49 protein-coding genes and 1 pseudogene are annotated in these 57,343 nt (G+C 69.1%); 27 read left to right on the top strand and 23 right to left on the bottom strand.

What is annotated here, in order from left to right; translation table 11 throughout:
* Positions 1–28 precede the first annotated feature (28 nt).
* On the top strand, positions 29–691 hold the full coding sequence (locus RS82_RS02205) for a TetR/AcrR family transcriptional regulator (protein ID WP_045296612.1): 663 nt from the start codon (positions 29–31) through the stop codon (positions 689–691).
* Positions 692–890: 199 nt separating this feature from the next.
* Here RS82_RS02205 and RS82_RS02200 read toward each other — a convergent pair whose 3' ends face one another.
* Positions 891–2,597, bottom strand: a complete 1,707-nt coding sequence (locus tag RS82_RS02200; protein ID WP_045296610.1) for a DEAD/DEAH box helicase — start codon at positions 2,595–2,597, stop codon at positions 891–893.
* Positions 2,598–2,874: 277 nt separating this feature from the next.
* Between RS82_RS02200 and RS82_RS22015 the strand changes: the two are divergent.
* The 3 genes and pseudogenes from RS82_RS22015 to RS82_RS02185 form a co-directional block, all read left to right on the top strand.
* A pseudogene (locus tag RS82_RS22015) lies at positions 2,875–3,627 on the top strand (hypothetical protein); the annotation flags it as partial.
* A gap of 134 nt (positions 3,628–3,761) precedes the next feature.
* A complete protein-coding gene (locus RS82_RS02190; protein WP_084695413.1) occupies positions 3,762–4,391 on the top strand; it encodes a putative antibiotic biosynthesis monooxygenase in 630 nt (209 codons plus the stop codon).
* 68 nt (positions 4,392–4,459) lie between these two features.
* Positions 4,460–5,542: a DUF998 domain-containing protein gene (locus RS82_RS02185; RefSeq protein WP_045296609.1), complete on the top strand. Its 1,083-nt coding sequence runs from the start codon at positions 4,460–4,462 to the stop codon at positions 5,540–5,542.
* A gap of 6 nt (positions 5,543–5,548) precedes the next feature.
* Here RS82_RS02185 and RS82_RS20560 read toward each other — a convergent pair whose 3' ends face one another.
* Entirely contained in the window at positions 5,549–6,352 is an 804-nt protein-coding gene (locus RS82_RS20560) for a hypothetical protein (protein ID WP_052676654.1), read from the bottom strand.
* Between the two features lie 3 nt (positions 6,353–6,355).
* On the opposite strand from RS82_RS20560, the gene RS82_RS21615 reads away from it, so the two are divergent.
* Positions 6,356–6,604, top strand: coding sequence for a hypothetical protein (locus RS82_RS21615; RefSeq protein ID WP_045296608.1), 249 nt, complete (start codon positions 6,356–6,358; stop codon positions 6,602–6,604).
* A gap of 6 nt (positions 6,605–6,610) precedes the next feature.
* Here the strand turns inward: RS82_RS21615 and RS82_RS02170 are convergent, their stop codons facing one another.
* Positions 6,611–7,354, bottom strand: coding sequence for a hypothetical protein (locus tag RS82_RS02170; protein WP_045296607.1), 744 nt, complete (start codon positions 7,352–7,354; stop codon positions 6,611–6,613).
* A gap of 158 nt (positions 7,355–7,512) precedes the next feature.
* Here RS82_RS02170 and RS82_RS02165 point away from each other — a divergent pair, with 158 nt between their 5' ends.
* On the top strand, positions 7,513–8,664 hold the full coding sequence (locus RS82_RS02165) for a hypothetical protein (protein WP_045296606.1): 1,152 nt from the start codon (positions 7,513–7,515) through the stop codon (positions 8,662–8,664).
* A gap of 174 nt (positions 8,665–8,838) precedes the next feature.
* Here the strand turns inward: RS82_RS02165 and RS82_RS02160 are convergent, their stop codons facing one another.
* A complete protein-coding gene (locus RS82_RS02160; RefSeq protein ID WP_052676653.1) occupies positions 8,839–10,008 on the bottom strand; it encodes an MFS transporter in 1,170 nt (389 codons plus the stop codon).
* Between the two features lie 150 nt (positions 10,009–10,158).
* On the opposite strand from RS82_RS02160, the gene RS82_RS02155 reads away from it, so the two are divergent.
* Positions 10,159–10,566: a YciI family protein gene (locus RS82_RS02155; RefSeq protein WP_045296628.1), complete on the top strand. Its 408-nt coding sequence runs from the start codon at positions 10,159–10,161 to the stop codon at positions 10,564–10,566.
* A complete protein-coding gene (locus RS82_RS02150) occupies positions 10,563–11,711 on the top strand; it encodes an RNA polymerase sigma factor (RefSeq protein WP_045296605.1) in 1,149 nt (382 codons plus the stop codon). The genes RS82_RS02155 and RS82_RS02150 overlap by 4 nt, the downstream gene beginning before the upstream one ends.
* On the opposite strand, the gene RS82_RS02145 is transcribed toward RS82_RS02150, so the two are convergent.
* Positions 11,696–12,802 (bottom strand): fatty acid desaturase family protein, encoded by a 1,107-nt coding sequence (locus RS82_RS02145; protein WP_045296604.1) that lies wholly within the window; start codon positions 12,800–12,802, stop codon positions 11,696–11,698. The two genes, RS82_RS02150 and RS82_RS02145, sit on opposite strands and share 16 nt — an antisense overlap.
* Before the next feature lie 188 nt (positions 12,803–12,990).
* Positions 12,991–13,194: a cold-shock protein gene (locus RS82_RS02140; protein ID WP_045296627.1), complete on the bottom strand. Its 204-nt coding sequence runs from the start codon at positions 13,192–13,194 to the stop codon at positions 12,991–12,993.
* Between the two features lie 622 nt (positions 13,195–13,816).
* On the opposite strand from RS82_RS02140, the gene RS82_RS02135 reads away from it, so the two are divergent.
* Entirely contained in the window at positions 13,817–15,031 is a 1,215-nt protein-coding gene (locus RS82_RS02135; protein ID WP_045296602.1) for an MFS transporter, read from the top strand.
* Positions 15,032–15,126: 95 nt separating this feature from the next.
* On the opposite strand, the gene RS82_RS02130 is transcribed toward RS82_RS02135, so the two are convergent.
* Positions 15,127–15,747 carry a hypothetical protein gene (locus RS82_RS02130; RefSeq protein WP_045296601.1) on the bottom strand — a complete coding sequence of 207 codons (621 nt, stop codon included), beginning with the start codon at positions 15,745–15,747 and terminating at the stop codon, positions 15,127–15,129.
* Positions 15,748–15,787: 40 nt separating this feature from the next.
* Here RS82_RS02130 and RS82_RS02125 point away from each other — a divergent pair, with 40 nt between their 5' ends.
* The 3 genes from RS82_RS02125 to RS82_RS02115 all read left to right on the top strand — a co-directional run bounded on the left by RS82_RS02125 (position 15,788) and on the right by RS82_RS02115 (position 21,296).
* Positions 15,788–16,981 (top strand): MFS transporter, encoded by a 1,194-nt coding sequence (locus RS82_RS02125; RefSeq protein WP_045296599.1) that lies wholly within the window; start codon positions 15,788–15,790, stop codon positions 16,979–16,981.
* A gap of 49 nt (positions 16,982–17,030) precedes the next feature.
* The gene (gene ppk2 / locus RS82_RS02120) at positions 17,031–17,936 is read left to right on the top strand and encodes a polyphosphate kinase 2 (protein ID WP_045296597.1); all 906 of its coding nucleotides are present in this window, start codon (positions 17,031–17,033) and stop codon (positions 17,934–17,936) included.
* 201 nt (positions 17,937–18,137) lie between these two features.
* A complete protein-coding gene (locus tag RS82_RS02115; protein ID WP_045296596.1) occupies positions 18,138–21,296 on the top strand; it encodes a M14 family metallopeptidase in 3,159 nt (1,052 codons plus the stop codon).
* Between the two features lie 117 nt (positions 21,297–21,413).
* Here the strand turns inward: RS82_RS02115 and RS82_RS02110 are convergent, their stop codons facing one another.
* Both RS82_RS02110 and RS82_RS02105 read right to left on the bottom strand, forming a co-directional pair.
* The gene (locus tag RS82_RS02110; protein ID WP_045296595.1) at positions 21,414–22,538 is read right to left on the bottom strand and encodes a Gfo/Idh/MocA family protein; all 1,125 of its coding nucleotides are present in this window, start codon (positions 22,536–22,538) and stop codon (positions 21,414–21,416) included.
* Positions 22,535–23,359 (bottom strand): sugar phosphate isomerase/epimerase family protein, encoded by an 825-nt coding sequence (locus RS82_RS02105; RefSeq protein WP_157005297.1) that lies wholly within the window; start codon positions 23,357–23,359, stop codon positions 22,535–22,537. The genes RS82_RS02110 and RS82_RS02105 overlap by 4 nt, the downstream gene beginning before the upstream one ends.
* Positions 23,360–23,588: 229 nt before the next feature.
* Between RS82_RS02105 and RS82_RS02100 the strand changes: the two genes are divergently transcribed.
* Positions 23,589–24,269: a DUF2461 domain-containing protein gene (locus RS82_RS02100; protein ID WP_045296593.1), complete on the top strand. Its 681-nt coding sequence runs from the start codon at positions 23,589–23,591 to the stop codon at positions 24,267–24,269.
* A gap of 173 nt (positions 24,270–24,442) precedes the next feature.
* Here the strand turns inward: RS82_RS02100 and RS82_RS02095 are convergent, their stop codons facing one another.
* The 3 genes from RS82_RS02095 to RS82_RS02085 all read right to left on the bottom strand — a co-directional run bounded on the left by RS82_RS02095 (position 24,443) and on the right by RS82_RS02085 (position 27,233).
* A complete protein-coding gene (locus RS82_RS02095; RefSeq protein WP_084695409.1) occupies positions 24,443–25,102 on the bottom strand; it encodes an ABC transporter substrate-binding protein in 660 nt (219 codons plus the stop codon).
* 47 nt (positions 25,103–25,149) lie between these two features.
* Complete coding sequence (locus RS82_RS02090; RefSeq protein ID WP_045296592.1) at positions 25,150–26,442, bottom strand: amidohydrolase; 1,293 nt, start codon at positions 26,440–26,442, stop codon at positions 25,150–25,152.
* A gap of 119 nt (positions 26,443–26,561) precedes the next feature.
* Positions 26,562–27,233 (bottom strand): GntR family transcriptional regulator, encoded by a 672-nt coding sequence (locus RS82_RS02085; RefSeq protein WP_084695408.1) that lies wholly within the window; start codon positions 27,231–27,233, stop codon positions 26,562–26,564.
* 162 nt (positions 27,234–27,395) lie between these two features.
* On the opposite strand from RS82_RS02085, the gene RS82_RS02080 reads away from it, so the two are divergent.
* Entirely contained in the window at positions 27,396–28,277 is an 882-nt protein-coding gene (locus RS82_RS02080) for an aldo/keto reductase (protein WP_045296591.1), read from the top strand.
* Between the two features lie 115 nt (positions 28,278–28,392).
* A complete protein-coding gene (locus RS82_RS02075) occupies positions 28,393–29,967 on the top strand; it encodes a molybdopterin-dependent oxidoreductase (protein ID WP_045296590.1) in 1,575 nt (524 codons plus the stop codon).
* 135 nt (positions 29,968–30,102) lie between these two features.
* Here RS82_RS02075 and RS82_RS02070 read toward each other — a convergent pair whose 3' ends face one another.
* The 4 genes from RS82_RS02070 to RS82_RS02055 form a co-directional block, all read right to left on the bottom strand.
* Positions 30,103–30,813, bottom strand: coding sequence for a lysophospholipid acyltransferase family protein (locus tag RS82_RS02070; RefSeq protein WP_245619489.1), 711 nt, complete (start codon positions 30,811–30,813; stop codon positions 30,103–30,105).
* A 22-nt stretch (positions 30,814–30,835) separates the two neighbouring features.
* Positions 30,836–31,654, bottom strand: a complete 819-nt coding sequence (locus RS82_RS02065; RefSeq protein ID WP_045296587.1) for an MIP/aquaporin family protein — start codon at positions 31,652–31,654, stop codon at positions 30,836–30,838.
* A gap of 171 nt (positions 31,655–31,825) precedes the next feature.
* Positions 31,826–32,092 carry a hypothetical protein gene (locus tag RS82_RS02060; RefSeq protein WP_045296586.1) on the bottom strand — a complete coding sequence of 89 codons (267 nt, stop codon included), beginning with the start codon at positions 32,090–32,092 and terminating at the stop codon, positions 31,826–31,828.
* A gap of 181 nt (positions 32,093–32,273) precedes the next feature.
* The gene (locus tag RS82_RS02055) at positions 32,274–32,864 is read right to left on the bottom strand and encodes a dihydrofolate reductase family protein (protein WP_045296585.1); all 591 of its coding nucleotides are present in this window, start codon (positions 32,862–32,864) and stop codon (positions 32,274–32,276) included.
* Between the two features lie 423 nt (positions 32,865–33,287).
* On the opposite strand from RS82_RS02055, the gene RS82_RS02050 reads away from it, so the two are divergent.
* Entirely contained in the window at positions 33,288–33,860 is a 573-nt protein-coding gene (locus RS82_RS02050; protein WP_045296584.1) for a YdeI/OmpD-associated family protein, read from the top strand.
* A gap of 43 nt (positions 33,861–33,903) precedes the next feature.
* Here RS82_RS02050 and RS82_RS02045 read toward each other — a convergent pair whose 3' ends face one another.
* Positions 33,904–34,980 (bottom strand): ABC transporter substrate-binding protein, encoded by a 1,077-nt coding sequence (locus RS82_RS02045; RefSeq protein ID WP_045296623.1) that lies wholly within the window; start codon positions 34,978–34,980, stop codon positions 33,904–33,906.
* Between the two features lie 521 nt (positions 34,981–35,501).
* On the opposite strand from RS82_RS02045, the gene RS82_RS02040 reads away from it, so the two are divergent.
* From RS82_RS02040 to RS82_RS02015, 6 genes are all read left to right on the top strand, one after another.
* Positions 35,502–36,926 (top strand): FAD-binding oxidoreductase, encoded by a 1,425-nt coding sequence (locus RS82_RS02040; RefSeq protein ID WP_045296583.1) that lies wholly within the window; start codon positions 35,502–35,504, stop codon positions 36,924–36,926.
* 76 nt (positions 36,927–37,002) lie between these two features.
* Positions 37,003–38,664, top strand: coding sequence for an ABC transporter substrate-binding protein (locus RS82_RS02035; RefSeq protein WP_045296581.1), 1,662 nt, complete (start codon positions 37,003–37,005; stop codon positions 38,662–38,664).
* Positions 38,665–38,735: 71 nt separating this feature from the next.
* Positions 38,736–39,758 carry an ABC transporter permease gene (locus RS82_RS02030; RefSeq protein ID WP_045296580.1) on the top strand — a complete coding sequence of 341 codons (1,023 nt, stop codon included), beginning with the start codon at positions 38,736–38,738 and terminating at the stop codon, positions 39,756–39,758.
* Positions 39,755–40,600 carry an ABC transporter permease gene (locus RS82_RS02025; protein WP_045296579.1) on the top strand — a complete coding sequence of 282 codons (846 nt, stop codon included), beginning with the start codon at positions 39,755–39,757 and terminating at the stop codon, positions 40,598–40,600. Before RS82_RS02030 ends, RS82_RS02025 begins: the two co-directional genes overlap by 4 nt.
* A 22-nt stretch (positions 40,601–40,622) precedes the next feature.
* The gene (locus tag RS82_RS02020) at positions 40,623–42,251 is read left to right on the top strand and encodes a dipeptide ABC transporter ATP-binding protein (protein ID WP_045296578.1); all 1,629 of its coding nucleotides are present in this window, start codon (positions 40,623–40,625) and stop codon (positions 42,249–42,251) included.
* Positions 42,252–42,266: 15 nt separating this feature from the next.
* Positions 42,267–43,472 carry an aminotransferase-like domain-containing protein gene (locus RS82_RS02015; RefSeq protein ID WP_045296577.1) on the top strand — a complete coding sequence of 402 codons (1,206 nt, stop codon included), beginning with the start codon at positions 42,267–42,269 and terminating at the stop codon, positions 43,470–43,472.
* A 294-nt stretch (positions 43,473–43,766) separates the two neighbouring features.
* Here RS82_RS02015 and RS82_RS20950 read toward each other — a convergent pair whose 3' ends face one another.
* From RS82_RS20950 to RS82_RS02000, 3 genes are all read right to left on the bottom strand, one after another.
* Positions 43,767–44,069: a hypothetical protein gene (locus RS82_RS20950; protein WP_084695405.1), complete on the bottom strand. Its 303-nt coding sequence runs from the start codon at positions 44,067–44,069 to the stop codon at positions 43,767–43,769.
* Between the two features lie 276 nt (positions 44,070–44,345).
* Entirely contained in the window at positions 44,346–46,019 is a 1,674-nt protein-coding gene (locus RS82_RS02005) for an alkaline phosphatase D family protein (RefSeq protein WP_045296576.1), read from the bottom strand.
* Positions 46,020–46,165: 146 nt separating this feature from the next.
* On the bottom strand, positions 46,166–49,273 hold the full coding sequence (locus RS82_RS02000; protein ID WP_045296575.1) for an nSTAND1 domain-containing NTPase: 3,108 nt from the start codon (positions 49,271–49,273) through the stop codon (positions 46,166–46,168).
* A 132-nt stretch (positions 49,274–49,405) separates the two neighbouring features.
* Here RS82_RS02000 and RS82_RS01995 point away from each other — a divergent pair, with 132 nt between their 5' ends.
* A complete protein-coding gene (locus tag RS82_RS01995) occupies positions 49,406–49,930 on the top strand; it encodes a hypothetical protein (RefSeq protein ID WP_157005294.1) in 525 nt (174 codons plus the stop codon).
* Between the two features lie 132 nt (positions 49,931–50,062).
* On the opposite strand, the gene RS82_RS01990 is transcribed toward RS82_RS01995, so the two are convergent.
* Positions 50,063–50,722, bottom strand: coding sequence for a hypothetical protein (locus RS82_RS01990; RefSeq protein WP_045296573.1), 660 nt, complete (start codon positions 50,720–50,722; stop codon positions 50,063–50,065).
* A gap of 281 nt (positions 50,723–51,003) precedes the next feature.
* Here RS82_RS01990 and RS82_RS01985 point away from each other — a divergent pair, with 281 nt between their 5' ends.
* A complete protein-coding gene (locus RS82_RS01985) occupies positions 51,004–52,311 on the top strand; it encodes a protein kinase domain-containing protein (RefSeq protein ID WP_045296572.1) in 1,308 nt (435 codons plus the stop codon).
* Between the two features lie 172 nt (positions 52,312–52,483).
* On the opposite strand, the gene RS82_RS01980 is transcribed toward RS82_RS01985, so the two are convergent.
* The gene (locus tag RS82_RS01980) at positions 52,484–52,729 is read right to left on the bottom strand and encodes a nuclear transport factor 2 family protein (RefSeq protein WP_084695403.1); all 246 of its coding nucleotides are present in this window, start codon (positions 52,727–52,729) and stop codon (positions 52,484–52,486) included.
* On the opposite strand from RS82_RS01980, the gene RS82_RS20550 reads away from it, so the two are divergent.
* The 3 genes from RS82_RS20550 to RS82_RS01965 all read left to right on the top strand — a co-directional run bounded on the left by RS82_RS20550 (position 52,728) and on the right by RS82_RS01965 (position 56,081).
* The gene (locus RS82_RS20550) at positions 52,728–53,468 is read left to right on the top strand and encodes a hypothetical protein (RefSeq protein WP_157005291.1); all 741 of its coding nucleotides are present in this window, start codon (positions 52,728–52,730) and stop codon (positions 53,466–53,468) included. The genes RS82_RS01980 and RS82_RS20550 overlap by 2 nt on opposite strands.
* A gap of 117 nt (positions 53,469–53,585) precedes the next feature.
* Positions 53,586–53,852 (top strand): hypothetical protein, encoded by a 267-nt coding sequence (locus tag RS82_RS01970; protein ID WP_045296570.1) that lies wholly within the window; start codon positions 53,586–53,588, stop codon positions 53,850–53,852.
* Positions 53,853–54,479: 627 nt separating this feature from the next.
* A complete protein-coding gene (locus tag RS82_RS01965) occupies positions 54,480–56,081 on the top strand; it encodes a DUF5979 domain-containing protein (RefSeq protein ID WP_157005288.1) in 1,602 nt (533 codons plus the stop codon).
* Positions 56,082–57,069: 988 nt separating this feature from the next.
* Here the strand turns inward: RS82_RS01965 and RS82_RS21610 are convergent.
* Positions 57,070–57,343, bottom strand: a 274-nt coding sequence (locus RS82_RS21610; RefSeq protein WP_211255842.1) for a hypothetical protein, incomplete at its 5' end; no start/stop codon positions are given.

Genomic DNA, 57,343 nt, shown 5'->3' with positions numbered 1-57,343 from the left:
ACGAACGATCGTACGGTAATCTCGATATGTGACACAAGCCCCCATCGACCGACGCCGCCTCCGAGGCGACGAGTCGCGGCGCGCCGTGCTGTCGCACGCTGTCGACACCGCGACGGTCGACGGCCTCGACGGCCTCACGATCGGGCGGCTGGCGGATGCCTCGGGCCACAGCAAGAGCGGCATCGCGACGCTGTTCGGCTCGAAGGAGCAGTTGCAGCTCGCCGTCGTGGCCGCCGCCCGCGAGGTCTTCATCGACCGCGTCGTCGCGCCGGCCCGCGCTCGCACCCCCCGCGGCCTCGTCCGCGTGTGCACGCTGCTGGGCGATTGGCTGGCCTACTCCCGCGATCGCGTGTTCCGCGGCGGATGCTTCTTCGCCGCGACCTCCGTGGAGTTCGATGCGAAGCCGGGCGTGGTCCGCGACGCGATCGTCGCGGCGTCGAGCGAGTGGGAGGACTACCTCACGGTGAGCATCGAGCACGCGATGGCCGCCGGCGAGCTGCCCCTCCTCGACGACGCGCGCCAGCTCACGTTCGAGATGGTGTCGTTCCTCGAGGCGGCGAACACCCGCTCACTGCTCCACACGAGCGAGGAGCCCTACCGCCGCGCCGAGGTCGCACTCCGCGCGCGCCTCACGTCCCTCGGCGGCGACCCAGAGCTCATCGCCTCGATCGGCGCGGCGCCCATCGCCTGATCCCCCGCCCGACGCGGCCGCGGATGCTGCGCCCTCGGTCCGACCCGCGCCCGCCCCGGGCGAAGCGGCAGCGGGCGCCCCGGCGGGACGGATGCCGCCGCCCGCGTCGCCGCAGAGCTCAGGTCTCTCGGCGGGGCGCCGCCCGCGGCCGAGCTGCTCGAAGGGTTCGCGGCCCGGTCCGGGCGGTGAGCGCGTGACGTCAGCGTCCGGCGAGTTCCTCCAGCAGGTCGTCGCCGGGGCGCACCTCGTCGAACGGCGCCTCGATGTCGGCGCGCTCGAGCAGGTCGGCGAGGCGCTCGCGGCGCGCGCGGGTCACCAGCGTCACGACCGTGCCCGAGCGTCCCGCACGCCCGGTGCGGCCGGAGCGGTGCAGGTACGTCTTGTACTCGTCGGGCGCATCGGCCTGGACCACCAGATCGATGTCGTCGACGTGGATGCCGCGGGCCGCGACATCCGTCGCCACCAGCACGTCGATGCGGCCCGACGTGAGCTTCTCGAGGTTGCGCGTGCGGCGGGCCTGGTCGAGGTCGCCGTGGAGCGCGAGAGCGCGGATGCCCACGTCGTCCAGCTGGTCGGCGAGCATCTCGGCGAACGCGCGCGTGCGCGTGAAGACGAGCGTCTTGCCGCTGCGATCGACCAGCGTGCGCAGGATGTCGCGCTTGTCGCGATGGTCGACCACGAGCACACGATGATCGATGGTGCCGGTGCGCTGGGTCTCGCCGGCGACCTCGTACACCGCCGGCTCGCTGAGGAACTCCTTCACCAGCGACGACACCTCGCCGTCGAGCGTCGCCGAGAACAGCAGGCGCTGCGCGTCACGGGACGTGCGACGCATGATGCGCTGCACCGGCTCGAGGAAGCCCAGGTCGCACATGTGGTCGGCCTCGTCGAGCACCGCGATGCGCACCTGCGAGAGGTCGAGAGCGCGCGACTCCACGAGGTCTTCGATGCGCCCCGGCGTGCCGATGACGATGTCGATGCCTCTCTTCAGCGCGCCGAGCTGACGCGCTTTGGGCACACCGCCGTAGATCTGCGTCGTGAAGAGGCCGACGCTGCGGGCGATCGGCTGGACCGTCGCGTCGATCTGCAGCGCGAGCTCGCGCGTGGGGGCCAGGATCAGCGCGCGCGGCGGACGGCCGAAGTCGCGCTTCTCTCGCGCCTGCGACCGCAGCACGCTCTCGACGAGCGGCGCGCCGAACGCGATGGTCTTGCCGGACCCGGTGCGCCCGCGCGCCAGCACATCGCGACCGGCAAGGATCGCCGGGATCGTCGCCGCCTGGATGGGGAACGGATGCAGCGCCCCCAGCTCCGCGATCGTCTTGACGATGTTCTGCCCGAGGCCGAGGTCCGCGAACGTCACGCCCCCCACCTCGTCAGGCGCGACCGCTGCGGCCTCGAGCCGCTCGTGCACCACGTCGCGGCGAGCCGGCTCCGCCCGGCGCGGGGCGTTGTCCCGGCGCGGCGCGGCATCCCGCCGCGCACCCTCGTCCCGGCGCGGCGCGGCATCCCGCCGCGCACCCTCCTCCCGGCGCGGAGCGTTGTCCCGGCGCGGGGCGGCGTCACGGCGCGGTGCCTCGCCGCGTCCCGAATCACGGCGGTCGTCGCGGTCGCGCCCCGGTCGCCCGCGGTCGTCCCGCGAGTGGGTCCGGATCGCTCGAGCCTCATCCCGGCCCGCGCGCTCCTGCTCGCTCCAGCGGCGCTTCGGGGCCGCGGCATCCGGAGCTTCCGCGCGGTGTCCGCGGTGCCCGGTGCTGCGGCTGCCGGGCTTGCCTGCCGAGGACTCGCCAGGGCGGCGCTTGCCGCCCTGGGCGTCGCGACCCTCGCTCGCCGCGCGGTACTTCGGGTTGTAGCGGGGGTCGAAGTTCTTCGCCGCGCGGCCGCCGCCGGGCTTCTTGTTCTTGGGCATCCGGCTCCTCCAGGTGCGGGTCCGCGGCACCCCCGCGCCGTCCACGCGGCGCGGCGCGTGAACCGGCCCGTCCAGCGTACCCGGGGCACGATACCTCCACCGCGGAGACGCCATATACCATCGACCAGCGCTTTCCCTGCTCGGCGGGATACAGTTCAGGTAGGCGGTTCGCCGCTTAACTGGGGAATTGCCGTCTTGACCAACGGGCCCCGGACCGGGGGTTCTTTGGGAGGATGTCCGGCTTCGGGCACGCCGTGCAGAACCGATCGTGAGTCGAATGCCTCCCACGACCCTTTCCGACGCTCCACCGGTCACCGTCTCGCCGTCGCGCGCGAAGGTGGCCGTCAACGCGTCGACGCTCACCCGCGTCGACCCCGACCCCGCCATGGCGCGGGTGCTCTCGCACGCCGCGACGAGCACTAGCACGGACGCAGCATCCCTGTCCGCGACGACGACCACCGCCCTCGCGGCCACCGCCACAGCCACCACCGTCACGACCACCACCGTCGCCACGACCCCGGCCCGACCGGCGGCGTCGAATGGCGACAACGGGTACATCGCCCACCGCATCGGCCGGCTCGCTGTGCTGTCGCTCCCGGTGGGGGTCGCCGTGGCGATCCTGACGACGCACGACGCCACGTGGTGGCAGCTCCACTTCTCGCAGCTCGGCACCCACACCGATTTCTCGGGCCGCACCTTCAACAGCATCACGATCTTCTCCGGCTTCTTCCTCGCGGTCTACGGCGTGCTGATCGCGGTCGCCCTGCCCAGCGGCATCCGTCCTCGTGCATCACGCGCGTTCCGCGGATCGATCGTGTCCGCGGGACTCTTCCTCACCGGCGTCGGGCTCGTGCCGATCCCGGTGAGCCCGGTAGGGCACGACCTCATCGCCACCGCGCTCGGGCTGTCCTTCGTCTCGACCGTCGCGACGGGACTTGCGATCCCCGGTCGCAGCCGACGGTTCCGCGCGGTCACCGGGCTCTGCGTCGCCCTGCTCGTCGCCGGCATGGGCGTGCTCACCGCCGGCTTCATCACGCTCGCGCTCTTCGAGTTCGTCGCGTTCGTCACGATGGGCATCTGGCTGCTGTCGCTGCCGCGCGCCCTCGCCTACGCACCCGCGCCCGCACCCGTCCAGGTGACCACCACCGCTCCGGCATCCGCAGAATGGATGGCATGGCAGAACCCGTGGCCCATCCCATCACCGTCGCGATCGAACGGCGCATCGATCCCTCTCGCACCGTCGAAGCCACGAGCTGGATGCAAGCCGGCACCGATCTCGCCGCGGGCTTCGCGGGGTTCCTCGGCTCCGGCTGGGTACGCGCCGGCGAAGGCAGCGACCTCTGGTACATGCTTTACCGCTTCCGCGACATCCCGACCCTCGAAGCCTGGGAGGATTCGCCGCAGCGGTCATGGTGGCTCGACTCCGGCCGTGCCTTCGCGAGCGAAGTCAGGGTCGAGCGACGCACCGGCATCGAGGGATGGTTCGACGCGCCGTTCGCCACTCACGTCGAGTCGAGGCATCCGGGTCACGCGACTCCACCGGTCACCGGCCCGGTGCAGCAGCCCATCCCGGCCGCTCCGCCGCGCTGGAAGCAGGCCGTCACGATCTGGCTCGGCTTCTTCCCCACGAACCTCCTCGCGTCGTGGCTTCTCGGGTTCGTCCCGGGCTTCGCGGAGTGGCCGCTGATCGCTCGCGTGCTGCTCTCGACGGTGCTGCTCACCCCCGTCATGACGTACGCGGTGCTCCCGTGGGTGACACGGATGCTGCGGCCGTGGCTCCAGCGCGAGGCCTGAGGATTCTGTGACCGAATCTTCTTCCGCCGATCGCCCTCGAGGTTCTCACGCGGTCGTACTCTGACCTCGTGAGCACCGTGAACACCTCGCCACTGCCGGACGCCGCGCCGTCGCCCGGTCGCCGGGCCGAATCCGAGGCGGTCTACGCCGCGTTCGCCGCCGGCATCCTCGGCGCGATCTACGGCCTGCTGGTGGGGATCTTCGCCCCGGATCTGCAGCTCGCCGGCGTCGCGGACTCATTCTCGGTCTGGGCCGCCTGCGGCGCCGCGGTGGTCGCCGCCGTCGCGTCGACGCTCGAGTACTGGCGCTCCCGCGACCGGCCCGGCCAGCAGTGGCGGCAGTCGCTGCCGTCGTGGAAGTACATCGTCAACACGGTGTCGGTCGTCATCGTGCACACGGCGCTCGCGTTCGTCGCCGTGTATGCGCTGTACCGCGTGCTCGCGATGGGCTTCATCGGACTGCCGATCGTGACGTTCTGGGCAGTCGTGCTGATGGCGGTCACGCTCGGCCTCACGACGTGGTTCGTCTATCTGTCGGTGTCGGCGATGACGACGCAGCGCATGTCGTCGCTCCTGCTCACGTTCATCGCGATCGGCACGCTCACCGCCATGGTCACGACGCCCGACCCGAAGTGGTGGACGATCCACTTCAGTCACCTCGGCACCTTCGAGGACGACCTCTCGAGCTGGGTCTTCAACGGCACCCTGATCGCCGCCGGCCTTCTCGTGACGACGTTCGCGGTCTACGTCGCCAACGACATGCGCGAGCTCACCGACGCCGGCATCCTCCAGAACCCCCGCGGGATGCGGACGGTGCCGGTGCTCTTCGTCATCATGGGCATCATGCTCGCGTGCGTCGGCATCTTCCCCGTCGACGTGAACATGCCGGCACACAACCTCTCGGCATCGGGCATGGCCGTGATGTACCTGGTGCTGCTCATCGGCGGGCCGCGCTTCTTCCGAGGGATGCCGCGCACCTACTTCGTCGCGTCGTGGGCGTTCCTCGCGGCGATGGCGGCCTCGGTGATCCTGTTCATCCCCGCCGTCGGCTACTTCTCGCTGACCGCGTTCGAGATCATCGTGTTCGCGCTGATCTTCGGCTGGATCGCCGTGTTCATCCGCTTCCTCGGCGTCGCCGGCCGCAAGGACTGACGCGGGTCAGGACTCGCTGGGCGCGAGGAAGACGCCGACGCGGCTGCCGTCGAAGACGAACTGCAGCGCGCTGTCGGAGGGGAAGCGGTCGCGGAGCTGCTGCGGCGCGTTGCTGTCGACGACGAACTGCACGGTGGCGGGGAACGCGCCCGCACGGCAGCCGTTGTACATGATCCCCGACATCGACCACGAGTTCGTGTCAGCGTCGAGCTCGGGCATCTGCTCGGTCGCGACCACGGCGAAGCAGTCGGTCCCGACCGCGGCGTAGCCACCGGTGCTCTCGAAGATGGTGAGGCCGTAGTACTCGAAGGCGATCGAGCTCGGCCCGGCGCCGAACCAGCCCACGGGGACCTCGATGAACGGATCGGGCTCGAGCGTGTCGATCTGCGTCGCACCGCTCGGGGCGGCGACCGGCGGCGCGGACGTCAGCGAGTACGTGAGCCCGGAGGCCAGGGCCGCGGCCCCGAGGACCGAGAGCGTCCAGAGCGCCACCGTCTGGCTCGATGGACGGCGGGACGTTCGGGCCCGGGCGGACACGGGAACATCCGGCTCGGTCGCGCTCGACTCATCGACGGCGAAGATCTCTGCGCCGTCGTCGGCCGTGGGCAGCAACGGCGCCTCCACGGGCTCGGACTGGACGAGCGCCTGATGCCCGGACGGCTCGACCGGCACGGCGGCGTCCGGCGCGCCCCGGCGCCCCTCCAGCTCGTGGAGTCGCCGCAGCGCGGCGGGATCCTGGTCGATGTCGGCGGAGGGGCCATAGGCGCGGGCGCGCAGCGTGCGCAGCTCGTCGAGGGTCGCGGCATCCATCTCGTGCATCGTCTCACGCCGCGGGCCGCGGGCTGGATCGCCCGTCATCGCCGCCTTCTCGATGCACCCCGACTGGGACCACGTGCTCTGGCACCCGGACAGCTGCACCCCCGCATCGCCGAGGACCGCGCGTACGTCGAGGCCCTGCGCGGCGGACGCGCGCCCGACGACCCGCGCATCGATCCGCCGGCGCCGCTGGATCGGCTCGTCGCCCACGACTGGCAGGTCCAGGCGATCGCCGAGCGACGCTGACGGCGCTCAGCGATCAGGAGGCCGGACGAAGACGTCGACCGTGTCCTCGCGGAATCGGAAGACGACCTCGCTCCCGTCGAGCAGCCATCGCCCGAACTCGTCCCCCTCCGACGCGACGCTCAGCGTCAGGGCGACCTCTGTCCCCGGCGGGGCGCACGTGATGGAGAACCTGCCGCTCACGGCGAGGTCCCACACGATGAAGCAGACCTTTCCTGCGTGGTCTTCGACCGACCACACGCGCACGTCGTGGTATGGCTCGAACCGGCGCAGCGTAGAGGGAACCGGCCCCCTCCCCTGGGCGCTCAGCACGCGGATGATGTCGCTGTTCGCCTCGACCTCGATCTGTTTCAGCGTCGCGTCCGGACGCGGCACGAGGTTCCACGCGGCGACCGCGAGGACGACCACGACGAGGACGATCGCCCCTGCGATGGCCCCTCCTCGTCCCGGACCTCGGCGGGCGGTCGCCGGCGTGATGCCTCCCGCAGGATCCGCCGGCGTCGCTGCCGGGACGGGCGCGGCGACGGCAGCCGATCCACCGGCTCGCACCGCCGTGACGGCCGACAGGTGAGCCGCCTCCAGCTCGACCAGCCGGGCCATCGCCGCCGGGTCCCCTTCGATGTCGGCTTCGGGACCATACGCCCGTGCGCGCAGCTCGTCGAGCTCGCGTTCGGTGTCTGACGGGCGCGGGCTTCCTTCCGTGAGCTCGAGCGACTCGGGGCGGGAGTCTGGTGCGGAGGGCGATCCATCCACAGCCTCAACGTACCCCCGCGCCCTCGCGGGTGGGGCGACGCTCTTGATGACGGATGCTGCGGGCCCCCGCAGCATCCGTGTCCCATCAGGTCTGCCTGACGGATGATCGCGCATCCCGGCACCGCCCGAAGGGCCCGTGATGGGTGGACAATCAAGCCATGGCACGCGGCGCGTGGACGCAGGAAGCACGCCTCGAAGCTGCCGCGGTACGGGTCGAGAAGCAGCTGCACCGTGACGGCGTGGTCGAAGCGCGACGCTTCGCCGTGCGCACCGAGGCCCGGGCGATCGTCGTCGCCGCTCTCGCTTTCGGTATCGGCCTCGCCGCGGGAGCTCTCGGATTCTGGGGCCGCACCGCACTCGTGTGGGAAGGGGCGTCGGTCGGCGCGGCGGGCATCGTGGTCGCGGCATCCGTCACGCTCGCGGCTGCGTGCGTCAGCTATCGCCTGGCTGCCCGCGATCCGCGGCAGGCATGGCTGAAAGGTGTCACGCGTGCTCGGCGGGCGTGGATGACCGCAGCTGTGGCGGCCTCGCTGGCGGCGGTGTTCGGCATGGTCCAGTGGATGCTCTTCAACGCCGCGTCGATGATCTGGCCCGGTGCCGCGGTCGACACGTTGACGGCGACGATGATCGTCGCGTTGGTGGCCGGCTGTTGCGGGTACACGGCGTTCGCGCTCGCCGCGCACGTCACGGCGACACGGCTCGTGCTGCTGCTGTTCGCCGTCGTGGCGACCGGGTTCACCGTGAGTGTCGCGACGACGCAGGACGACGAGTGGTACCGGCTCAACTTCAGCGAACTCGGCGGACGGGGCGGGATCACGTCCGCCGTGTTCAACGCGACGCTGATCCTCGCGGGCGGGGTGACGGCGCTGCTCGCGATGTACCTCCTGACCAGTCTGCAGGCGTGGGCGCGCACCGAGTCCCGAGTGACGCGCGCAAGTGCGCTCATCGTCTATTTCGTGTTCCTCGCGCTGGCGGCGTGCTTCCTCGGCGCTGCGCTGGTGCCGGTCACCTTCAGCCAGGTCGGCCACAACATCTTCGCCATCGGCATGGCGATCATCTTCGGGGCCTTCCTGCTCGGCCTGCACTGGGTGCTGCCGTGCCTGCGGTGGCCGATGATCGCGCTCGCGTACACGGTGGCGGCCGGCATCTTCTTCTCCGCGAGCCTGTTCTGGATCGGGTACTACACCCTCGCCACGCACGAGATGGTCTGCGCGGGCCTCGTCGTCGGGTGGCTGCTGCTCTTCACCCGAACGCTCGCCACGGCAGAGCGTGCGGACTCGGCGGCTACGGACACGGACGCTGCCGCCTGACCCGGATCGGGGTCGGTAGCGTGGCCGGCAGGACTCGCGTATGGCTGACTGACTGGAGCGACGGATGAACGTGCGACCGCGTGTGGTCATGAGCGTGCTGGTTCTCGGCGCAGCAGTGACCGTCGCAGGGTGTTCGACGGCGGACGGGTCAGCGCCGCCGACGCGGCTCCGGGTTCACGCCGCGGGGTGGCGCAGCCGCCCCGCGAGCATCAGCGCCGCCGCAGGGACGAGCAGGCACACGGCGATCGCGAGCCGAAGCCCGGCCCACTCGGCAATGGCTCCGACGAGCAACGGCGAAGCGAGGAGGCCGACCCGCATCAAAGTCGCAGAGGCGGCCAGGCCCGTCCCGGGGTCGAGGCCGGGCGCGCGTTCGGAGGCGTCCATCGCCAGCGGAATCATGGGCGCGATTCCGAGCCCGAGCAGGCCGAGGCCGACGGCGACGACCCAGGTCTCGGGGGCGAACACCGCGGTGACGAGTCCGACGAAGGCCGCGACCGAGCCGACCCGAACCGTGCCGACCGCACCGATCCGGTCGACGAGCGCGTCGGACGCGAATCTGCCCAGCGTGAGCGCGCCCATCAGCGCGGCGAACGGGATCGCTGCTTCGGCGACACCGGCACCGGTCTCCGCGACCACGTAGACCCCACCCCATGTCGATCCGAGGTCTTCGAGGAACGCACCGATGGCAGCGATGGCGCACGCCGCGATGAGCATTGCACTGAGCCGACCGTGGCGTGGGGAGTGCGGCTGGCCCGGTCGCAGGGCCGGCTCGGTGCGCAACCGCACGAGCGGGAGCGCGCCAAGGCTTCCGGCGATGATGACGGCTCCCATGACGGGCAGGTGGACATGGATCGGAATCGCGAACTGAAGGGCGAGTGCGCCGAGCAGCGCGCCCGCGATCGCTCCGGCACTCCACGCTCCGTGCAGGCCGTTGATGATCGATCGGCCCATCAGCCGCTGGATGGCGAGGCCATGGGCGTTGTTCCCGACATCGCCCGTGGCATCCCCGAACCCGATCGCGAACAGCACAGCTGCGAGGACGACCGGTGAGCCGGCGAAGCCCGCCCCCGCCAGCAAGGCACCGAGGATCGCGGAAGACGTGACGGCGACGGGCACCGCGCCGAGACGGTTCACCAGCCTGCCCGCGAGGAGGCTTCCGACGACGGACCCCACGGGCCCGCACGCGACCATCAGGCCGAAGGCCAGCTCACCGAGGCCGAATCGATCTTTCAACTCGGGGTAGCGGGTCACGATCGTCGCGAACACCAACGCGTTCGCGATGAAGAGCATCGAGACCCCGCGCCGCGCAGCCGCTACTCGCGCAAGGGTGATCGGCGCGGTCATCCCTGGATTCTAGGGCGCTCAGCCCCGGCAGATCGCCCGCCTCCGACGGGATCGAGAATCTTCTTCACCGGGCGATGTAGAGATCGCCGGGGTCGGTTCCGTCTCCTATCTGAAGCGGCCAGAATGGGCCGCACCGAACGGGAGGCTGTCATGGCCAAGTACCTGATGCTCAAGCACTACCGGGGCGGGCGCCCCTCGGTGAACTCGGTCCCGATGGATAAGCTCACCCCGGAAGAGTGGGCCGCGCACATCCAGTACATGCAGGACATGGAAGAGCGCCTCATCGCCTCGGGCGAACTGGTCTCGTCCGAGGGGCTCGCCATGGAGGGCTCCTGGGTCCGCTTCGACGGCGAAGGCCGCCCGCCCGTCGTCGACGGCCCGTTCGCCGAGACGAAGGACCTCATCGCGGGCTGGATGATGATCGAGGTCGACTCCTACCAGCGCGCACTCGACGTCGCCTCCGAGCTGTCGGCGGCGCCGTGGGCCGGCGGCACGCCGCTCGGCGAATGGCTCGAGCTTCGTGAGGTGATGAGCGCGCCGCCCGCCGACGTCGGATGAGCGAGGCGGATGCGGCGGCGCTGCGCCGCGCGATCCCCGAGGTCGTCGGCATCCTCGTCCGGCGCGGCGCGGACTTCGCGTCGGCCGAGGACGCCGTGCAGACCGCCCTCGTGCGCGCACTCGAGCGACCGGTCCCCGAGGGTGTTCGCGACATCCGGGGGTGGCTCGTCACGGTCGCCTGGCGTGCGTTCCTCGATCAGGTGCGCAGCGATACGGCGCGCACCGCCCGCGAGGAGCGGCTCGCGCGGGAGCCCGGACCGGGCCCCGTTGCGCAGCATGACGACACGCTCGGGCTGTACTTCCTGTGCACGCACCCCGTCCTCACCCCGACGTCGGCGATCGCCCTCACCCTGCGGGCGGTCGCCGGTCTGACGACCAGGCAGATCGCGGACGCCTTCCTCGTGCCGGAGGCGACGATGGCGCAGCGGATCAGTCGCGCGAAGCAGCGGCTCACCGGCATCCTGCTGGATCAGCCGGGCGACATGTCGCGTGTGATGCGCGTGCTCTATCTCCTCTTCAACGAGGGCTACTCCGGCGAGATCGACATCGCGGCCGAGGCGATCCGGGTGACCCGGCAGCTCGCTGTGCTCACCGACGAGCCCGAGGTGGCCGGGCTGCTCGCACTCATGCTGCTGCACCATGCGCGGCAGCCGGCTCGTGTGATCGGTGGACGGCTCATCCCGCTCGCCGAGCAGGATCGCGCTCTCTGGGACGTGGACGCGATCACGGAGGGAGTCGCCGTTCTGCAGGCGGCCCTTACATGCGACCGGCTAGGTCAGTACCAGGCGCAGGCCGCGATCGCGGCGCTGCATGCCGATGCGTCGACGGCCGACGAGACCGACTGGGTGCAGATCGTGGAGTGGTACGACGAGCTGCTGGCGTTCGGGGACTCGCCCGTCATCCGCCTGAATCGTGCGGTCGCGATCGGGGAGGCTGACGGGCCGCAAGCGGGCCTCGCCGCCCTCCACCCCGTGGGCGAGCATGTGCCGCGGTACCACGCCGCGCTCGCGTACCTGCACGAACGGGCCGGCGAAACGGATGCTGCCGCCGCCGAATACGCGGAGGCCGCCCGCCGCGCGACCAGCAGCCTCGAGCAGCAGCATCTCCTGCGTCAGGCGGAGCGCCTGCGTCAGGCGCGGCGGTAGGTCCCGACCATCGGGCAGTCGAACGGGTCGCGCGCGGCCAGGCCGACGCGGTTGAGGTAGTCGATGACGATTCCGTAGGAGCGCCACAATGTCGTCTCGGTGTACGGCACGCCGAGGGTACGGCACTGCTCGATGACGATCTCGCGGGCACGTGCCAGGTGCGGGCGGGGCATGTTGGGGAACAGGTGGTGCTCCACCTGGTAGTTCAGACCGCCCATCAGCCAGGTCGCCCACCAGCCGCCTGTGACGTTGCGGGAGGTGCGCACCTGCTTGGTGAAGAAGTCGAGCTTCGCATCCGCGGCGATGATCGGCATGCCCTTGTGGTTCGGCGCGAACGATGCGCCCATGTACACGCCGAAGACGGCCAGCTGCACGCCGAGGAACGCGAACGCCATGCCCAGCGGAAGGAAGAGGAAGACCGGCGTCCAGATCACCGCGAAGCGCGCGGCGATGAGCCCCAGCTCGATCCAGCGATCTTTGACGTCCTGGCGGGAGAACAGGTGCCGGAACGCGTGCGCGTGCAGGTTCAGGCCTTCGAGCGTGAGCAGCGGGAAGAACAGCCATCCCTGCTTGCGGGTCACCAGAGCGCGCAATCGACCTGCGGAGGCGGCATCCGTCTCCAGGAATGAGATCGTGTCGATCTCGATGTCGGGATCCTTGCCCACCCGATTGGGGTTCGCGTGGTGGCGGTTGTGCTTGTTGTTCCACCAGGAGAGGCTGATGCCCACGATGCCGGCGGCGAGGAAGCGCGCGAGCCGCTCGTTCGCCGGGCCGGAGGCGAGGATCTGACGGTGCGCAGCCTCGTGCGCCAGGAACGCGACCTGCGTGAACAGGATTCCGAGGGCACCGGCCATCAGCAGCTGGTACCAGGTGTCGCCGAGCAGGATGAAGCCGGTGATCACTCCGCCGAAGCCGAGGAGAAGGCCGGCGCCGACGAGGGCGTAGAACCACTCGGCACGGCGGAGGAGCCCGGTCTCGCGGACGACCTGCGAGACCTCGGTGTACGCGCGGGCCATCGGGGGGAACTCGGCGGTGCCTGCATACGTCTGGCGGACGGGACCGAGCCGGGACTCGAGAGCGGTGGAGGAGATGATGCACCAGTTCCGATGGGGACCGTTTGGCCGTTGACAGCCAGAGGCGGTTGCCCATCGCTGCCCTCAGGCTACGTGGACCCACATGATCCGGGGGGAATACACCCTGATTCGTAGGTGATGCCCAGGTGAACAGCAGGCGCCCGACCCGGCCGAAGCCGGGGCGGGCGCCTGTGAACGCGGGAGCGTCAGAGCGGACGGATGTTCGCCGCCTGCATGCCCTTGGGGCCCTGCTCGGCGTCGAATTCGACCTTCTGGTCCTCGCGCAGCTCCTTGAAGCCGCTGCCTGCGATCGCGCTGAAGTGTGCGAAGAGATCGGCCGAGCCGTCATCGGGTGCGATGAAGCCGAAGCCCTTCTCGGAGTTGAACCATTTCACGGTGCCAGTGGCCATCGTGTCTTTCCTATTCTTCGGGCCGCCGGAGCGACCGGGGGTGCCGCGCCGACGAATGCGGTGCGGACGGATGGGGACCGGTGCCGGAGTCGACAACGGTGAGGATACGGATGCTGCGACCGCCGCACGCGCCTGATCCGGCGTCGCGTGGAGCCCGAGATCCTCGCCACGGGGTCCGTGCGCGCGGAAGCCGCGCAGCGTCGTGTCGATGAAGCCGGCGTACTCGTCGGCGCGCGTCGCGACGTAGACGTCGTCGTCGGCCTGTCGCCAGGCGAGCGCCTGTGGAGGGGAGTGCATGATCGTGTGTTTCGTTCGTCGTGGCGCGAAGCGATGAGAGCTTTCGCGGCGGGCGGCGTGCAGAAGCCGCAGAGAGGTTCGGGGCGTTCGGATCTGCGTCTCCACGATGAGGCAGAGAGATGAACGCGCGTTCCCAGGAGGGAACTAGCAACTGTACCATGCGCATCTCCGATCACCGAAATCGGGTAGCCGTCCGAGCGTGCGAGGGATACGGTCACGGTGTCGTCCGATTCCGGCGGAGAGAGGCGGTGCCGCGATCTCCAGGCCTGATGCCACGGTCTCCCTGCCCAGTCCGCGCAGGATCCAAGGCACGTATTACACGCTGATGCTCGGCAACACGCTCGCCGCGTCGCTCATCTGGGGCGTGAATACGCTGTTCCTGCTCGATGCCGGTCTCTCCAACCTCGAGGCCTTCGCGGCGAATGCCTTCTTCAGCGCCGGGATGCTCATCTTCGAGATCCCCACGGGCGTCGTGGCGGACACCGTCGGGCGCCGCGCGTCGTACCTGCTCGGCACGGTCACGCTGGCGGTGACGACGATCCTGTACTGGATGCTGTGGGTCTGGCAATCGCCGTTCTGGGCGTGGGCGGTGGTGTCGGTGCTGCTCGGTCTCGGCTTCACGTTCTTCTCGGGCGCCGTCGATGCGTGGCTCGTCGACGCGTTGAAGGCGACCAGCTACCAGGGCAGCCTCGAGACCGTCTTCGGCCGGGCGCAGATCGTGGGCGGCGTCGCGATGCTGTCGGGATCGGTGCTGGGGGGTGTCATCGCCCAGATGACGAATCTCGGTGTGCCCTTCCTGCTCCGCGGCGCCATCCTGCTGGTGATGTTCGTCGTCGCCGCGCTGCTGATGCGGGACCTGGGCTTCACGCCGGATCGGAGCGAGAGCCCGTTGCGCGCGACGCGCACCGTCCTGCGCGCTTCGCTCCGCTACGGCCTGGGTGATCCACCCGTGCGCTGGCTGATGCTCGCGAGCCCGTTCACCGCAGGCGTCGGCATCTATGTGTTCTACGCACTCCAGCCTTATCTGCTGGAGCTGTGGGGCGACGAGGAGGCGTACACCGTCGCCGGGCTCGCGGCGGCGCTGGTGTCAGGCACCGCCATCCTCGGCGGCACCCTCGCACCCTGGGTGCGCAAGCTCTTCCACCGGCGCACCTCGACGATCCTGCTCGCGACGATCACCAGCGCGGTCGTGCTGATCGGCATCGGACTGGTGCGCAACTTCTGGGTCGCGGTGGTGCTCGTCGCGCTCTGGGGCGTGGCCTCGGCCATCGACGACCCCGTGCATCGCGCCTACCTCAACGACATGATCCCGTCGAAGCAGCGCGCCACCGTGCTCTCGTTCGATTCGCTCATGGGCTCCGGCGGCGGCGTCGTCATCCAACCCGCGCTGGGACGGGTGGCGGATGTCGGCGGCTACGGCGCCTCGCTGGTCTGGGGCGGCGTGATCTCCGCTGTGGCGGTCCCCTTCGTCGTGCTGAGCCGCGCGCAGAAGCCTGCCGCCGACACCGCCCGCGAAGTCACCCCTCAGACGCCCCAGTAAGCCAGGACGAGTTCCGGATCGCACGTGTTCGGCGGTTGTCGCGTGGGAGTCAGCGGCAGGACGCCGGGGCCCGAGTGTGCCATCGCGCCGCGGGATCACCACTCCCGCGAATCACCCGAGTTGTCGTGGTCCAAGCCCAGAAAGCCGGGCACACCGGGGCGGTGGTGGGTCCTCCCGCCGTCGACGGGGGACGTCTCATGCCCGGCCAGCCGGTGGATCCACGGCGGCTGCTGTTCCATCGTCACCGACCCCGCCCCGGTCGTGAAGTACGCGGCGACGGGAGCGCTCGCAACGAACGCAGCGGCCACGACGACGCCATCGCGGATGCGCACCAGCGCATCGCGGGCGCGCAGGTCGCGCATGAGCATGGCGAATGCGGCGGGATCGACGGATGCCGCCTCCCTCGGCGCGCCCGGCAGCTCCGCGCTCAGCTGGCCGAGGATCTCCTCACGCTGCGCTCGGGACAGCCGGAAATAGGCGGCGGCGTACGCCTTGTCGGCGACGCTCGCCGGCACGTTCCCCAGGACGTACGCGTATCGCGCGATCTGCTCATCCGCAGTGATCGCCTGCTGAGAATGCCGCTTCTTCACGGTCCCTCCCCACATGATGAGCGCCAGAGTACGCGCGGCGAGGCTCACCGTCGATGGGAGGTGCACGGCGGAGTCGCGCTGACCCGCGATGCCTGCGGACGTCGGCCCGGTCTTCGTCCAGGGCAATATCGTCGCCAGCCATGTAACGCATGTTACATTTGCACGCGTGACAGACCTTGAACCTCGGCGGGGAGCCCTGGCGCCGCTGTATCTTGCCGGGTTCACGACCGCGTTCGGGGCGCATGGTGTGGCGAGCGTCCTCGGGTCCGAGTCCGAAGACATCGGCCTCTCGCTCCTGGGGCTCGGAGCGGTGCTGGCGCTGTACGACGTCGCGGAGGTGATCCTCAAGCCGATCTTCGGCGCGCTGAGCGACAGGATCGGCGCGAAGCCGGTCATCGTCGGCGGTCTTCTGGGCTTCGTCGCGGCGTCGTTGCTCGCTCTCATCAGCCCCACCCCGCTCGTTCTGGCCTTGGCCCGGCTCGGTCAGGGCGCCGCCGCATCCGCCTTCTCCCCGGCATCCTCCGCCGCCGTGGCACGGTTGGCGGGCAAGGAGCGGCTCGGCAGCTACTTCGGCCGGTACGGCGCGTGGAAGAGCCTCGGATACGTGGTGGGTCCGCTCATCGGCGTCGCGCTGGCCCATACGCTCGGCATCGAGGCCCTCTACATCGCATTCGGCGCCCTGGCCGCCGGCGCGGCGTTGTGGGTGCTGCTCGCCATGCCCGCGCTGCCCGTCGTGCCGCGGCCCCGATACACGATCCTCGATCTCGTCCGGCAGACCACCGAGCGCAGCTTCCTCGTGCCCACGCTCCTGCTGGCCACGAGCACCGCCGTCCTCGGCGTCGCCGTCGGATTCCTGCCCCTGCTCGCGACCCGCCTCGGCCTGCACCCCCTGGCCGGAGCGGCCCCGGTCGCGGTGCTGGCGCTCGTCTCCACGCTCGCCCAGCCCCTGATCGGACGACTGCGAGACTCCGGCCGCCTCACCACCCGTCTCGGCGCGACGGCCGGCCTCGCGATCGCGGCTGCGGCAACGGCGCCCCTTGCGCTCGCCCCCTCGTCGCTGACGTTGTTCGCGGCGGCCGTCGCGTACGGCGTGATGGTGGGAACCGTCACGCCGCTCGCCTTCGCTCACCTCGCCGCGGCCACCCCGGAGGAGCGCATGGGACGGACCATGGGCAACGCGGAGCTCGGTCGCGAGCTCGGCGACGCCGGCGGCCCCCTCCTCGTCGGCGCCGTGGCAACCGCGTGGACGCTCCCGGCTGCGCTGCTCGTGCTCGCCGGCGTCACGCTCGGTGCCGGCACGATCGGATGGGCGACACTCGGCGCACGCGGCGTATCGGTCGGTCATCACCGCCCGGGATAATGCGGTGCAAGGCGGCGCGGGTGTGCCGCCCTGAAGGGAGCTGACGGTGATGGATGGCGTGCCGGTGGAGGGTCTGCGGGAGTACATCGAGCATCTGCGTCAGCAGGGCTACTCGGTGCGCGACGGGCACACCGCGGATCCGGATCTGATCGACCCGCACGGGAACCCCGTCTACACCTGGCAGGAGGGCTACCCGTACGGCGACCTGATGGACCGCGACGCGTACGAGTTCGAGAAGTACCGGCTGCAGATCGAGCTGCTCAAGTTCCAGTACTGGCTGGAGGACAACGGCCGGAAGGCGATCATCCTGTTCGAGGGCCGGGACGCCGCGGGCAAGGGCGGAACCATCAAGCGATTCACCGAGCACCTCAATCCCCGCACCGCTCGCGTGGTGGCACTCGGCACTCCGACCGAGCGCGAACGCGGGCAATGGTACTTCCAGCGCTATGTGCAGCACCTGCCAACGGCGGGTGAGATCGTGATGTTCGACCGCTCCTGGTACAACCGCGCCGGCGTGGAACGTGTGATGGGGTTCTGCACCGATGAGGAGTACGAGCAGTTCATGGTGCAGGCACCTCATTTCGAACGGATGCTGGTGGACTCCGGCATCCATGTCACCAAGTTCTGGTTCTCGGTGTCGCGCACCGAGCAGCGCACCCGGTTCGCGATCCGCCAGCTCGACCCCGTCAGGCGGTGGAAGCTGTCGCCGATGGACCTGGCCTCGCTGGACCGGTGGGAGGACTACACCCGCGCGAAGGAGGAGATGTTCCGTCGCACCGACAAGAAGCACGGTCCCTGGATCATCGTGCGCTCCAACGACAAGAAGCGCGCCCGCCTGAACGCGATGCGCTTCTTCCTCCGCCAGTTCGACTACGACGGACGCGACGACAAGGTCATCGGCACCCCCGACCCACGCCTGGTGATGCGTGGAATCCGCGAGACCGCCGACGAGTAGCGACGCACAGCACATCCACGGCGGCGTCCACCCTGCGATCCGCGGCCGACCACGCAGGGGCGCCGACAACGGGCGTCACGACCCCTGTTGACCGCCCTCGAACGCGGGTCCAGGATGGGGACCGTTCGGCGGCTTGAGGGTTTCGCGCCGACCTCCCCGAGGATCTCCTCGGTCGGACACGTCAGCTACAAGGGAGTAGAGATGTTCCGTAAGGTTGCTGTCGCCACTGCGGCGGCCCTCGTTCTGACCGGGCTGGCTGCCGCGCCGAGTGTCGCGAGTCCACCCACGCCGAGCGGCGACGACCGACTCGCGGTGTACTCGGGAACCGTCGACTCCGATGGACTCGCCGCCATCGTCGAGCTCGGCGTCGACCGTGGTGAGATCGTCACGGCGCCGAGCGCTGACGGATCCGGCCTCGTCGACGTGCAGGTCATCTTGAGCGGCGGACAGGTCGACGCACTCGCCGCCGGAGGCACGGATCTCCAGGTCCAGGCGGACCCTTCGCGTCAGCGTCGATCACTCCAGCGGACCGGCGGCGTCTTCCGCACGTACATCGGCGACGACGGCATTCTGAAGGAGCTCCAGGCGCAGGCTGCGGCGCACCCCAAGATCGCCGAGTTCCGTGTCATCGGCGAGACCGTCCAAGGCACGCCGATCGGCGCCGTGCGGGTGACGAAGAACGTCGCGAAAGCGAAGGACGGGAAGAAGCCGGCGACCGTGTACGTCGCCGCCCAGCATGCGCGGGAGTGGATCACGCCGGAGATGGTGCGGCGGCTGCTCGACCTCTATCTGAGCGAGTACGGCACCGACGATCGCATCACGGATCTGGTCGATGACACCGAGCTGTGGTTCGTCCCCGTTGCGAACCCCGACGGCTACGACTTCACGTTCGAAGACGGCCAGCGGCTGTGGCGCAAGAACCTGCGCGACAACGACGGCAATGGCGAGATCACGGTGGGTGACGGCGTCGATCTGAACCGCAACTCTGCGACGCGGTGGGGCTACGACAACGAGGGCTCCTCTCCGAACCCGGCAAGCGACACCTACCGTGGGCCCTCGCCGGCATCAGAGCCTGAGACGCAGGCGCTCGACGGGCTGTTCGCCGACATCACGCCGCAGTTCATGATCAACTACCACTCCGCCGCCGAACTTCTGCTGCACGGCATCGGATGGCAGGTCGCCACGCCCTCTCCGGATGACGTGATCTACGAGGCCATGGTGGGCGACGACGAGAACCCTGCCGTTCCCGGCTACGACCCCGACATCTCGGCGGAGCTCTACACCACCAACGGGGACCTCGACTCGCACATGCAGGAGGCGCACGGGACACTGGGCTTCACTCCGGAGATGTCGACGTGCGAGGCGGCCGTGAACTCCGTCCCCGACGACGAATGGACCGAAGACGATTGCCAGTTCCTGGGCTTCGACTTCCCCGACGATGAGGCTCTGATCCAGGCCGAATTCGAGAAGAACATCCCCTTCGCGCTGGCCGTCGCCGAGTCGGCGATCGACCCCGACGACCCGGTGTCCGTCGTGGGCCGCGACGCCGAGGACTTCCGCGTCGACTCGTTCACGGTGTCGTACGGCGACCCGCAGACCGTTGCGGTCTGGGCGAAGAAGGCGCTCAAGGCCAAGAAGATGACCTACACGATCAACGGCGGACGCCCCAAGACCGTGGACGTCACCGAGTGGGCCGGCGGCGAGCGTTACGGCTCCGAGAATGTGGACTACTACGCCGAGTACCGCGGGGTCGTGACGGGCGCGAGACCGGGCGATCACGTCGAGGTGTGGTTCAAGGGCACGGCCACGGGCAAGGACATCCCGAAGGGCCAGCAGGGGGCGGGCCCCCGCGAGAGCGAGCACTTCACGTACGAGGTCGCGCAAGACACCGGAAACTCCGTGCTGATCGTCGCGAACGAGGACTACACGGGTGTGAACCCCACCTACCCGGCGGGCACCGACGCACCGAAGTACATCGACGAGTACGCCGATGCCCTTCTCGCCAACGGCGTCACCCCTGACGTGTGGGATGTCGACGCGCAGGGTGTGCCCCACGACCTCGGCGTGCTCGGCCACTACGACACGGTGCTCTGGTACCTCGGCGACAACAGGCTGACGCAGGATCCCGAGGATGAGCTCACGCAGTACGGTTCTGCGCAGCTTCCCGACCTCGCGGTGGCCGAGCGCCAGCAGTACCTGACGATCGCCATGAGGGACTACCTCAACGAGGGCGGCAAGGTCGCCTACGCCGGTGAGACGACGGCCTACTACGGCCTCGGCGGGAGCCAATTCGGCGGCATCTACTACGGTCTGGATGGCCACCCCGATCAGGAGTGCGTGGTCACCACCGATCCGGGAGGTGACTGCCTGCTGCTGGCCGACGACTTCACCCAGTACTGGATGGGCGCGTACGATCGCATTCCGTTGGCAGCCGAGGGCGTGGCAGGCACCGCTGAGCCGCTCGACGGCTTCGAGGCCATCTTCGGCGGACCGGCCACCGTGGACAATCCGATCGACGAGGTCGGCGCTTTCACGCCGACCAGCGAACGGCTCCCGGTGGCCGACTTCCCGCAGTTCGAGAGCTGGGCAGCGGCGGACTACACCGACGTGACGGGCAGGCTCGTCGCGGCGGAAGGAGCCCTGGCAGCGGCGGCGACGCACGTCGACGACGGTTACCAGCGGTTGGGCCGGACCTTCGATCTGACCGGCGTCACCGCCGCCGACGCCCCGACCTTCGAGGCGCAGATCGCCTACGACCTCGAAGAGGGCTACGACAACGTGATCGTCGAGGTGCGCCCCGTGGGGTCGGATGACTGGACGACACTTCCCGACCTCGACGGCAACACCTCCACCGCCGTACCGACGGAATGCGAGGCGGGCTTCTATATGGGAGAGCATCCGCAGCTCGAGCACTACCTGACCCTCGGCGACCCGTGCGTGCCCACCGGCACGACGGGCCAGTGGAACTCCTTCACCGGCGCCTCCGGTGGCTGGATCCCCGTGGCGTTCGATCTCAGCGCGTACGCGGGCAAGGACATCGAGGTGGTCGTGAGCTACGTCACCGACCCGTCCACCGGCGGCGCGGGCCTCATCGTCGATGACACCAGGCTCGTCGTGGCGGGAGCGCCGACGCAGGCCGAGGGCTTCGAAGCGGGCTTCGGCGCCTGGTCGGTACTCGGCGCGCCCGACGGAAGTCCTGCGAATGCCGGCGATTTCGAGATCGCAGACGGCCTGGGCGACGTCGTGGCCGTCACGGCCACGCCCGACACGCTGCTCTTCGGGTTCGGCCTCGAGCAGCTCGAGTCGGATGCCGCTCGTGCCGACGTCGTCGCGAGGATCCTGGCGCACTTCGCCGGATAGCCGTCCGTGACGGATGCTGCGGCCCGGGGTTCGCCCTTCGCCGCGGCATCCGTCCCCATGTCCAAGAGGCCGCGCCGCCCCAGATGGGACGACGCGGCCTCTTGTGCGTATGCGGTGTCAGAGCGTCGCTGCGAACGGGTCGAAGTCCGTGGGCACCGACGGCACGGGAGCGACGGTGGTCTCGATCTCGACGGACTGGCCGGACTCGACGGACTGCTCGGCGGAGAGCATGACGTCGAGCACGTGAAGGCCCAGCCGGCCGCTCGCGACGTGCGGGCGGTCCTCGGCGATGGCCCGCACCATGTCGAGGAGGCCGAGCCCGCGACCGACGACGGCACCCTGCTGGGGGACGTCGATCCACTCCTGCTCGAACTTCGCACCGTCGCGCAGCACGCCGAGCGGCTTCACGTAGGCGATGCGACCCTCGAACTGGTTGGGGTCGGGCAGCACGATCGTGCCCTCGGTGCCGTGCACCTCGAAGATGCCATGGCGCTCGAGGGCGGAGTCGAAGCTCAGCAGGCTCTGCGCCTGCTGGCCCGCCTCGAACACCGTGGTCAGCTGAACCGTCGTCGGCACCTCGACGGCGAAGTTCGTGCCGGCGATGGGGCCGAGGTGAACCGTCCGCTCGTCGCGAGCACGCAGGCCTGCCGCGAACACGCGGGCCACCGGCCCGAGGAGGCTCACGAGGCCGCTGATGTAGTACGGGCCCATGTCCAGCAGCGGGCCGGCGCCCGTGCTGAAGAGGAACGCGGGATCCGGATGCCACAGGTCGGGGCCCTGCGTCTGGAACGCGGTCTGCGCGAACAGCGGCTCGCCGATCACGCCCTCCGCGATCGCCCGCTTGGCGGTCTGGAAGCCCGGTCCGAGGATCGTGTCGGGCGCCGAGCCGACGCGCAGCCCGGCAGCGTCCCCGGCCGCCAGGATGCGGGAGACGTCGGCGAGGTCGAGCCCGACCGGCTTCTCGGTCCACACGTGCTTGCCGGCGTTGATCGCGGCCTCGGAGACCTCGACGTGCGCCGCCGGGATGGTGAGGTTCACCACGACCTGGACGTCCGGGTGGTCGAGCACCGCAGAGGCATCGCCGTGCACCGGCACGCCGTACTCCTCGGCCTTCTTCTGCGCGCGGTCGGGCAGCAGGTCGCCGACGGCCAGCACCTCGACGTCCGGGAACGACGTGAGGTTCTTGAGATAGGTGTCGCTGATGACGCCGGCGCCGATGATGCCGACTCCGACGCGGGTCATCGGACGAAGCCGCCGTTCTGCAGGAACGCGTACGACGCTGCGATGTCGGCGAAGACGTCGCCGGGCGCGTTGTCGTATTCGATGACGGCGTACTTCACCGAGGTGGCGGCGTTGAGCGCGTCGGAGAGCGCGACGACGCCATCGCCGGGGTGGGTCTGCTGCAGGCTCTTCGAGGTGAAGGCCGGCGCGTCGGGAGCGAACGGGTTGCTGGCGGGCACCAGTCCGTCCTTGATGTGGAGCGCGACCAGGCGGTCGCCGATGGCGCGGGTCAGCGCCGTGACGTCCTGTCCGCCGACGGCGGCCCAGTACAGGTCGAGCTCGATGGCGACACGGTCGTCGGTCAGCTCGAGGAAGCGCTCGAACGCGGTCTGGCCGTCGAACGAGGCCAGGAACTCCTGCGCGTGGTTGTGGTAGCCGACCGTGAGACCGAACCCGGCGGCGATGTCGACGAGGTCGTTCAGCCGGCGAGCGGTGTCGGCGACGCCTTCCTCGGTCAGCCAGCGGTCCGTCGGCACCATCGGGTCGATGACCGTGGTCGCGCCGATCGTCGCGGCGGCCTCGAACACGACCTGCGGAGCGGGGGTCGGGATCGAGCCGTCGGGCGTCCACAGCTCGTCCGACAGCAGTGGAGCGTGACCGGTCGGCGACGCGAGGCCGGCCGCGTCGAGTGCGGCGCGGATCTCCTGCGGACGACGGACGAAGTCGAAGGCCTCGACGTTCTTCAGACCGATCGCGGCGAGCTTGTCCAGCGAGCCGGACATGTCGGCGGAGAAGGCGGCGGCCAGGGTGTAGAGCTGCACCGAGCTCTCGGGTCGAGTCACTTCGGACACCTTTCGTACATCGTCGTGCGGATCGACTGGATCGTGCCAGGGCAGACTAGCACAAAACCTCCACATGGAGGTTTTGCACTTCCTGCGTCTGTTCCGGATGACGCGGATGTGCGGGCGGGCTGAGCCGAGAGGAGTCTTCTCGCCGTCGTCCGCATCGTCGCCGAGGACGTCTCGGTCGCGCACGACCGCTGTCGCAGCATCCGGTCGATACGATCGGCGAGTGGGATTCGAAGGACTCGATCGCGACGCCGTCTCGTTCTACGCCGAGCTCCGCGCCGACAACACGAAGACGTGGTGGACGGTCAACCGAGCTCGCTACGACACGGCCGTTCGCGGACCGTTCGAGGCGCTCGGCGCGGAACTCGAGCCCGAGTTCGGCGCGCTGAAGATCTTCCGCCCCTATCGCGACGTCCGCTTCAGCGCCGACAAGACCCCCTACAAGCTGCACATCGGCATGGTCTCCCAGGCGACCCCGGCGCATTACCTGCAGCTGAGCGAGGAGGGCCTGATGCTGGGTGGCGGCATCTACGACGTGCCGCCCGCAGCGCTGGCCCGCTTCCGGGAAGCGGTCGACGATCCGCGCACCGCCGAGGATCTCGATGCGCTGCTCGAGGAGCTGCGCAGCGCCGGCTTCGAGTTGCGCCGCGAAGATGCCCTCAAGACCGCACCCCGCGGCTACCGCGCCGACCACCCGCGCCTGCAGCTGCTTCAGCTCAAGCGACTCGCGGTCGGCAGGCGAGAGCCGCCGGCCGACTGGATGTGGACGCCCGACGCGTACGACATCATCGCCGACGACTGGCGCACGGTCTCGACCTGGTGCACCTGGCTCACCGAGACGGTGGGCGCCGAGCTCCTCGAGGCCGCCCAGTCGTCGAGGCGGGGCCGCGGCGACCGCACGTGACGACCGGCTCCCGCCGTCGGCCGCGGATCAGTCGTAGCCGATCACCGGGCTGATCCGGCACCCACGCGGTGCTCGGCGCGGTCGGGTACATGTCGGCCTACGAGCAGGCCCAGGGCACGGACCAGCGCACGGCGCTGAAGGTCCTCTTCACCCCGTAAGCGCACACGGAAGCCTCACGTCCGCTGGCCGTCGGTACCCCCGAGATCGCGGATCGGGTCGAGGATGGCTTCGGGCCCGGAGCCGGCGTCGTTGGTGGCGAGCCACGCCTGGCCCTGGTCGCTGCCCTCGTTCTCGGAGACGAGCGCCGAGTCGAGGATGTACACCTTGCTCAGGGCTCCGACGAAGGTCGTGTTGGTGCCGTTCAGCGCGATTTCCACCGTCGTGTCGTCGACCGCGGTGCTCGAGGCATACGACGAGAGGAACGATGACACCCCGATCCCCAGGGAAGCGATGCGGTCGAGCGTGTACACGACATCGGCTGCCGTGAGCGGATTCCCGCTGTGGAACACCACGTCGTCGCGAAGGGTGAGGGTGACGGCGGTTGCGTCGCCGTTGTACGTCCACTCCGTGGCGACCAGCGGCACGATCGCGCCGTCGTCGTCGTAGTCGATGAGCTTGTCGTAGGCGCCGCCGACCGTGAAGTCGGTCTGCACGTCTGAGGCGAGGATCGGGTCGAGCGTCTGCGGCGTGGCTCCTGTGCCGATGATGACGGTGTCGTCTCGGTCGCTCGACGACGAGGGGGTCGCCGAGCCGCTCGCGCAGGCGGTGACGAGCGCACCCACGGCGAGTCCTGCCGTGATGGCGCCCAGTACTCGGGTCCTGTTGGTTCTCATGTTCACTCCGGGTTGTGGATGGTCGGGTGCTGCAGGAACGGGGTGGATCAGGGCCGGGTGGCCATCGCGTCGAGCGTGATCGGCGCGAGTACGTGGGCCGACGCGAGCTGGGCGGCGACGATGCGTCCGCCGTGCAGCACGAGCCGGGATGCGGGGTGGGCGGCGACAGCGGCGGCCGGAGACGGACTGTCGATGACGAGGAGATCGGCGACGGCCCCTTCGTGCACGCCGTAGTCGTGCACACCGAGGGCCCGCGCGGCGGACGCAGTGACCAGATCCAGTGCGACGCCGAGCTCCTCGTCGGTGCGGAAGTTGGACTGGTAGGCGACCTGGCGGGCGACGGCGAGCATGTCGCCGTCGCCGTAGGGCCACCAGGCATCGCGGATGTTGTCGGAGCCCGAGAACACCGTCGCGCCCTCGGCGCGCATCGCCAGAACCGGCGGCATCGGCCCGGCCGGGCCGTTCGTCATGACGGCGATACCGGTGGCTGCGAACTCGGCGCCGACGCGTCGGGCCTGGTCGACACCGATCGATCCGAGCCCGTACGCGTGGCTCACGGCCACCCGTCCCGCCCGGCCATGACGTCGCGTCCGCTCGGCGATCATGGCGTACTGGCGCCGCGCCGGCTCACCGAGGTCGTGCAGGTGGATGTCGACGCCGACGTCGTAGCGCGCGGCGAGATCGAACACGGTGTCGAGGTGGCCCTCTGCGTCCTGGTCGAAGCACAGCGGGTCGAGACCGCCGATCGCATCCGCACCAGCGCGCAGCGCCTCCTCGAGGAGGGCGCCCACCCCGGGGGACGCGATGATCCCGCTCTGCGGAAACGCGACGACCTGAACGCGGAGGGTGTCGCGCAGGCGATCCTGAAGATCGAGGATCGCCTCCAGCGATGCGAGCCCGACGGCCGGATCGATGTCGACGTGCGTGCGCACCGTGCCGGTGCCGAAGCCGATCATGGCGGCAGCGAGGGCATCGGCCCGCTCCGCTACCGGCACGTCGAGCTCGTCGCGGATCGCCCGCTCGGCGGTGACGCGCTCCCCCACCGTCGTCCCCGGGCGATGCGGCTGCCATCCCGATCCGACGAACGTCTTGTCGAGGTGGGCGTGGCCGTTGACCAGCGCCGGGAGGACGAGCCGCCCCCCGAGGTCGATGGTGGTCTCGCGTGACACCGCGCCGGTTCGCACCGCATCCTCGAAACCGGCCGACGCGACAGCGAGGGACCCGCGCTCGGACGGCTCCTTCGCCTGCGCGACGCAGCGGATGCGGCCGTCAGCGATCGTCAGATCGACGCGGGAGCCGTCCGGCAGCGTGCCGTCGAGGAGGTGGAGCAATTCGTACACCGGTGACTCTTCGGGAGGAGGAACTTGGTATACAAGATTCCATTCCCGTGTTTCGCCGGATCAGCGCGGACGTAAATTGAATGTTTCGCCTATCTGGTAGACCAAACCGCTTTCACGAGCTACTCCAGGCGCTCGCGGATGAGCCGGAGCGAATCGACGCGGCTGTGCTCCACATGTGCGTAGGCGAGAGCGCCGGCCCATTCCACGTTGCCCTCCGCGATGGCGTCGCACAGCTTCTTGTGCTCGGCGCAGAGAACTCGCTGATCCCGCTCCGCCTCGAGTCGGAACAGCCGTCGCACGCGCCCATTGATGGGCCCCATCAGGCCTATGAGCAACGAGTTCGACGACAGGTTCAGGATCTCTTCGTGCAGCGCGGAGTTCGCGGCGGCGATCGCCGCGTCGTCAGCACCCTCCAACGCCGCTTCGGAGGCAGCCAGTCGATCGAACAGCTCTTCCGGCGAGCGTCCCGCGGCGCATGCCTGCGCAGCCAGCTTCGCGGCGAGCACTTCGAGGCTCGACCGCACCGCGAACAGCTCCTCGACATCGTTGAGCGTCATCTCCGTGACGACGGCGCCCCGCCGCGGAAGGGTTCTGATGAAGCCCTCCGCCTCCAGCCGAGGCATCGCCTCCCGGATCGGGATGCGGGAGACGTTCAGCTCCGCGGCGAGCTCGCGTTCACGAATCCGTTCCCCCGGCCGCAGAACCCCTTCGATGATCCGTTCACGCAGAAGTTCGTAGATCTTGGCCGATAGCGGCTGATCAGCCAGACCGAGCGGAATGTCCGACGTCATGAGCAACCTTTCAGGGCGGTGAGCGAAGAGTGCCTACAGTATGCCAACCACGCCTGCGCCTTTTGTTTCCACCGATCGACGAAGGTGTCGCTGCGTGCCTCAGCCAGAGGATGAGTGTCAGTGCCTCCCGCCGCGGGGGTTCCGGTCCTTAGCGTGGGAACCATGACCGTTCCGAACTTCATCCTGAACAACGGCGTCGAGATCCCCGCAATCGGCCTCGGGGTCTTCCAGACGCCGCCGGCCGAGACGGTGGATGCCGTGACAGCCGCTCTCCGCACCGGATACCGCCACATCGACACCGCCGCGGCCTATGGCAACGAGCGGGAAGTCGGTCAGGGCATCCGAGAATCGGGGGTGAAGCGAGAGGACGTCTTCATCGAGACGAAGGTCTGGATCAGCGACTACGGCTACGACCAGACGCTGCACGCCTGGGAGAAGAGCGCCGCGAAGCTCGGCGTCGACCAGATCGACCTGTTCATCCTCCACCAGGCGCTGCCGTCCGCGTTCGACTCGACCATCGCCGCCTACAAGGCGCTCGAGACGCTCCTCGCGGACGGGAAGGTGCGCGCGATCGGCGTGAGCAACTTCATGCCTGAGCATCTCTCCCGACTGCTCGACGAGGTGTCCGTGGTTCCGGTCGTGAACCAGATCGAGGTGCACCCGTACTTCCAGCAGACGCAGCTGCAGGCTCTCGATCGGGAACACGGCATCCTCACCCAGGCATGGTCGCCGATCGGCGGGATCACGTCGTACCGGGACTCCGCCAGACGCAGCTTCGATGACCCGGTGCTGCTGGCCATCGGTGAGAAGCACGGCAAGTCCGCCGCGCAGGTCATGCTCCGCTGGCACATCCAGAAGGGCATCCAAGTCATCCCCAAGTCGATCCGGCTCGAACGCATCGCGGAGAACTTCGATGTGTTCGACTTCGACCTCACGCTCGACGAACTCTCGCAGATCGACGCCCTCGACACCGGCAAGCGCGGTGGCCCGGAACCCGAGGCGATCACGCTCGAAGCCTTCGGTCGCGTCATCCCGGAGGCGTAGGGAACGGATAACCCCGGGTCGCCGGGTCCGGCGCGCCGGACCCGGCGACCCGATCCGATCCGGGCGGCGCTCCGAACAATCGTCGAGCACCGGGCTCGTGGATTGGGGGTGCACCGTGGCCGGACGTCGTCCGCGCAGGTTCATCGCGCTCGCCGCGCTCTCGGGGGTGGTCAGCGCAGCGGTGTTCCTCGCGGCTTCCGAGTTGGTCGCGCTCGTGGTGGCACGTGACGCCAGCCCGATCCTGGCTGTCGGATCGTTCGTGATCGACATCGTGCCGCAGCCGCTCAAAGAGCTCGCCATCTCGACGTTCGGCGAGTTCGACAAGGTCGCTCTGCTTGCGGGGCTCGGGCTCGCGGTCGTGATCGCGTCCGCGATCGCGGGGGTGCTGCAGTTCGTGCGGCCGCCCCTCGGCGTCGTCGCGCTCGGTGTCGCCGGGGCGCTCTCGGTCGCAGCGATCGTGACGCGGCCGGGCGTCACCCCGCTCGCGTTCCTGCCGCCGGTGGTCGGAGCGCTCGCGGGTTCGATCGTGCTGGTCCTGCTGTCTCGACGCCTTCAGGCATGGCAGCGCCCGATCTTTCCGCCGGCGTCTGGTGAGCAGGCGAGCCCGAACTCCGACCGGGGTATGGACCGGCGCCGGTTCTTCGTCATGGCCGGCATCGCCGGTGCGTCCGCCGTGATCGTCGGGGTCACCGCGAGAGCGGTGAGCATGGCCACCTCGTCGGTGGAGGCGGTCCGGCGTGCGCTTCGCCTGCCCGCGGCACGATCGACCGTGACGGTGCCCGCGGGCGCAGAACTCGACATCCCCGGCATCACGCCGCTGTTCACTCCGAATGCCGACTTCTACCGGGTCGACACCGCGCTCACCGTTCCCACCGTGAACCCCGACAGCTGGCGGCTGGTGATCGACGGCATGGTGGACCGACGTGTCGAGCTCGGCTTCGACGAACTGCTCGCGATGGGGTTGGACGAGTACGCGATCACACTGACGTGCGTGTCCAACGTCGTCGGCGGCGAGCTCGTCGGAAACGCCATGTGGCTGGGCGTGCCGGTGCGCGACATCCTCCGTCTCGCGGGGCCGCAATCCGGCGCCGACATGGTGCTCTCTCGCAGCGTCGACGGCTACACCGCCGGCACCCCGCTGTCCGCGCTCACCGACGACGAACTCGACGCGATCCTCGCCGTCGGTATGAACGGTGAGCCGCTGCCACTCGAGCACGGATTCCCCGTCCGGATGGTGGTGCCCGGTCTCTACGGCTATGTCTCGGCCACCAAGTGGCTGACCGAGCTCACCGTCACCACGTTCGCTCAGGACGAGGCCTACTGGACCCCGCGCGGCTACAGCGCGCAGGCGCCGATCAAGTTCTCGTCGCGGATCGACACCCCCAAGATCGGCAAGCCGATCGCGGCGGGGCGCATCCCGATCGCCGGCGTCGCGTGGGCGCAATCCGTCGGCATCCAAGGTGTCGAAGTGCGCATCGACGACGGCGACTGGCAGCCCGCGATGCTGTCGACCCCGATCAACACCGACACATGGGTGCAGTGGTTCCTGGAATGGGATGCCGCACCCGGCACCCACTACCTCTCAGTGCGGGCGACCGACAACAACGGCGAACTGCAGCTCGAGGAGGCGGCGCCGATCGCGCCGAACGGATCGTCGGGCTGGCAGAGGTCCCTCATCTCCGTGACCTGACGGGATCCGGATGCTGCAGCCCGGCCATCACCCGCCGCGAGAGCTCTCCCGTGGATCGGTCGCAGCGGATCGGCCGGCGTGCATCGGGTGAGTGCGACTGAATCGGTGCGTCCGGGGCATTTCTCCCGAAGCGGGTCAGTCGCGCGATGTCGCGTTGACGCTGCCGGAGCGCTCCTGTCCGCTCAGGAGTGCGATCGCGGCCATCATGCGCTCGGTGATCTCGCGGCGGGCCTTGCCGTCCGGCATCCCTTCGAGGTCGGCGAGGTCGAGCGGCTCGCCGAAGTGCACCTCGAGGCGCGGCCTCCCCGGCAGCAGATGACTCAGCGGCGTGACGGTGCCGGTCCCGATCAGTCCGACAGGCACCACAGCGGCGCCCGTGTCGCGCGCCATCCACGCCGCACCACCGTGACCGTCGTGCAGCTTCCCGTCGCGTGAGCGGGTTCCCTCGGGGAACACCGCGAACACGCTGCCGGCCCGCAGGATGCTGCTGCCCGCGTCGAGCGCCGCGCGCGCATCGCGACCGGTCGCACGGTACACCGGGACACCGCCGATCGAGGTGAAGAACCGGCGCTTGATGCGGCCGAGCATTCCTGAGCCCGTGAAGTACGACGACTTGATGAGGAACTGCACCGGGCGGGTCGCGGAGGTCGGGATGATGACCGTGTCGAGCGACGCAAGGTGGTTGCTCGCCAGCAGCACCGGCCCACGCTCGGGCACGTTCCCTCGACCGACGATGCGCGGACGGTACATCAGCCAGAACAACGGCCGCAGGACCACCCGCCCGAGGAAGTAGATGGCGCCCGGCCTCGGCGCAGGGGCGGGGCTCGGCGGAGCGGGCGCTATCACCACGCCACCCTATCCGTCATCGTCAGGTCTGATCGGGGCTGCCGGTCTCGGTGAACAGGGCTCCCTGCGCCGCGGTGGAGCCGGACTCGCCTCCGCCTCGACCCCGCAACACGTAGGCGATGCCGACCGCGATCATGGCGCCGACGAGCGGCCCTGCGACGTAGACCCAGTAGTCGGTGAACGTGAGACTGGCGAGATCCGGCCCGAAAGTGCGAGCGGGATTCATCGATGCTCCCGATATCGGGCTGCCCCACAGACCCGCGAGGGCGATGTACCCGCCCACTCCGAGCGCCCCGAAGATGCCGATGTTCTGCGCCCCGGACGCCGTCCCCAGGATGACGCTCACGAGGCCGAGCGTGAGCACCGCCTCCATGACGAAGGCGGGTCCCGCACCGTACGACTCGGCGGGGTGATTCGAGCCGTAGGTGGCCGACACTCCGACCACCCATTGCAGGAAGAGCGCGGCCAGGGTCGCCCCGGCGAGCTGGGCCACGATGTACCCCGGCACCCGCCGCCACGGAAAGTCGCGCCTCAGCGCGAACGCGATGCTCACCGCCGGATTCAGATGCGCCCCCGACACCTTGCCCATGAAGAGGATGACCCCCATCACCATCAGCGCAGGAGCGACCACCGCGGCTGCGCGGGAGATCGTCCCCGGGAACGCCTGCCCCATCATCCCCGCGCCAGCGGCCACGAGCACCAGCAGAAACGTCCCGTAGAGCTCGGACACCAGCCGCCGCCACTCCTGGCTCGGATCGCGGAAGTCCGCCATCGGACCTTCGATGTCCCGTTGGAACCACCGCAGGATCTCCTGCTCGGTGCGCTCGACTCGACCACTCATGACGACGCTCCATCCCTTGTGCAGACCGGCGAGGTGAAGGGACCCGGCGCTCACAGTAGACCCTCGGGCAGGTCATCGCCACGGGTCCCCGTGTGGAGCGCTTTGCGCGGTCGACGCGGCGCAGCGGGTCGGGCGCGGCGCGCGATGGTCAGATGTGGATTGGTCGCCGCTTCAGAGCACCCACTCCGCGCATGCGTCCTCACCGGCATCGTCGTCCGGGGTGGGAGGGTCATCGGGAATGGGGATGCGTTCGATGAACACGGGGACTCCGGGGCTGATCAGCACGGACCGCGGCGAGTTCGGCGCGCCGGCGGGCAACTCCACCACACCCCCGCCGGCCCGCACCGCCGCCGTCAACTCGTCGAGCACGCCCCGCTCGTCCGTCCCCGCGCGCAACAGGTACGCGTGGTCTCCGATTGTCAGTTCCGTCGCGTACACGATCGCGCCGCGCCTCTCTCTCCCGTCTGCACGCTACGGGAGGTCCCGCACTGCGTCGCGGGGGTTGCATCTGCGCCCAGAGTGTGGGCCCGCAGCCTGTCAAGGGGTAGCGCACGCCCCGACGTGAGCGCATCGTTGATGCGGAGGTTTGGCGTCGCTGTGGGACGGTTCGCGTTCCCGCTCAGATCGGCATGCGGCGCACCCGGTAGCACAGGTGAAGCACCCGCTCGCCCCGGACGACCACGGCTGGATCCTCCATCAGGTGCGGCGAGGCGACGGAGCCGAAATACCGCTTGCCTGACCCGAGCACGACAGGGGCGACGTCCATGCGCACCTCGTCGACCACGCCTGCGGCGAGTGCCTGACCGCCGACGTCGCCGGCAGCGATCTCGACGATGCGGTCACCCGCAAGCTCCTGCGCCTTGGTCACGGCCGCGTGGATGCCGTCGACGAAGTGAAACGGCGCGTCTGGGTCCCAGCCCTCGGGTGCCTGCCGATGCGTCACGACGACGACGTGGGCGATCCCGCTCGGAGGCTTCCCGTCCCAGCCGTCCGTGATGTCGAAGGCGTGGCGGCCGACGATCGTCACCCCGACCTGATCCCAGTACGGCCGGATGTGGTCATATGACGCTTGCGACACGTTCAGCACGCCGCTGTCATCCAACGACACGTCGCCGCTGACCAGCCACTCGAACAGTGGGCCGGGATCGTCGTTCTCGGCCGCAATGAAACCATCCACCGAGACCGACGCGTTCATGACCACCTTCCCCATGGGCTCCTCCTGTGCGTGGATTTCGCGTCTCGCGGGTCGTGAGTTGGTCCCTCCTGTAAGAAGACCATCGGCGCGCTTATCGATCGGCGGCGGGTGGTTCCTCGGCTGGCCCATCCGTCGTGGAGCGGCTCCGCAACGTGAGGACGGTGAACGACGACGCAAGCACCGCGCCGATACCGACTCCAAGTGCGATGCCGACTCCGGCGTTGCCGAGCGCGACTCCCAACGATGAGCCAACCGCAATGCCGACGCTGAGACCCACAGCAAGTGCGATCGCAAACGCGCGAGCGGCGGGGTGCGGCGGACCGGGAGACGGCTTCGGATCACTCACACACCTCACCCTACGCATCACGCACAGAGGAGCCCGGACCGGCGAGAGCCCGGAAGGTCCGCCGGCACGGGGACGAGAGCTATCCTGCCGCCATGGTCGACCGCGCGAACAAGCCTGAACTGCACGTGGACACCGTCGCCGACTGGGAAGCCTGGCTGGACTCGGACCCCGACCCGAGCGGGATCCGACTGCGACTGCGCAAGGCCGCCACGAGCCGACCCGGGATCACGTACGCCGAGGCGCTCGATGTCGCGCTGTGCTTCGGGTGGATCGATGGGCAGAAGCAATCCCTCGACGCCGACTACTTCCTGCAGACCTTCACGCCCCGACGACCGCGGAGCATGTGGTCGAAAGTCAACATCGGCCACGTGACACGGCTGATCGAGGAAGGCCGCATGCGACCCCAGGGTCAGCTCGAGATCGACCGCGCGAAGGCCGACGGGCGATGGGACCGCGCGTATCGGCAGCGCGACGGCGACCTCCCCGAAGAGCTGCAGGAAGCACTGAACGCGGACCCGAAGATCGCCGAAGCCTTCGCTTCCCAGTCGGCGCAGAACCGGTTCGCGATGGCCTTCCGGGTGGCGAATCTCAAGCGGCCGGCCTCGCGAGCCTCACGCGTCGCCGAGTACGTCGAGATGCTGAAACGGGGCGAGTCCCTGCACTGACGACCGGCTGCCGACCTCAGGCGCCCTTCCAGCTTCGGCGGGTTCAGTCCTCGCCGAGTCCTGCTGCCGAGATGGGCTCTTGGCCCTCGGCTTCGAGCTGCTCGTTGAGCAGGCGAAGATCGAACAGGCCCTCGATCGAGCCGTCCTTCTGGGTGCCTGCCTGGATGCCGTTGTCGACGAGCGTCTCGAACGTGTCGGCGTGCGGGTCGACCGAGAACGTCACGTGCTCGAGCGCGCGCTGGATGACGGCGTCCGCGAGCGGCTTGCCGGTCTCCTTCTCGATCGCGTCGTTGATCACGGCCGGTGCCTGGTCGGCGTTGTCGGCGATCCACCGCACGGCGGCCTCGTGGCCCTTCAGCAGGTCGGCGACGACGTCCGGGTGCTCGTCGAGGAACTCCTTGCGCACCAGCAGCACGGTCGTGGGGAACTCGCCGTCCTCCCAGAGGTCGGCCTCGTCCTGCAGCACGTGGGCGCCCGCGTCGATGACCAGCCGCGACACCCACGGCTCGGGCAGCCACGCGCCGTCGAGCTGACCGTCCTGGAACAGCGTCAGCGTCTGCGCGTTCTCGGTCGGTGTGATCTGCACGTCGCCGCCACCCGACGTGTCGGTCTCGAAGCCCTGGTCCGCCAGCCACACCCGGGCCGCGACGTCCTGCGTGTTGCCCAGCTGCGGCGTCGCGATCGTGGTGCCCTCCAGGTCGGCGGGGTCGTCGATGCCGTCACGCACCACCAGCGCCGCACCGCCCGTGGCGGCACCGGCGATGATCCGCGCGGACTCGCCACCGGACTGGATGAAGGTGTTGATCGACGGGTTCGGGCCGATGTAGGTCGCGTCGATCGCGCCGGCGGTGAGCGCCTCGATGGCGGCGGGGCCGGCGTTGAAGACCTGCGTCGTGATGGTGACGTCGTCGCCGACGGCGTCCTGGAAGAGGCCCTCCTCCAGCCCCACGAGCGCGGGCGCATGCGTCACGTTGGCGAAGTAGCCCAGCCGCAACTCGTCGACCGACGGCCCGGCGTCACCGGCCGAGGTCTCGCTCGGCGATCCTGCGGCGGAGGCGCAGCCGGCCATCATCGCCGCCACGAGTCCCAGGGTTGTGAGTGCTGTCGCAGTGCGGATCATGTTCACGGTGTCGCCTCTGTTCGGCAGTGCTGTGGGTAGGGGCATCGTGCGAGCGCGATACGTCTCGCACGCCTCCGGCAGCGGATTCAACGTCGGAGGAGGACCCTACGGGGTCCCACCGGCGACAGTAGAAGCGCCCGTGCCTCCGACCTAGCCGCTCGTCAAACCCGGACACCGACGGTCACCGAGTGTTATCCGAGTTGCGTTCGGGATTCCTGGATGACATGCAGAAGCCGGGATGAACAGGATCACCCCGTTCGGGAAATGCGTCCCGGATGGGCGCTGACGGCAGGCGATACTCCCGGCCGCGGAGGCGGCCTTTCACGTCTGCGGACGACGGCGTCGATGAGTTGAACCGGGTCCAAGAAGATGTCGCCGCGTGACGCTGTGCGACGAGCCGTGACTCACTCGGACGCCGGGTGACATGCGGCAGCGCGTGACCGCGGGCGCTGTCCCTACCGTCTGGGGAAGCCGCGGAGGGGTACCTGCTCCGCTTCGAGACTCCCTTTGAAAGGCCCCCCATGGCTGCCACGGCCCCCGTCAGCGAACCCACCTCGCGCATCAGCGCGCTCGCCGACGTGCTCGACGACCTCGCCGCGAACTTCCCGAACATCGCGGTACTCGCCCCCTCGGTCGAGACGATCGCCTATCTCGATGACGCTGCGACGCGGCGCGCGCGCGGGGATGCAGCATCCGGTCCCGCCGTCGCGTTCCCGGCCACCACCGAGGAGGTGCAAGAGGTCGTCCGCGCTGCCGCCCGCCACGGCGTGACGATCGTGCCGCGCGGCGCGGGCACAGGTCTTTCCGGCGGCGCCTCGGCCACCGCCGCACAGCTCGTGATCTCGACGGAGCGGCTCGACCGCATCGTGGAGGTCGCCCCGCTCGACGAGGTCGCCGTCGTGGAACCGGGGGTGCTCAACGCTGCGCTCAACGAACATCTCGCAGCGTGGGGCCTGTTCTATGCGCCCGACCCCGCGAGCTACGAGATCTCGACGATCGGCGGCAACGTCGCCACCAACGCCGGGGGTCTGCGCTGCGCGAAGTACGGCGTGACGCGCGAGTCCGTGCTCGCGCTCGACGTCGTGCTCGCCGACGGCGAGCTCATCACGGTCGGCCACCGCTCGATCAAGGGCGTCACCGGGCTCGACCTCGTCTCGCTGTTCGTCGGCTCGGAGGGCGTGCTCGGAATCGTCGTCCGAGTGACCGTCCGGCTGCGGCCCATCCCGGTCGCCCGCCGCACGGTGTCGGCGTTCTTCGACACGACCGCGGCCGGGGCATCCGCTCTGTCCGCCATCACGCGCAGCTCGGTGCGTCCCGCCGTCATCGAGTTCCTCGACGGACGCACGCTCGCCAACATCGACCAGCACCGCGGCACAGACCTCCGCATCCGTGGCGGATCGCTCCTGCTCATCGAGCTCGACGGCTACGGGATCGACGAGCAGTTCACCGACCTTCGTGACGCCCTCGAGGCCGTCGGCGGCCGCGTCACCCAGGAGACGGATGCTGCGGGCCAGGCGCTGTGGGCCCTGCGCCGGGGTGGGCGCGGCTTCGACGAGCGCTCGTGGTTCGCCGGCGGCGACATCGCCGTGCCGAAGTCGCGGATCCCGGACGTCTACGCCGCGCTGCCCGAGCTCGAGCATCGCTTCGGGGTCGAGATCGGGGCGGTCGCGCACGCGGGCGACGGCAACCTCCATCCCGTCATCACCAAGCCCATCCCCGACGGTGCCGACCCGCTCGTCCCGCCGGCCGAGCTCCACGAGGCGTCCGACGAGCTCGCACGCCTCGCGCTGTCGCTCGGCGGGACGGTGAGCGGCGAGCACGGCATCGGAACGGTCAAGCGGGAGCTCGCGGCGCTGGAGCTCTCATCACGCAGCCGCGAAGCCCAGCTCGCCGTCAAGGCCGCCTTCGACCCCTTCGACGTGCTCAACCCCGGCAAGGCCCTCTGAACCTCGGGGCCACCGGCCCCGGACATGTCGGCACCCGCCCCACCGCCGACCCTCACCCTCACAGCAAGGAAAGATCATGACCACCCGCACCCGACACCCATTGCGACGGGCCGGCCTCGTCGCCACCGCGGCGTTCGCCGCCGTCGCCCTCCTCGCCGGCTGTGCCGGCGGCGCCGCCCCGCAGGCGAGCGCCGGCTCGGACGAGCCCAAGGAGGGCGGCGACCTCACCTTCCTCATCGACTCGCTCGGCGCCACCTGGATCCCCAACTCGAGCTCGATCTCGAGCTACCAGGGTCACGTGTGGGGTCACCTGACCGACAAGCTCATCTACGTGGACGGCGACGGCGAACTCAGCCCGTGGGTCGCCGAGAGCTGGGAGCAGAACGACGCGGCGACGGAGTTCACGATCCACCTCAAGGACGGCGTGACCTTCTCCGACGGAACCCCGGTCGACGCCGCGGCCGTCGTCGCCAACATCGACATCTGGGCGAAGGGCGCCCCCGACAAGGGCATCGCCCGCGTCGGGCTGTTCCCGTCGGCGAACTACGTCGGCGCGGAGGCGGTCGACGACGCGACGGTGAAGGTGACGTTCTCGAAGGCGACGCTGAGCTTCATCCCGACGCTCGCGTACCACGGTTCGATCCTCATCTCGCCCGAGTCTCTGGCGCTCCCGGCGGAGGAGCAGGCGGATCTGTCGAACGACATCGGCAGCGGCCCGTTCGTCGTCGAATCGTGGAAGGAGGGCGACAGCGTCGTCCTGACCAAACGAGAGGACTACGACTGGGGCCCTGCGGCTCTCGAGCACGAGGGCCCTGCCTACCTCGACACGATCACCTACAAGATCGTGGCCGAGCCGACGCTGCGCACGGGCTCGGTCCAGTCGGGACAGGCGGATGTCGCGTACAACGCGTCGCCGCAGGAGCTCGACGCGCTGAAGGACGAGGGCTTCGAGGTCGCGGTGCCGCGCTACCTCGGCTTCGTCAACGGCTATGCCCTCAACACCACCGCAGCACCGTTCGGCGAGGAGGCGGTGCGCCAGGCGTTCACGCACGGCATCGACCGCGATGAGATCCTGTCCACCGTCTACACCGAGGACTGGTTCGCCGCCGAGTCGTTCGTGCAGAGCAACGTGCCGGAGGCCACCGACCACACCGACGCGTTCGCATACGACCCCGACACCGCCGAGCAGCTCCTGGACGATGCCGGCTGGGTGGAAGGCGCCGACGGCGTCCGCGAGAAGGATGGACAGCAGCTCGCGCTGACCCTCTACCCGAACCCGTATCTCGCGACCTCCAAGGCGATCGACGAACTGGTCGCGCAGCAGCTCGCCGAGATCGGCTTCAAGGTCGACATCGAGGCCTACGACGTCGTGACCTACGGCGAGAAGGTCATCAACAACAAGACCCTGCAGGCCACGGAGATCACGCGCAGCTTCGTCGACATCGGCACCATTCCCGGTGTGCTGACGGCGAGCAATCCGGGCGATGAGGACTGGTTCAAGGTCGGCACGAGCGACGAGACCCTGAACGACCTCGCCGCGCAGCTCGCCTCCGCGACCGATCGCGAGTCTCGTGAGCCGGTGTTCGACGAGCTGCAGCAGTACGTCCTCGAGAAGGGCTACTTCGCGCCGATCACCCAGATCGTGCAGCGCGTCTACGTGCAGTCGCCCGATGTGAAGGACGTCAGCTACAACGGCCTCGCGTACGCGAACTACTTCACCGCCTGGCTCGACCGTTGACCCGTCGGGGCGCCGCCTCCTCCGCGGGCGCGGCGCCCCGGCATCCGTTTGAAGATCCCGAGGATGCCGAGATGAAATCCCCTTACGCGCGCTTCGCGCTCTCGCGCACGGCGCAGGCGATCGTCGTCGTGCTGCTCGCCTATGTCTTCACGTTCTTCGTGATCAGCGTGCTGCCCGGCGACCCCGTGTCGAGCACCCTGAAGAATCCCGACAACGGGTTCACGCAGGAGGACATCGACCGCATCATCGCCTACTACGGGCTCGACGAGCCGCTGCTGACGCAGCTGTGGACCTCGCTGACGCGCTTCCTCACCGGCGACTTCGGCATCTCGCTGCGCTCCAACCTCCCGGTGGGCCAGCTCATCGCCGAGGCGCTGCCGTCCACGCTCATCCTCGCCTCGACGGCACTGGTCGTCGCGATCATCCTGGCCGCGCTCATCGCGTGGGGCACCCAGGTGCTGCCCGCGAAGTACGGGCAGGGTCTTCTGCGGGCGCTCCCGTCATTGTTCCTGTCGGTGCCGAACTTCGTGATCGGCCTGCTGCTCATCCAGGTCTTCGCGTTCGGCCTCGGGCTGTTCCGCATCATCGACGCCGAGAGTCCCTGGTCCACCTTCTTCGCGGCGATCGCCCTCGGCATCCCCGTGTCGGCCCAGCTCGCCGAGGTGCTCATCGCCAACCTCGATCACGAGTCGCGCCAGGAGTATGTCGCTGTCGCCCGTTCACAGGGGCTGCGCCGCACCCGGCTGTTCGCGCGGCATCTCGTCAAACCCTCGGCGCTGCCGACGATCACCGTGCTGGCGCTCATCGTCGGCGAGCTGCTCGGCGGCTCGCTCATCACCGAGACGATCTTCGGCCGCACCGGCATCGGCACACTCGTGCAGCGCGCCGTCGCCAGCCAGGACCTGCCGGTGCTGCAGGCCGTCGTCTCGCTCGCGGCCGTCGTCTTCGTGGTCGTGAACCTCATCGCCGACCTCGCGTACCCCCTGCTCGACCCGCGGGTGAGCCTCGAGCGGACCCTCCGCTCGCGCGACACGTCACCCGCCGCCGAGCAGCCGACCCGGACCCCGCTCCAGGAGGAGGTGAGCGTCATATGACCGGCGCAGCCCTCACGATCCGACGCCCTGTCACGGCCGGCCGCGCCTTCGCCGCGGTCGTGCCGCCGACCGTCGTCGCATCGTTCATCGCCCTCGCCGTCGTGCTCGCCTGGGCGAGCATCCCCACGCTGTTCACGTCCTACGATCCCGCGGTCGGCGTTCCGGCCGACAAGTTCCTGCCGCCGAGCCTCGAGCACCTGTTCGGCACCGACCAGCTCGGCCGCGACCAGTTCGCGCGCGTGGTGTTCGGCACCCAGTCGTCGGTGCTGAGCGCGCTCGTGGCCGTCGGGATCGGGGTCGTCGTCGGGGGTGCGATCGGCCTGGTGGCCGGCTTCTTCGCAGGGTGGACGGATGTCGCGCTCGCGCGCGTCGTGGACGTGCTGCTCGCCATCCCCAGCTTCCTCCTCGCGGTCGTCATCGTGAGCGCGCTCGGCTTCCAGACCATCAACGCCGCGATCGCGACCGGCGTCTCGGCCGTCGCGGTGTTCGCCCGCGTCATGAGGTCGGAGGTCATCAAGACCAGGCGCGCGGTCTTCGTCGAGGCATCCGCTCTCCAGGGCGGCTCGCGCGGTCACATCCTCTTCCGCCATGTGCTGCCCAACGCCTCGCGCTCGGTGCTTACCCTCGCGGTGCTGCAGTTCGGCCTGTCGATCCTCGTCATCGCGGGGCTCGCCTTCCTGGGTTACGGCGACCCGCCGCCGGCTTCGGACTGGGGCCTGCTCATCTCGTCGGGCAAGGACTACCCACGCGCTCCGTGGCTCGTGCTCTACCCGGCGCTCGTCACCGTCGCGACGGTGCTCTCCATCAACCGCATCAGCCGCTGGCTGCGCAAGACCTCCTGACCGGCAGACAGAAGGATCGCTCATGACCCCCTCCCACGACCTCCTCCGCGTCGACGGCCTGTCGGTCTGGTACGGATCGACCCCGGTCGTCTTCGACGCGGGCTTCAGCCTCGCCCGCGGCGAGAGCCTCGCGCTCATCGGCGAGTCCGGATCGGGCAAGTCCACGATCGCCCGGTCGATCCTGCGCCTGCTGCCCGAGGGCGCTCGGGCGCGGGGAAGCGTGGAGTTCCAGGGCACCGAGACCCTGTCGCTGCCGGAGCGGCGGTTCCGTCCGCTCCGGGGCCGCCAGATCGGCTTCGTCCCCCAGGATCCGGCGAACGCGCTCAACCCCGTCCGTCGCATCGGCGCGCAGGCCCACGAGGCCGCAGCGCTCTTCGAGCCGCGCGACGCGAAGGCCCGACGGCTGCTCATCCTCGACACGTTTGAGAAGGTCGGGCTCTCCGACCCGCACCGTGCGTACGACTCCTACCCGCACCAGCTGTCGGGCGGCATGCTGCAGAGGGTGCTCATCGGCCTGGCACTGATTCCGGCACCCGCGCTCATCGTCGCCGACGAGCCCACGAGCGCGCTCGACGTCACCATCCAGAAGCGCATCCTCGATGTTCTGACCCAGCTGCAGACCGAACGCGGCATCGGACTGCTGCTCATCACGCACGACCTCGCCATCGCCGGGGAGCGCACCGACCGCATCGTGGTCCTCAAGGACGGACGGGTACAGGATGCCGGGGCCACCGGTGACGTGTTCGCCCAGCCTGGATCGGACTACACGGTTCGACTGCAGGCGGACGCGCCGGCACTGAACCCCGAGCGCTACGCCGCACTGCGCGCGGACCGGCCGCCCGTCGTGGGTGCGCCGCTGCGGATCGAGGTGTCGGGTCTCACGAAGACCTTCTCGGCCGACGGCGGCGCGGTGAAGGCGCTCGACGATGTGTCGTTCTCCGTGCCCGCGGGCACGACCCACGCCCTCGTGGGCGAGTCGGGCTCGGGCAAGACGACGGCGCTGCGAACGCTCCTGGGCCTCGAGCATCCGGATGCCGGCATTCTCCTCGTCGACGGCGAGTCCGTCGTGGGGCGCAGCGCGGACGCGGTGCGCAGCATCCGTCGTCATCTGCAGCTGGTGTACCAGAACCCGTTCACCTCCCTCGACCCGTCGTGGCGCGTCGGCGCCATCGTGCGCGAGCCGCTCGAGCGGTACCGGGTCGGCGCGCGCCGCGAGCGCGCGGCCCGCGTGGCCGAGACGCTCGCCGCCGTCGGGCTCACGCCCGCACACGCCCGCCGTCGGGCCGCCGAACTGTCGGGCGGTCAGCGGCAGCGCGTCGCCATCGCGCGAGCGCTGGTGCTCGAGCCCGACGTCATCGTGCTCGACGAGCCCACCAGTGCCCTCGACGTGAGCGTGCAGGCCGACATCGTCGAGGTGCTCCTGACGCTTCAGGCCGAGCGCGGCCTCACCTACCTGTTCGTCTCGCACGACCTCGCGCTCGTCCGGCAGGTCGCCGACTCCGTCTCCGTGCTGCGCAACGGCAAGGTCGTCGAGAGCGGACCCGTCGAGCGGGTGTTCGCCGACCCGCAGGACGACTACACGAAGACCCTGCTGTCGGCGATCCCGCGCCCCGGATCCCGCATCCCCACCGAACTCGCCCGCACCGCCTGAGAATTGGAGTCCTCGATGAGCCTCGACACCCTGCCCGCCCTCGACCGACGCACCGCCCTGGTGTCAGCGTTCACGGTTCCGAAGGGCTTCGGCGACCAGACGCTGCGAGAACGCCGAGCCGACGCGATCGAACTGCTCGGCGGCATCCCCGATCCCTCCGTGCTTCCCGCGGGCGAACTCGCCGAGGCGACCGCCCGGGTGCTCGCGCAGCCCGGCCTGCCGGCGCTGCAGTACTCGCGCACCGAGGGCATCCCTGCGCTGCGGGAGTGGATCGCGGCGCGTGAAGGCGTGCCGGTCTCTCGCATCGTGGTGACGAACGGCGGGTTCCACGGGCTCGCGCTCGCCATCCAGACGACCGTCGAACGCGGCGATCTCGTCGCCGTCGACAACCCGATCTTCCCGCTCTTCCTCCGCGGTCTCGAGCTCTCGGCGGCGCACACCCTTCCCGTACGGGTGGGCGCCCACGGTCTCGACGTCGACGAGTTCGGCGCGCTTCTGCGGGACGGCGCGCGTCCGGCCGCGCTGTACACCGTCCCGGACTTCCACAACCCGACGCAGGGATCCCTCTCGCTCGAGGGTCGGCGCGAGCTCGTGCGGCTCGCCGAGCACTACGGGTTCGTCATCTTCGCCGACAACCCCTACCGCGAGCTGCGGTTCGCCGGTCCCGGGCCCGACGAGGAGCCGTTCAACCACTCCGAGCACGTGATCCACGTCAACACCTTCACCAAGACGCTCGGCCCCGGATTGCGCCTGGGCTGGCTCGTGCTGCCCGAGCGGCTCGTGCCGGACGTCATCGCGCTGCGCAGCCGCCAGGACTCGCATTCGTCGACCTTCGTGCAGGCCGTCGTCGCCGACCTGCTGACCCAGGACCGGGGGCTGTTCGACGCGACCCTCGACCGGGCGCGAGCGCTCTACGCGTCGCGTGCACGCACGCTGGCCGAGGCGATCGAGCGCGAAGCGCCCGGAGCATTCGACGTCGTAGTCCCGGAAGGCGGCCTCTTCCTCTGGCCGCGCCTGCGTGACGCGGACGTCGACCCCGACCGGCTGGCCGACGACGCGAGCGCCGAGGGCGTCGAGTACCAGCGCGGCTCGTTCTTCCCCTCCGGACCAGGAACGGATGCCGCGCGCCACCTGCGGCTCGCCTTCGGCGACACCGGCGAGGACCTCCTCACCGAGGCGGCCGCCCGGCTCGGTCGCGCGCTGCGGCGGCAGCGCGGCTGACGACTCGTCGGAGGAGCGACAGATGGATGCCGCGATCACCGACGCCCTCGCCCTCACCGAGGCATCGACCCTCGAGCAGCGCACCGTCGATATCACCACCCGCGGCGCCCGCTCCGGCCGGCCGCACCGCATCGAGATCTGGTTCCACAGCATCGACGGCGACGTGTACATCACCGGCACGCCCGGAGCCCGGTCGTGGTACGCGAACCTGCTCAGGAACCCCGGGTTCACGTTCCACCTGAAGCACGACGTACAAGTCGACCTCCCCGTTACCGGAGGGAGGGGCGGCTTCCCTCAGGCGAGGATGCGCTCCCGGATCGGCGGCAGGTGCGGGATCGGAATCGGGCGTCGCGCAGCGGGCAGTCGCGGGGCGGTGACCCTGTCGATGACCGCGTCGAGGACGTCGGACGGGCACATGAAGTGTTCCGCGAGCCCGAGGTCGCGCAGCCACACGACGTCGTATTCCAGGTCGTCGACCTCATAGACGTGTGCCACGACACGTTCAGGGTGGCTCTCGGGCAGAGAGAGGTCCTCGATCAGCCACTTGATAGAGGTGACCCTGCGCAGTTCGAATCGAGGGTTCGGTTCAGTTGACATTGTTCGCCTCCGATCTGGATCAACCAGCAGAAAGCGCCCGCCCGTCACGTCCGCAGCACGCACGTCACCGTGCGACAGCCCGCAGGACGGACTCCCAGAACCCCGGACGTGCGAACGCGAGCACTCCCGCCGGAATGTGGTCACTTCAAGGATAGGAAGCTGAACTGGCACTCTCAAGAGGCGAGTGCCGGCTTTTCCGCGCTCCCCAGCGGTTCTCGCGGAGGGTCGACGAGTTCGAGCCCCACGCACGCCTGACTCGAACAGATCCGCAGCCGCTCAGGACGAAGCTTCGGAATCTCTCTTCGCCGGCACCGTGATCGCCGCCACCTCTTCGAGACGAGGATGCCGTTCGTCTCCGTCCTCGACCACCCCGGTGTGCCATGTCATCGTGAGCCCATCGGGTCCGTCCTGCAGCAGCGCGAGGTTGTTGTCGAACCACGGACCCTCGACCGTCTTCCAACGGAAGGGCGGGTCGGGAACCTTTGCGGAATGCGCGGCTGCGGCGCCCAGCGGCGTCGCTGCGCCGTACGACATCACCACGGAGAACCAACGCAGGAAGCGAGGCAAGGGATTGCGAACAGGCGAGCAGACTGCCTGCAAGATGCGGCTGCCGTTCGGACGCTCTACCTCGGCCAGATACGAGTAGTGCACGTCGCCGGATAAGAAGGTCACCGTCAGCGGCGACGGGCCGCGGTTGCCGTCGGCCAACTCCGTCGCAATCCCGGCAACCGCCTGGAAGCTGTTCTGGAACGCCGCCCAGTGCTCCAGGTCGAATCTCTGCCGCAGCTGTTCCCCGACCCACGCGGCCGGTCGACCCCATGCGCCCTGCGCGATCGCCTCATCCCAAGCCTCCACATGGTGCAAGCCCAGCGGCAGAAGGAAGGGGAGCGAGGTGGCGACCAGGACGTGGCGGAATCCGCCCTGCATCCGGCGGTCGAACCACGCGAGCTCTTGACCGTTGAGCAGTCCCCGAGCCGACGGAGTGAGATCTCTCGAGACGCGTGAATCCAGGACGATCAGCCGCGTTCCATCGAAGTCTCGGGAGTAACTCCAGCGGTAGCTGTCGGGGTCCTTGTCGCACCGGTCGGCGAACTCGTCGAGCGCGGCGCTCAGGTCGGGATAAGGGGCATCGTGACGCCGCCCGATGACCCGCTGCCACATCTCGTCCGCGGCACGTTCCCGGGGAGACAAGTTGCCGAGGTGCTGGTACACCCAGTACGACGCCAAGCCGGCGACGATGCGCTCGTGCCACCAGTTGGTGGCTTCCATCTTCCTCTTCCAGTCGAGCGAGGCGTTCCAGTCATCGCGGATGTCATGGTCATCGAAGATCATCGCGCTCGGCACGCACGAGAGCAGCCACCGATTCGCGTCATCCGACCATGCCAGTTGATAGAGGTGGGCGTACTCTTCGAAGTCCTTGAGCTCCTTGCCCGGTTCCTCATGAATGTCGCGGCGGCTTCGGATGAATTCCTGCATCTGCTTCGTGGTCGAGTCGGCGTATACCTGATCGCCGAGGAACAGCAGCAGATCGGGTCGCACCTCGCGGCCATCGGCCACCGCGAGGGCGAAAGCGCGCAACGAGTCGACGCCATGCGTTCGGTTGCCTGACCGGTCGTGGGGCACACTGGTGCGGCACGATCCGTAGGCGATCCGCGACGGTCGCCCGGGCGCACGCGTGGCGATCACCGATGCCGGGTACTCGGAGCGCGGGTCCGGCCAGACCGAGACCCCGTCGATCTCGATCCGGTAGGGCGAGACGGTGCCGGGCTCGAGCCGGTCGACTTCGACGAGGGCGAAATGGTGGCCGTGCACGGCGAAGCTGCGGGCCTGCCACGATCGCCCCCCGGCGTGGACACGCACCAGGCAATCGGCTCGCGTCTCCACCCAGATGCTCGCCGACGTCTCATCGACGTAGCGCAGCATCGGCCCCAACACCAGCGGGGATCCCATGAACCCGTTCTACCGTGGTCACACGACAGCGGCCAGAGGTGCCTGCGCTGACCGCGCGGGACCGCTTTCGGCTTCATGGCGGCTCGGGATCGCGACACGCGCGGTGATGGGATCGGAACGCTCGAGCTCGACGACGGGACGCGCGGTCAACCCCGGCATGCGGGGTCGTAAGGGATCCCGCCGATGTACTCCTGCCACTCCCGCTCGGTGAGCGTCCGCCCGGCGACCTCGCACGCGCGTTTCAGCCAGACCGCCGGATCGGCAGTCACGCTCCGTATGCGCCCATCGGGCTGTTCCAGCCGAACAGCGCGCTCGGTCTGCCCGGTCACGTTGGATACGACGTCGCGGTACTCCGCGGGCCAGTCGCCCAGGTCCCACGTGATCACCTCGCCGACGCTCGCGATGGTCACCAGTTCCTCATCCGTCCGGTACCCGATCTCCGCGACAGAACCCTGGTGTCCGCCGAGAATCTCGGTGACGTCGGCGGTGTCGATGCTCGCCAGTGCGATGCTTCCCGCGGTGTCGGCCACCGCGAGCTGGGACCCGTCCGGACTGAACTCTGCCGCCACCGCAGCGCGGGGCAGCGGGATGACGACCGGCGCGGTGGTCCCCGCGGGATCCACGATGCGCACCCCCACCCCGTCGGCTCCGATCGCCAGGCGGCGCTCATCGGCGCTGACGGCGAGCAGCCCGTTTGCCCGGATCTCATCCAGCTGCGCTCCCGTCGCCGTGTCGAACACGGTGATCGGCCCGTTTCCGCTCGCGTAGAGGCGGGAGCCGTCGGCCGAGAATCTCAGGACGATCCGCTTCGCGAAGCCGGTCATCGGGTCATCGCCCCTGACCTTCAGCCACAGCGTCGTGGGACTGGTGTCTTCCGGCGCGCTCGTCCTCCAGAGCTTGATCGTCCCCCACGAGGCATCCTCCGACTGGAGAGGAGCGGGGATGGCGAGCAGGGCGCCGTCCGGCGAGTACTCGTTGACGAGTTCCGGCCCAGGGAAGTCGCCCGTCCGGTCCTTGGGCTCGGTGTGCGTCACCGACGTGGCCCGGGGCGCCCGCGCGAAGACCTCCATGAGGCTGACCCTCGCTTCCGGACTGTCGTCCAGGTGGATGGCCTGGGCGGCGAGCAGCAAGGCTCGATCGAGGTTCGGCTCGTCGATCGCAACCTCGGCTACTCTGCGGGCCGTGGTGGCGATCGCGGCCTCGCCTGCGATGTTCGCCTGGATCCCGGCGAACACGCTCGCCGCCACCGCGATGATCGCCAAGCCGGCGGCCCCCGCCGACACCCAGGTGAGCCGCCTGACCATCCGACGCTCGCGGCGGAGTTGAGTCTGCGCGGCCGCCAGCTCCGCCTTCTCATGCTCCCCCGACATCGCCAGGAACTCGCGCTCGAGCATGGTGAGTGATGGAGACGCGGCATCCTGCCACTGCTGGACCGTCAGCAGTCGGCTGCCTCGATAGAGCTCACTGTCCGGTCGCCCCATGGCATCCCAGGCGATGGCCGCGGAAGCGAGGTGGCGCATGATCCGCTGGCCCTCCACATCGCCGGCGAGCCACTCCGTCAGGCGCGGCCACTCCCGAGCCAGTGCTTCGTGCGAGAGCTGCACCGACTCTTCGTCCGTCGTCAGCAGGCGGGCGTCGACCAGTCGGTCGATGACCCTCGCGTGGGCGTCATCGATCGCAACCAGCGCGCGTTCGACGCGACGGCCGTTGGCGACGCCATCTGCGGCGTCGACGAGGCGCAGCAGGATGTCGCGCAGCAGTCGTCTTTGCTCCTCCGGCAGCTCCGCGTACACCTCTTCGGCCGTCTGCGCGACGGCGCCGTCGATCTCCCCAGAAGCGCGGTATCCGTCGACGGTCATGACGCGGCCCTCGCGACGGGACCACACCTGGCGCAGCGCGTGGGACAGCAGTGGGAGCGATCGGCCGTCGGCGTCGCGGACCAGGACTGCAGTGAGGCCCGGCTCCAGCATGAGCCCCGCCTGCTCCGCGGGCTTCTCGATGATCGCCCGCAGACCGTCTGATCCGAGCGAGGTGAGCATCAGCATCCGTGACCGGATGATCTGCGTGAAGCCCTCCTGCTCGGCCAGGTCTCCGAGCCGATCGGCTCGCAGCGCGAGGACGAGCGTGTCGCGGAAGACCAGCTGAGACAGGGCTGAGAAGAACTCGCGGGACTCGCCGGGCTCGTCTGCGGCGAAGGCCTGCTCGCCCTGATCAACGATGAGGACGGATGCTGCGCCCTCGAGGTCGGCGCCTCTCAAAGCCTCGACCGGATGCTCCCCGGGCGTGATGATGGCCACCTCGGCACCGCCCGCGCGCAGCTGCGCAGCGATCCCGGCCCTCACGAACGACGATTTGCCCACTCCCGATGCTCCGGCGACGAGGAGCACGCCGTGCTCCTCGAGCATCCGCAGGGCCTCGGCCAGCTCCTGCTCACGACCGAAGTACCGGTCCGCGTCTTGCACGTCGGCCGGCGGAAGGCCGAAGTACGGACACTCGGCCGACGCCGCCCGGAACACGCGGTCGGAGAGGAGGTCGGGGTCTTGGCGCAGTATCGCCTTCTCCAGTTCGGCCAGCTCGACGCAGGGATCCAGCCCCAACTCTGCGGCGAGCAGCGATCGCGCGCTGCGTACCGTGGCGAGAGCGTCAGCCTGCCGGCCCTGGCGGTATTGCGCCGCGGCGAGCACCACCCAGCGCCTCTCGCGGAGCGGCGCCTCCGCGACACGCGCGCGTGCCGAGGCCGCCACCTCCGGCACCTCGCCGGCCTGCAGCCGTGCGTCGAGCAGCAGCTCCTCGGCCGACAGCCGCAACTCTTCCAAGCGACCGGCGGCGATCCGAGCCGGCTGCCAGTCGACCAGCTCGGCATAGGCCTCACCCCGCCACAGCGCCAGCGCCTCCGACAACGTATGCGCGGCGCGTTCGGGTTCGCCGAGTTCGAGTTGGTCGCTTCCTCGCTGGACGAGGCTCGCGAAGAGGTCGGCGTCGATCTCCACGTGGTCCGGCAACAGCCGATACCCGTGCGGCGTGGTCTCGATCTGGGCGGGCGCGATCAGTCGACGTAGTCGCATCACGCATCCCTGGATCACCTTCGTCCACGAGGCGGGGAGCTCGTCGCCCCACAGCGCAGCGGCCAGCGCTCCGGCGGAGAGGGAGATGCCCGGCTGCACCGTCAGCGCGCTGAGAACCGCGCGTTCCCGCCGAGCCAGCGGGATCCGGCCGTCGTCGAGTGCAAGTGCACCGAGTACGCGCACCTCCATGACGCCACTGTGAGCCTGCACGCGACAGGCGTCAAGACCGTCGGAACCGCGCCGATACCGGTCGCCGGGCATCGGTACCACGCCGAAACCGGGACACGCGTCGATGGACGTGAAGAGGCAGGAGGACACGTCATGGATGAGTCACCAGCGGCGCCGGTCGAGCCCATGGCGCGAGATTCGGGCGAGCGCCGGGCGAGCGGCATCCTCCCCTGGGCAATCGCCGCCACTGCAACGCTGATCGCCGTGATCGCGATCGTCGTGCTCGTTGTGAACCAGGCGAGCGAGCGTCGGCCGGTGGCGCAGCTCACGCAGGACGACTCGGTGGAGGGGACGTTCGCTGTCGACGAGGATGTGGAGTTCCTCGGCCTGACCGCCGCCGACTTCGTCTCCCACGGCTCATATGGCGCGCTGGAGGTCTGGAGCACGACGACGACGGAACCCGAGGATCTGCGGTGCCTCGCGATCGTGGCGGAAGGTCGCGTCTCACTGTTCCGGTGTTCTGCACCCACGTTCGACACGATCGCCGACTTCAACATCGAGCCCAGCCTGGTCCCACCAGCTCCGTCCGGCGAACCAGCGGCCCACATCCGGTTCATCCTCCGCGACGATGTGGTCGGCGTGTACCTGGCGCCCGACCCGGAGGGCGGCTACTACTGATATGTGGTGTCGCGGTGGTCGCGACGATGTGCTTGTTGTGCTTGGTCGCCAGCACCCGCAATCGGTGGTGCAGCCTGCGGTTTCCGGCATCGCCTCGCGCGGCGCGCAGGTCCAAGCCCGCTTCGGGCACGGCTACTTCGGCTCCTGGTGTGACCGGAGTCCGGTCGCGAACCTCGCGGCGGCATCGGGAACGAGCAGTGCGATCCCGACGGCGACGATCCCGAGCGGGACCCCGACGAGGATGTTCCCGATGTGGAGGAACCAGCCGAGCCCGATCTGGTCGCCCGCGGTCAGGACGGGCGCGAACTTCGCCAGAAGTGCCGCGAGAACTCCGACCGCGGGCAGCACCCCGACGGCGAGGAGCCCAGGCAGGCCGCGCCGGGCGGCCGCGATCGAGATGATGATGAGCCAACCGCTCGCCGCGATTTCCGCAAGCGGAAGAAGCGATTGGACTCCGATGAGGTGTGTCGCGAGGTAGGCGGACTCCGCCCAGTCCTGCTCGAAGCTGCCGATGTACTGGATCGCACCGGTATTGCCTCGAATCGCGCCCACGGCCGCGAACAGCGCTCCCGCGAACACACCGAAGACGGTGGCCGATCCGAGCGCTGGTCCGACCTGGCGACGCAGGACCAGAGCGAAGCCCGTCACCGCGACGATGAGCAGCGCACCGCCCGACAGCTGGAGTCCCGCGGTGACGCTCGCCAGTGCGGCATTGCGTTCGAGCCATGCCAGCGACGCGGCCACGTTGTCGGCATCTGGCCGACCGGCAAGCAGTTCCAGGGGCAGTGCCACGAACAACATCGAACCGGCCAGAACCGCCGCGATCCCGCCGGCGCGGGCAGTGCCTGTCGATCCTGGCTGTTCCGGACTCATGCGCGCAGGCTACGCCGATGCCGGCCTGTGCAGCTATGAGGTGTTCAGCACGACACGGAGAACGGCGCGCTGCCCTACCGCGACGGCGAGATCCTCGCTCCCACGGTCGCGCAGAACCGTCAAGGGCACGTCGCGATGCGTACGCAGCGGCTACCGTCGAAGGGGCTGTCGCGGGCTCGGTCCGCGGCCAGGAGGAACCGATGACAGATGCGAACGCCGACGACACGGCGCCGCTGCTCGACGGCCGCTATCGGCTGGGCGAGTGCGTCGGCGAGGGTGGCATGGCCCGGGTCTACCGCGCGGAGGACGTGATGCTCGGCCGCACGGTGGCGATCAAGCTCATCCGGCCCGGCATCGACGGCGCTTCGTCGGAGCGCGCACGCAGCGAGATGACGGTGCTCGCTTCGTTGAACCACCCGTCGCTCGTCACCCTCTTCGATGCCCGCCTCGTGCCCGGCCAGCCCGAGTACCTCGCCATGGAGTTCGTCGACGGCCCGACTCTCGGTTCTCGACTGGCCTCGGGCGGACCGCTGCCACCCGACATCGTCGGTCACCTCGGGGCCGAGCTCTCCGAGGCACTGCATGTCGTCCACAAGGCCGGTGTCGTGCACCGCGACATCAAACCCTCCAACGTGCTGCTGAGTCCTCCGCAGATCCCGGGCGCGCGCCCGCGCGCGAAGCTCGCGGACTTCGGGATCGCCTACTTGCTCGACACATCGCGGATCACCTCTCCGGGGCTGGTGATCGGAACGTTGGCTTACCTGGCCCCCGAGCAGCTCCGCGGTGACTCGCCCACACCTGCGGCCGACATCTATTCGCTGGGTCTCGTGTTTCTGGAGGCCCTCACCGGCGCGCGGGCGCACCCGCAGGGCGGCGGCATGGCCGCCGCGGTCGCTCGCCTGGAGAGCCGGCCCGAGATCCCCGCTTCCCTGGATGAGCCCTGGACCGATCTGCTGACACGGATGCTGCATCCCGACTCTGCGCAGCGACCGACCGCCGCCGAGGTCGCGGCAGCCGCCGGCAACCTCGCACAGCGCACTCCGGCCGGCACCTTCGCCGCAACGACGGCGGCCACCGTCCCATTCACCGCCCCGACGCTGATCGCTCCGGCTGGCGGCGTCGTCACGGCCGCGGCCGGTCGACCCGACGCGGCGGCACTCGCGGCGGACGCAACCGCAGCCGGGCGAACCACCCGGCGCAAGCGCCTGATGGCCGCACTTGCGGCCGTTACGGTCCTCGTCGGAGCGGTCGTCGGGATCGCGGCGCTCAATCAGCCGCAACCCGCGCCCGCGCCGGTGGTGACAACTCCTGCAGCCCCGGACCCGTCCGACGCCCCGCCCACCGAGGTGACCACCGGAACCGGCGGCGGCGAGGACTCGGGTCTGACGGAGGAGGAGCGCAAGCAGGCTGAGCAGGAGCAGAAGCAACTCGAGCGGGAGCAGCGCAAGCAAGCCCAAGAGGAGGAGAAGCGACTCAAGGAAGAGCAGCGGGAGAACGAAGACGACTGATGGCTCCGGCGCGGGCGTCGCCGATCTTGATCCCATTCATGAACCGAGCGTCCGCCACCCGCGACGGCCCCGGCGTCGGGTATCACGACGACTCGGGATCGCACAGCGCGCCGCGGATGCGATCGGAGCCCTCAGCGCGTGTTCGTCAGTTTCGCGATAGGAGGCGACTCGGTCAGTCGCTCATCGGCGACCGGTAGAGGTCACGTACCGCGGCGTCGATATCGCCCTCACGGGCAGTGAAATCGGGGACGCCCTGGAACACCGCCGACCAGTTGGCGAGCACCTGCTCACGGCCGCCGAATGCGCGGGCGGGGTGTGCCGGCTGGCTGCTCTCGTAGTCCTGCGCGACGAGCGATGCAACCCGTACCGGATCATGGGAGTTCATCGCGTCCCCCAGGCGTTCCAGCAGCGAGGCCATGCAACCGACCGTAACCCCGTCACGAACGGCGCAGAAGAGCTACCCCGCCCCGTCGGCACAGATGGGCAAGCCGGCACCCGAGGCATGGACCCAGGCGATCGACGATGGATACCGCTCGACAGAGCAGCGGCCGACCCAGGGGCGTAGCATCCGTTCGCGCCGCTGGCAACCCCACCTCGTTTTCATGCTCGGTCACGGCTTGCGCGCGTACGATTGCGCGACCGCACGACCAAGGGAGACGAAAATGACCGACACCCAGGGAAACTCCGAAGCCACACAGGCGGCGCGAGACGCCGCCGAGCGAGTGCGCATGTCGGCCGCCGAGGGCGCAGAATCGTTCGGCGCCACGGCGGAGCAGATCGCTGACGAGGTCTCGGCTGGCGCGAAAGCCACGAAGAGCGATGTCGCAGGAACCGTGAGCGACATCGCAGACACGGTGAGCGAGAAGGTCGGGGACGTCGTCGATGGAGCCAAGAGCGCGGCGTCCGAGGCGAAGGCCGCGGCCGGAAAAGCCGCCGATGCCGCGGTCGACGCCGCGAAGGCCGCAACCGCGAGCATCAAGGATGTAGCCGACAACGTCGATGTCGACAGCCTTGTCGCCCAGACCAAGACGGTCGCGGGGGCGTGGACGGACAAGCTGAAGCAGACCTATCGCGAGCGTCCCGGCGTCGTGATCGCCGCAGCCGCGGGCGCTGTCGTGGTGCTGGGCGCGATCGTGCGTTCGATCAGTCGTCGCTGACACTCACGCGGGCGGGGAACGGAACTGGGTACGCCGGCGCGCAATAAGCCGAGCCGTCGGCGTGCAAGGTCATGTGAACGCCGCGATCATCTGGCCCGCGTCTGTAATGTCGAGCGTATGGCGAGACGTCGAGCGCTCCTGGCGTGGGGCGTTGCCGTGGCCCTGGCGGTGGCCGGTGCCGTCATCCTCATCGCCGGGCTGCTCACCCCGGTAGCGTTCGGCTGGTTCGCGTATCAGCCTCTCGCCCATGCGACCTTCGCACCTGCCAGTGCGGGAGTGTTCCTATCCCCCACGACCATCGTCGGAATGGTCGTGCTGGCCTTCGGCCTGGTCGCGCTCGCATTCCTCGCGGGCCGGCGTGCCGGCGCAAAACGTCGCTCATGACCTAGCCGCAGCATCCCAATACGCGCCGGCACGGTGAAGGACGGCCGTCGCGCATTCGATGCCTGTAGGCGTCATGGAGCGTGGCATGAAGGCCGGTCAGCAAGGCAACCTCGGATGCGACAGAAGATCGGGAGCGGAGCTCTCGGTGCGCATGCGGCGCGATCGTGATCGTCGCCGATGCAACCTTTAGGGGCGCGTGGCCTGAGCAAGAACGGGACGTATCCGCACAACATGCGTGGTCGCAGGGCTCGAGCTGCTCGGCGACGAGAGCCACGATGGTCGCTTCGCCGACAGCAGTAACCGAGACTGCCCCTCGGCGAATGAGAGCAAGTACACAGCCCGTGGGGTAGACCACTTGATTCAGTGCGGCTAGATTCTGTCCAGCGATGCAATCTGTCTGTCCGACTTCGAGCTGTGTCGCGGTTTCCGTCGAGCTCGATCGGCGTAGGCGGTTCCATCTCCGACGGAGGTGACGGAATGGCGCGATCCACGGCGCGGACCCCAGTGCGTGCACTCATGGTGATGCTGGTGGGGGCCGCAGTCGTCGTGTTGTCCGCGATGCCGGCGCAAGCGACTCCTGGCCCGCCTGGTGCGACTCCCCGGGTTGGGCCCAACACTGACATCGTCATGTCAGGCACGGGCCCGGGTCAGGGGGTGACGGGCGGGATCGCCCCGATCGGCAGCGGGTTCGACCCGTCCGCCGGCTACCCGGCGGACGTTCCCGCCGGATTCGAGCCACTCAACGAGGGGTTCGCGGGAGTCATCCATGCGCAATCGGTGACCTCCGGTGAAACGCTCAATATGTTCTGCATCGATATCCGCACACTGACATACCCGGGTCTGGGCTACGAGAACGGCACATGGGACGAGTCGAACGTTCCCAACGTGGGCTACATCGCGAGGATTCTGGACGAGTACTACCCGAACACCGGAGAACCCGCCGACGCACCCAACGACAACGCGAGGGCCGCCGCTGTGCAGGCCGCGATCTGGTTCTTCAGTGACAATTACGTGCTGTCGTCCACCGATCCCGTTCGACCATTCACCGCGGCAATCGTGGCCACAGTCCTGGCCGCCGGTCCGCTCCCCGAACCTAGCCCACCGAACCTGGTCATCGATCCGACAACCGCTGCTGGGCCCTCCGACACCCCGCTCGGCCCATACACGGTGACGTCGGATACCACCGACCCCGATCTTCAGATCACCGTGCGAACCGCGGGCGGCACGATGTACGCCGACGCCGGCGGGACCATTCCTATCGCCGACGGTTCCGCGGTGCCCAACAACACCCAAATCTGGCTCCTCCCCAACGCGGTGACGGGCGGCACCGTGACCATGACCGCGCGCGGCGTCGCCACCGTGCCCAGCGGCAACGTCTACCTCTACGACGGCAACACAACCGGCGTGAATGACGCCCAGCGGCTCATCCTCGCGCAGGACGCCGAAGTATCCACCCTGACCAGTGCGACCGCGGACTTCTTCCAGGTCGGTTCGCTGCAGGTGACGAAGACGATCTCGGGTTCAGCGGCCGGCGATCAGGGAGCGGTGATGCTGCACGTGTCGTGCGACAACGGACTGGAGCAGGACATCACGATCGCTGCGAACACGCCCGCCGGCGACACGACCACAACGATCGACGACCTGCCCGTCGGGACGGTCTGCACCGTCACCGAACCACAGGACGGCTCGTCAGCATCCGTGTCGGTCACCACAACCGTCGCAGGCAGCCCCGCCACCATCACCGCCGACCAGATCACCGACGTCACCGTGACCAACACGTACGAGACGGTGTTGTCATCGCTGCAGGTGACGAAGACGATCTCGGGTTCAGCGGCCGGCGATCAGGGAGCGGTGATGCTGCACGTGTCGTGCGACAACGGACTGGAGCAGGACATCACGATCGCTGCGAACACGCCCGCCGGCGACACGACCACAACGATCGACGACCTGCCCGTCGGGACGGTCTGCACCGTCACCGAACCACAGGACGGCTCGTCAGCATCCGTGTCGGTCACCACAACCGTCGCAGGCAGCCCCGCCACCGTCACCGCCGACCAAGTCGCAGTCGTCACGGTCACCAACACTTTCGACTCACCCTCGGATCCAGGCGACCTGGCCGCCACCGGCCTTCCGACCAATTTTGGCGTCCCTCTCTTCGTCGGCGTGACCCTCCTCGGCCTCGGCGTCGCAATCGAGTCGGCCAAGCGCCGACGCCACCGCGCCAACTGAGCTCGCGCGCACCGCTGAGCGGCCAACATGCTTGTCCCACGCTCGTGGAGAGGGTGCCCCCGCACGGCGAACGCGTTTCGTCGGCGCGATCGGGATCGTCACGATGCTGCAGCCCCCTGACGTCACCCCCGCTGCATTGGTCGCTCGACCCGTCTGGCCGTCACCAGTACCGGTGGCGGGACGGGGCCGGCTGGTCGGATGCTGTTGCCGACAACGGCGTGCAGGGTCGCGACCCCGTCTGAGACCCTGTTCAGCGAGCGCATCGAGCACCCGCATGCGAGAACAAGAACGAGAGCGGAGCTGTCGCCCGCGCCGAATCCCGCACGCGGCCACTCGTGAATCCCGTGCGAGCGGGTGGACGAATAGGGGCGTCCGCTGAGCATTATGGACGCACCTACTACCGGACGCGTGTGACTATGGGCCGGGCTTAGGTGTCGTCGGTTTCGTTAGGAGAGTCGTGCGTCGGGGCCCGCGTCCAGCGTTGGCGGTTCGAGTTGCGGCGGGCTTACATCCTGATTCCGTCTCATGTGGCGTCGTTCGCTTCTGGGCGTGATGTCGTCCGTCATCGCGTTTCGCAGCTCCGTCAGTCGATCGTCGACGGCCTTTCCAGCGAGAATACGAGCGCGTCCGGACGCCTTGTGCCATTTTGTAATCGCTGGCCATAGCCGGCGCGCAGGGGCCTTAACGCGCGATGGTGCGACCAGAAAGAGGGCCGTGGAGGCTGCCTGCAACTGAGCGAGCGGTTCATTGAGCGCATTGCCGCGTGCATTTCCGCTGACTCGGAGTTTGTCCGCCGCGCGAAGAAAATCCACGTAGGCGGCGCGACGCACATCTCGGAATTGTCCACGCTCGCGGTGGCGCCGCTCGATCTGGGCAACCACAACGCCGGCAATGATCGCCAAACACGCGACGAGCGTAGCCCCGACGGTGGACCAGAAGTTGGTGACCTCGGCGGCGGTCCACCCCGAACCAGGCACAGGTCCCCCACCTACGACGGGAAATGGATGACTACTTGCCTACAACCGTTCACGACGGCGCCAGCGAAGACGATCATCCCGGCACTGAAGAACCAGCGTGCTGCGAGTCTGCGCATCATGTCCCCAATCCCCAGAAAGCGCATGCGCGGCGAGATGAGTGTCGGCGGCGCTCGAAAACTGAACACTTGCGGCGGCGAAAAGTGAACACTCAACGATTGGAGAGTGATCACTTTGGAGGATTGGGCACTGATTCGCAGGTTGGCTGCGGAGGGGGTTCCAAAGGCG

Source organism: Microbacterium trichothecenolyticum (assembly GCF_000956465.1).
GTDB classification, from domain to species: domain Bacteria; phylum Actinomycetota; class Actinomycetes; order Actinomycetales; family Microbacteriaceae; genus Microbacterium; species Microbacterium trichothecenolyticum.
Note: the sequence above shows the minus strand (reverse complement) of the source record. Positions and strands in the feature narration are given on the sequence as shown.

What these genes read in the sequence shown, in the direction of transcription:
- RS82_RS02200 (WP_045296610.1), bottom strand. Translation starts at nt 2,597, where the DNA reads ATGCCCAAGAACAAGAAGCCCGGCGGCGGCCGCGCGGCGAAGAACTTC.
- RS82_RS02190 (WP_084695413.1), top strand. Translation starts at nt 3,762, where the DNA reads ATGGATGGCATGGCAGAACCCGTGGCCCATCCCATCACCGTCGCGATC.
- RS82_RS20560 (WP_052676654.1), bottom strand. Translation starts at nt 6,352, where the DNA reads ATGGATGCCGCGACCCTCGACGAGCTGCGCACGCTGCGCGCCCGCGCC.
- RS82_RS02165 (WP_045296606.1), top strand. Translation starts at nt 7,513, where the DNA reads ATGGCACGCGGCGCGTGGACGCAGGAAGCACGCCTCGAAGCTGCCGCG.
- RS82_RS02160 (WP_052676653.1), bottom strand. Translation starts at nt 10,008, where the DNA reads ATGACCGCGCCGATCACCCTTGCGCGAGTAGCGGCTGCGCGGCGCGGG.
- RS82_RS02155 (WP_045296628.1), top strand. Translation starts at nt 10,159, where the DNA reads ATGGCCAAGTACCTGATGCTCAAGCACTACCGGGGCGGGCGCCCCTCG.
- RS82_RS02150 (WP_045296605.1), top strand. Translation starts at nt 10,563, where the DNA reads ATGAGCGAGGCGGATGCGGCGGCGCTGCGCCGCGCGATCCCCGAGGTC.
- RS82_RS02140 (WP_045296627.1), bottom strand. Translation starts at nt 13,194, where the DNA reads ATGGCCACTGGCACCGTGAAATGGTTCAACTCCGAGAAGGGCTTCGGC.
- RS82_RS02135 (WP_045296602.1), top strand. Translation starts at nt 13,817, where the DNA reads ATGCTCGGCAACACGCTCGCCGCGTCGCTCATCTGGGGCGTGAATACG.
- ppk2 (WP_045296597.1), top strand. Translation starts at nt 17,031, where the DNA reads ATGGATGGCGTGCCGGTGGAGGGTCTGCGGGAGTACATCGAGCATCTG.
- RS82_RS02115 (WP_045296596.1), top strand. Translation starts at nt 18,138, where the DNA reads ATGTTCCGTAAGGTTGCTGTCGCCACTGCGGCGGCCCTCGTTCTGACC.
- RS82_RS02110 (WP_045296595.1), bottom strand. Translation starts at nt 22,538, where the DNA reads ATGACCCGCGTCGGAGTCGGCATCATCGGCGCCGGCGTCATCAGCGAC.
- RS82_RS02095 (WP_084695409.1), bottom strand. Translation starts at nt 25,102, where the DNA reads ATGAGAACCAACAGGACCCGAGTACTGGGCGCCATCACGGCAGGACTC.
- RS82_RS02085 (WP_084695408.1), bottom strand. Translation starts at nt 27,233, where the DNA reads ATGACGTCGGACATTCCGCTCGGTCTGGCTGATCAGCCGCTATCGGCC.
- RS82_RS02080 (WP_045296591.1), top strand. Translation starts at nt 27,396, where the DNA reads ATGACCGTTCCGAACTTCATCCTGAACAACGGCGTCGAGATCCCCGCA.
- RS82_RS02065 (WP_045296587.1), bottom strand. Translation starts at nt 31,654, where the DNA reads ATGAGTGGTCGAGTCGAGCGCACCGAGCAGGAGATCCTGCGGTGGTTC.
- RS82_RS02055 (WP_045296585.1), bottom strand. Translation starts at nt 32,864, where the DNA reads ATGGGGAAGGTGGTCATGAACGCGTCGGTCTCGGTGGATGGTTTCATT.
- RS82_RS02050 (WP_045296584.1), top strand. Translation starts at nt 33,288, where the DNA reads ATGGTCGACCGCGCGAACAAGCCTGAACTGCACGTGGACACCGTCGCC.
- RS82_RS02045 (WP_045296623.1), bottom strand. Translation starts at nt 34,980, where the DNA reads ATGATCCGCACTGCGACAGCACTCACAACCCTGGGACTCGTGGCGGCG.
- RS82_RS02040 (WP_045296583.1), top strand. Translation starts at nt 35,502, where the DNA reads ATGGCTGCCACGGCCCCCGTCAGCGAACCCACCTCGCGCATCAGCGCG.
- RS82_RS02035 (WP_045296581.1), top strand. Translation starts at nt 37,003, where the DNA reads ATGACCACCCGCACCCGACACCCATTGCGACGGGCCGGCCTCGTCGCC.
- RS82_RS02030 (WP_045296580.1), top strand. Translation starts at nt 38,736, where the DNA reads ATGAAATCCCCTTACGCGCGCTTCGCGCTCTCGCGCACGGCGCAGGCG.
- RS82_RS02025 (WP_045296579.1), top strand. Translation starts at nt 39,755, where the DNA reads ATGACCGGCGCAGCCCTCACGATCCGACGCCCTGTCACGGCCGGCCGC.
- RS82_RS02020 (WP_045296578.1), top strand. Translation starts at nt 40,623, where the DNA reads ATGACCCCCTCCCACGACCTCCTCCGCGTCGACGGCCTGTCGGTCTGG.
- RS82_RS02015 (WP_045296577.1), top strand. Translation starts at nt 42,267, where the DNA reads ATGAGCCTCGACACCCTGCCCGCCCTCGACCGACGCACCGCCCTGGTG.
- RS82_RS20950 (WP_084695405.1), bottom strand. Translation starts at nt 44,069, where the DNA reads ATGTCAACTGAACCGAACCCTCGATTCGAACTGCGCAGGGTCACCTCT.
- RS82_RS02005 (WP_045296576.1), bottom strand. Translation starts at nt 46,019, where the DNA reads ATGGGATCCCCGCTGGTGTTGGGGCCGATGCTGCGCTACGTCGATGAG.
- RS82_RS02000 (WP_045296575.1), bottom strand. Translation starts at nt 49,273, where the DNA reads ATGGAGGTGCGCGTACTCGGTGCACTTGCACTCGACGACGGCCGGATC.
- RS82_RS01995 (WP_157005294.1), top strand. Translation starts at nt 49,406, where the DNA reads ATGGATGAGTCACCAGCGGCGCCGGTCGAGCCCATGGCGCGAGATTCG.
- RS82_RS01985 (WP_045296572.1), top strand. Translation starts at nt 51,004, where the DNA reads ATGACAGATGCGAACGCCGACGACACGGCGCCGCTGCTCGACGGCCGC.
- RS82_RS20550 (WP_157005291.1), top strand. Translation starts at nt 52,728, where the DNA reads ATGCAACCGACCGTAACCCCGTCACGAACGGCGCAGAAGAGCTACCCC.
- RS82_RS01980 (WP_084695403.1), bottom strand. Translation starts at nt 52,729, where the DNA reads ATGGCCTCGCTGCTGGAACGCCTGGGGGACGCGATGAACTCCCATGAT.
- RS82_RS01970 (WP_045296570.1), top strand. Translation starts at nt 53,586, where the DNA reads ATGGCGAGACGTCGAGCGCTCCTGGCGTGGGGCGTTGCCGTGGCCCTG.
- RS82_RS01965 (WP_157005288.1), top strand. Translation starts at nt 54,480, where the DNA reads ATGTCAGGCACGGGCCCGGGTCAGGGGGTGACGGGCGGGATCGCCCCG.